This window comes from Streptomyces sp. NPDC107538 (assembly GCF_055657445.1).
Window position 1 is genome coordinate 1 of sequence record NZ_JBVKAY010000026.1, and the last position, 55,541, is coordinate 55,541.

Below are 55,541 nucleotides of genomic sequence, written 5' to 3' on the forward strand. Positions count from 1 at the left end.
GAAACGAGGGCTCCATGACCACCTTCCTGACACCACAACAGCGCGCCGACCGCACCTCGGCTGCCGTCGAGGCAGCCGTCGCGGCCGGGCGTGGGGTCGGCCTGACCGTCGCCGAGCCCACAGTGCTCCACGACGTCTTCTCGGTCGTCGTCCACCTGGCCCCCTCGCCGGTCGTGGCCCGCATTCCCACCGTCCTGCCCCGCCCGGACGACCTGGCCGCCCTCGCGCACCGCCAGCGGGACGAGCTGGATGTCACCGGGTGGCTGGCCGGCCAGGGAATCCCCGTGATCGCGCCCAGCCCGCTCGTTCCGCGCGAGCCCGTGCGGCGCGACGGGTTCTCGATGACGTTCTGGCCGTTCGTCGAGGAGGACAGGAACAAGGAACCCGACTACGTGGCGAACGCCGAGAGTGTCGCCGATCTGCACGCGGCACTGCGCGCCTACCCGCGCCGCCGCCTGGAGTTCCTGTCCGCCGCCGACCCGGGGTTCATCGCGGACAGCCTCGCCCTGCTCGGTCGGCATCCCGACCTGATCGGAGCGGCCGAACTCGACCGCGCCCGCCGCGAATGGCAGGCTCTCGAACCCCTCGTACGCTCACGCGGCGCCTTCGAAGCCCGGTTCCCCGGCATCGACCTCCAGCCCATCCACGGCGACTCCCCGCCCGCCAACATCTTCCGCGCAGTGGACGGCGACCTCTACGCCGACTTCGAACTGGTCACTCTGGGGCCCGTCGAGTGGGACCTGGCCGCTCTCGGACCCGAGCACGAAGCCGCCTACAACCGCGGCGCACGACGCAACGGCATGAGGCCGCTCGACGAAAAGGTCCTCGCCTTCGTCAACGCCGTGGGCATGCTGCGAGTCATCGCCACCCTCACCCTGGTCCCGCAACTTCCCGAACTGATGGAGTACCTCAAGCCCGCGGTCGACCACTGGCAGACGATGCCCTTCGCCGCAGGCATGAGCAGCTGAAACCGACCGACTGGGAGCTGAGTCTGATGCGCAAGCCCGTCGTTGAGCAGCGAGGCCGTCGGGAGATCCGTTGGAAGTTTCGTAGTCGGTTTCCAGCACGAAGTCCTCGCGCCCCTGCCCGCAGGGAGGTTCAGATCCTCGTTGTTCACACCGAGGATCTCCTCCGACCGCCCGGTGGTCTCATAGAGCATCCGCCGCAGCGTCTTCTCCCGCAGGTGATTTCGCGCCGGGCGATGAGCCGGTCCACGGCCATCTTCGAGCAGGCCGGCGAAGTCCGGCACCGCCAGCCGCTTCGTCCGGACCGGGACCGCCGGGCCGCCGTAGCCGTACTCCTCGCACCAGCCCAGCCATGACAGCACCGATCTCGTCGTCCGTGACCGATCCCAAGGCGCCTCCTCAGCCACGCCCTCGCGGTCGGTGACGCCGAGCAGGCGGTCGCGGAGGCCGAACGGATGGGCTGCACGGCCAGCGGGGGGCGGCGCTCGCCCAGCACCGGGGCGACCCACGCGAGGCCGCACGTCTCTTCGAGGCCACGCACCAGGCACAGGCCGCGGGCGACCCCCGACGTGCCGTCGCGATGTGGAGCCGGGCGAGCCGTCTCCTCACCGACGGCGGCGCGCGGCTGCTGTCCGACCTGGCCGTGATCGTGCGCCCGCCGGGCGGGGAAACCGACTCCGGCCGGCTGGCGAAGTCCCGTACGCATCGCCCGTCCTCATGGCCGGCCCCGCACCCGGGCCGGCCATGTCGGTTGAGCCCGGCCGCCCTGACCACCGTCTACGTGACCGCCCTCGTCTCCGGTGTGCTGGGAGCCGCCTGCATCTATCTGGTCATGTTCCCGAACTCGACGAGTCCGAACTGGTCACGATCACCCCGCTGTGGTTCTTCCCGATCGTCTTCGGTCTGTACGGCTTCGTCCCCCCGCAGCGCCTGTTGCGGTGTATCTCCGCGGGGCACGCGGAAACCCTCAGACAGGCCGCCCGCAAGTCGATGGCGGTCTTCTGGGCAGCACTGCGGTGGTTCTTCTTCGCGGCGGTCTTCCCAACCATCTGAGCGCGGTCCCCACCCGGTCCCCACCCGGGCGAACGTACTCCCGAAGGGTGTGTCAGACCCGGATGCCATGCTGTCGCCATGCTTGAACGACTCGACACTGTCGACTGGGCCGGGCTGACGCATGCCTACGGTGCCGCCGCCGATGTGCCCGACCAGATCCGCGCGTTGCGCTCCGCCGACGCGGATGTCCGGGAGAAGGCGCTCGGCCAGCTGTACGGGAACATATTCCACCAAGGGACCCGCTACGAGGCCAGTGCCCATGCGGTGCCGTTTCTGCTGGAGTTGCTCGCCGATCCAGCGACGCCGGACCGGGCGGAGATCGTCGGACTGCTCGTCCACCTGGCGATCGGCTACGACGAGGCCCATCTGCCGTCCGGATACGACATCGCCGAGCACCGCCGCGCCGCCGTCGGCGGGGACGCGCTGTTGCGGCTCGGCCACGCCCGGAGGGACGACGACCGTGAAGAGGACGAGGACGACGGCGAGTTCGACGACGAGTTCGACGACGAGCCGTACTTCTTCTCCTACTTGGAGACGCTGGACGGCGACGACGCCGACCGGCTCTACGCGTACATCGAGCTGGCGGTGTACGACGCGGTGCGCGCCGGGCTGCCGCTGATCCGCACCCTGCTCACCGACGAGGACGCCGTGCTCCGCAGGACCGCCGCCTATGCGCTGGGCTGGTTCCCGGAAGAGGCCGCGGAGAGTCTTCCCGCGCTGGCGACCGCCGCCCACCAGCCCGAAGCGGCCGTCGCCGCCACCGCCACGGTGTCGACGGGCCTGCTCGCCACACCCGGATCGGCGCGGCCGGCAGGCCTGTCGGAGGACGCGCTCGACGATCCGCGAGACCTCGTGCGCTGGGGCGCGGCCATCGCCCTGGCCCGGCTGCACGGCCCGGCCGCGGGCACGCGGGTCGCCGAGGAACTGTGCGGCTGGGTGGGCCACGATGCCGAACCCCGCGACGACATCCCCTTCTACGGCGGCGACCTGCGGGGCATCGCGGCGCAGTCACTGCGGCTGCTCGGCGAGGTGCACGCGGACGGCTCGTTCACCAGCCTGCTGTCCCGTCTGACCGAGGTGTCCGGGACGGAGGCGCTCCCCGTGGCCGACGCGGCCCTACGGCTGGCGTTCCCCCACGGGCCGCTGGCCGAGGGCACTCCCTTCGCCGCCCTGGACGAACGCCAGCGGCGGCTGGTCCGGGTACTCGCCGACTCTCCCGGCACATGGCGGCTGAACGACATGAGGTTCGCCAACTTCGGCGGGCTGGTGCGGGGTTACGGCCTGCCGGGTGACCCGGAGACGATGGCCGCGTACATCGTGGAACGTTCCTGAGGAGGTTCCCGACCACGGGTGTACCGAAAGGACCACACACGGCGGCCATGGGCGTCGACCTGTCGTTCAGCGATCCGGGGCCGTGTCGGCTCGCAGGTCCGTCGCGCAGGCCGGTGGCCGGCCGGAGGCCGGGCTGGTGTTCCCGAGCCGGTCCAGCGTGCCGCTGCCGCCGCGAGGTCCTGAACGCCCAGGCCGATGAGCTTGCAGACGCTGATGTCGTCGGCGCGTTCGCGTTCCGGCGCCGATCCGGCGAGCACCTCACCGAGCTCGGTGAGGTCCAAAGCGGCCGCTCCGGCACGGGCGAGGTCTCCGTGGACGGCGTTGAGGGCGCGGCTGTCGACCACGATCCGGTCGGCGCGGTGCAGACAGGCCGCGGACAGTTCGGCCTTGGCCGGGTCGTCGGCGCCCACGGCGGTGATGTGCAGGCCCGGGGCCAACAGGTCCGCGTCGACCAGCGGTTCGGTGGCGGCGGTGGCCGTCACCAGCACATCGGCGCCCTCGCACGCCTCCCGGACCGAGCCGACCGGGATCACGCGCAGGTCGGGACGCCGGGCGGCCAGGGCGGCGGCCAGACGGCGGGCCCGTTCGTCGCTGCGTCACCAGAGCCGTACCTCCCGGACCGGTAGCCCGGCGGCGGTCGCCAGGGGTCTGCAGATACGCCTGGACTCCCGTGCCGAGACGCCGAGCGCGGCGGAGTCCGGCCGGGCCAGGGTGCGCGCGGCCAGCGCCCCGGCGGCCGCGGTGCGGATGTCGGACAGGTGGTGCTCGTCCTCCAGCAGGGCCCGCAGGTCGCCGGTCCGGGCGTCGAACACGGCGACGACACCGGCTCCCGGGGCGCCGCCCCGCCGGGCACGCTCCTGGAACCAGGTCGCCACCTTCACGGTGAACAGCGGCCGGCCCGGGAGCCAGGCCGACTTCACGTGCACGTCACCGTCCCCGCCCGCCGGCGCGAACACCGCCACCGGCGAGTCGCCCAGACCATCGTCTTCACCTCGCTCATCGGCGGTGTCGCCCTCGGTGGAGTGGCCGTCGGCGGACTCGCCCTGGCCTCGGCCCCCACAGAGCCGACCTTGGAGAACGGTTCGGCGCACTTCGTGCCCGCGTCCAATGACGTCGAGGGCTCGTTCACCTACACCGTGGACGTGAACGACGACTCGGGTATCAGAAGCCTCAATGTTGTCGTCTGGCCCGCGAGTTCGAAGCTCGACCCGACCGAAGCGGAGCTGCGCTCGACGGAGAGCGCCAGGTGCCGGAGCACGTCGGATGAGCGGACCCGGTTCACCTACACGCTGAAGGTCACCAAGGGGGAGTGGGCCCAGATGGCCAAGGGCACGTGGTACGTCTCGGCACTGGAGACGGCCAAGGACGGGACACGACCTTCGTGCCGCGCGCTGACCGACCATGGTCGGGCACATCCAAGAGGCCCTCCTCGAATGGTGCGCCGGTCTTCGGTCAACCGCGTCGCACTCGAACATCGCGTCAGGGGAAGGGTCCTCCGATACTCCGCCTGCTGCCGCGATCACTCGGAGCGCTATCGGCACGGTGTCGCCAATAACTGATCCAGAGATGCACACGCGTATTCCACGTGTACCGGCCCGTGGGGCCCAGGTTGGCGCCGCGGTAGCGGAATGGCTGCGGCACCGCCTCCGTCGACGTCGCTCGCGGTAGGCCGGCGGGGCCGTAGACGTAGGTGTGGGTGCGCTTGCCCGCGTCGTCGACCAGGCCCAGGGCGTTGCCGGTGGCGTCGGTGTTTGCTGAACTGTTCGACACGCTCGAGCGCCTCACCGCAGCCGGGTTGCTGGATTCATGGAAGGGAGCACCGAACATGGAAGACCTCCATTGGTCCAGCAGCCGCCGTGACGCCGATGAAGCGACTTCTGCAGGCAGTCGGCGCCGGCCTGCCGACCGCTTTCAGGAAGTCGGGTGCCGCAGCTCCGGACCACGTTGAACTGCTCTGCTCGGCGGACCTCAGTGCCGGGAACCGGGCCAACCGGCTGCGCGCCGTCGACCAGCAGGTGGACGGCATCGCCATCACCCTGGCCCACCCGACTTGACGAAAGACGTCATCGCCAAGGCCACGGCCGTTGGCATCCCCGTGGTGGGCTTCAACTCGGGCACGGACAAGGGAAGGACCTCGGCCTGCTGGAGTTCTTCGGATCGGACCTTGGCAGCCGGACGGATGGTCAGACTGGACTCTCTGGAAGCTCCAGTATCGCTTCCGCACCGCCCTCGGGACGGTTGGCGAACGTGAGCCGGGCGCCGAGGAGGCGAGCCTGGCCGACAGCGATGGTCAGCCCGAGGCCTGTGCCGGTGCGGGCGCCGGTGTGGAAGCGCTGTGGCCCGAAGGTGCGCAGCGCTTCCAGCAGCTCCTCGCAGAAGCCCGGCCCGCGGTCGTGCACCCGGACGACTCTGCCGTCAACCTCGACCGTCACGGGCGCTGCGCCGTGCTGGAGCGCGTTGCTGGTGAGGTTGGCCAGGATCCGCTCGACCCGGCGCGGGTCGGTTACCACGACCTCGTCGCGGACGATGTCCACCGTCACCGCCTCCATACCGGCGACCCCACGCCGGGCGAGGGCGCTGACCTGACGGGGCTCCAGCTCGACTGGTGCGACGCCGACGTCCAGGCGGGCGACCTCAAGGACGTCGTCGACGAGGCGGTGCAGGGTACGGGCGCTGTCGCGTACGAGATCCGTGGCCTGCCCCGGTGGTAGAAGGGACACCGCCGTGGTCATGCCCGTCACGGGGGTGCGCAGCTCGTGCGCGATGTCGGCGGTCACTCGGCGTTCGGCCTCGAGCCGGGCTTTCAGGGCATCGGCCATGGTGTCCACTGAAGTGGCGAGCCGGGCAATCTCGTCCCGGCCGGACTGGGCCACTCGGGCATCCAGGTCGCCTTCGGCGATGCTCTGGGCCGTACGGGCGGCCATGGCTGCCCGGTGACCCATCCGGCTGCCCAGCCCCAGCCCGATCGCCGAGGCGGCCGCGGTCGCCAGTAGCCCGGCGCCCCACAGGGCCCGGTCCAGCGTGGCCAGCGCCCTCGCCTCGGGGCGGTAGGAGCGGCTGACCGCCAGCACGTTGCGGTCCGAGACGCGACCGGCAGCCCACAGCATCGGCTTCTCGCCGTCGGCGTCCTGCAGAAGGGTCACTCGCCGCCCGGCCTTCACCGCCGCGGCCACCCCCGTAGGGAGATCCGGCGGATCCAGCCGCCCCCCGGACTTCGCTCCGGCGGCGTACTCGGCGGCCGCGCTGAGCAGCTGGCCGTCCAGCTCCCGCCGGGCGGCGGCGAGTTGGTCCCGGGCGACCATGGAGTGCACCAGTACGCCGACGACAACAGCCACCCCGGCCGCGATGGTGGCGACGGCGAGGCTGATCTTAGTACTCAGGTTCATCGGGGTCACTGGTGTCCCTGCTCGCGCGCCGTGACGCTATGGCCTGAACTTGTAGCCGAAGCCGCGGACGGTCTCGATCCGCTCCCGCCCGATCTTGGCCCGCAGCCGCTGGACGCTGACGTCCACCACGCGTCTTCGCCGACCCGAAGTGCCACGCCACGCGCGCGCTCCTCGGCACATCCACGGCCGTGAGGAGGCTCTGAGGCCGTGTCGAACACGACGGCAGCTTCTCCGGGACAGGCCGGGAGACAACCGACCGGATGGTGATCAACCGGAGGCGACCAACCGGGTGGTGACGCGCGGTGGGGTGGGGCGCCGGTCGGCGGATGCGTCCCGGCCGACCGGACCGATCAGGTCGCTCGGGCCAAAGGTCGGTGGGGCATCCGCCGTCCGTGCCGCGGGTCAGGCGGTCGTCGGCTGTGCGGGCAGCACATGGTCGCCGATTTTGTCCGTGCTCAGGCAGAGTGAGCAGACCATCGCGTCGTGGGTGGCGCAGGCGGCCAGGTCGGGGCGTTCGTAGGGCTGGTGGCAGACGTGGCAGTCGTACGTCGTGGCGCTGGGGTTGCCGTCGGCGTCGAGCAGCGGCTCGTCGATGCCGTCGTCGGTGCGGCGCAGGTAGTACTTGCCCTTGGTGACGACGGCCATCAGCGGGGTGAGGACGAAGGCAATGACGGCTGCGGCGACGGGGGAGTAGGGCTGGAGGGTGTCGCCCAAGGCGTGGAAGTACATGGCGATCGACAGGCCGGAGGCGGCGAGGAAGGCCACGACGCCGACCGGGTTGACGGCGTACAGCATGCCGCGGCGGAACTCGGGCTGGAGCGGGGAGAGCTTCAGCAGGTACTTGTTGACGCCGATGTCGGTGGCGACGGTGACGACCCAGGCGATGGCGCAGTTCGAGTAGAAGCCGAGGATGCTGTTGAGGAAGCTGAACATGTCCGCTTCCATCAGGGCCAGCGCGAAGCCGAGGTTGACCAGGACGAAGACCATGCGGCCGGGGTAGCGCTTGGTGACGCGGGTGAAGGAGTTGGTCCAGGCGAGGGAGCCGGAGTAGGCGTTCGTGACGTTGATCTTGATCTGGCTGATGACGACCAGGGCCACGGCGAGCGGGAGGACCAGCCAGGACGGCATCATCGTGTCGAACGCGCTGCGGAACTGCTGGATCGGCTCGGGCGCGGCCTCCGGTCCGACCTTCGCGAGGATGTACACGGCGAGGAAGACACCGATGGCCTGCTTCAGCGCGCCGAGGACCACCCAGCCGGGGCCTGCCATGATCACGGCGGTCCACCAACTCCGCTTGTTGGCCTCGGTCTTGGGCGGCATGAAGCGCAGGTAGTCGATCTGCTCGCCGATCTGGGCGATGAGGGAGAGGCAGACGCCCGCGCCGAGGAGGACGGAGGCGGTGTTGACGCCGCCCTCGCCGTCGGTGCCGGCATAGGAGAGGAAGCGGTCGACGGTGCCGGGGTCGGTGGCGACCAGGTAGACCAGCGGGGCGACCATCAGCACCAGCCAGATCGGGGTCGTCCACACCTGGAGCTTGCTGAGGGCCTTCATGCCGTAGATGACCAGGGGGATGACCATGAGCGTGGAGACCAGGTAGCCGAGCCACAGCGGCAGGCCCAGGCCCAGCTTCAGCCCCTGAGCCATGATCGAGCCTTCGAGGGCGAAGAAGATGAAGGTGAAGCTGGCGAAGATGACGCTGGTGATCACCGAGCCGTAGTAACCGAAGCCGGAGCCTCGGGTGATCAGGTCCAGGTCGATGTTGTAGCGGGCGCCGTAGTAGGCGAGGGGGAAGCCGGTGACGAAGATGACGACGGCCGCCACAGCGATGGCCACCAGCGCGTTGCCGGTTCCGTGGGCCAAGCCGATGCCGGCGCCGATGGAGAAGTCGGCCATGTAGGCGATGCCGCCGAGGGCCGTGGTCGCCACGACCATCGGGGTCCAGCGGCGGTAACTGCGCGGCGCGAACCGGAGGGTGTAGTCCTCCAGGGTCTCCTTGGTCGCCTGGCTCTTCTCGGAGTTGGCGGAGGGGGGTGGGGTCGCTGTGGTGGGACGTGAGTCTGTGGCGCTCATGGGTCGTCCTTCGGGGGAGGGGGGAGGAGGAGCGGTGGCGCGGACCCGGCGTCGGCGGCGGCGTCGACGGGCGGACGGGAAGTGGGGGCGGGTGGGAGAACTCGGGTGTGCTTCCCGGGAGTCAGAGGCGGTCGGCGTGCAGCGCCATCTGGGTCATGGCGCGCTGGGCGTGTTCGAGCACCACGGCCATGGAGTCGCCGACGTGGGCGTGTAACGCGCGATAGCCGTCGTCGAGTCGGCCGTCGCGGACGCACTCCATGATCTCGATGTGCTCGGTGATGGTCGTCTCCACCCGGTCCTGGGTGAGGAAGTCGTACATCCGGACCCGCCGGATGCGCTCGCTGACCGCCACCAGGGCGTCGGTGAGCGCCGGGTTGCCGGAGGCTCGGGAGAGTTCGGCGTGGAAGCGTTCGTCCTGGACGACGAAGCGCGGGTCCGGTGCCGGCGGTCGCTCCCGCATGGCGTACCAGCGCTCCAACTCGGCGCTGATGACGGCCGGATCGTGCCGGGCGGAGAAGTCCTCGATCGCGCGGGCGATTCCGCGCAGCTCCAGGGTGACCCGGAGTTCGTACAGGTCCCTGAGCTGAGCCAGGTTGGGGATCGTGACGAAGAATCCGCCGTCGCCGCGCTCGATCAGGCCATCGGCCAGCAGCCGTGCCAGTGCCTCGCGCACCGGGGTTCGCGACACCCCGAACCGGGCCGCGAGCCGCATCTCGCCCAGCCGCTCACGCGGGCCGAACTCGCCGTCGAGCACGGCCGTACGCAGCTGCGTGTAGACCGCCTCGCGCAGCGAGGGCGCGGGGGACGCGACCGGGAGGGGGCCCGGAAGTGGATCCGGGACCGCATCCGGCGGCGTATACAGCGTTGAATCCATGAGCGAACACGCTAGAAAGCGCTTGTTTCCCTGGGGGCCCTCGTGCCGTGAACGGCCGGTTTCCGGGACCTCACTCTTCGGCCGCCCGGTATGCCGGATTCGCCGTGCCCGGCGAGCGGTTCTTCTTCTCGACTTTGAACATCGGCGATCCCTGATGCGTCATACAAGTAACTGCATACAAGTTGCATTAAGCCCGGTGGGGTGACGGCGCCCATCGCCGCGAGTCGCCAACTCTCATGCGGTCAAAGGATGTTGATCTACGACCGAGGTGCGGCTCTCTGGACCGGAGGCCGCGGAATGGAACGAATCTGATGTCCAAGCGAACCGGCCGTCTCACGGTGCTCGCCGCTCTGCCCGCCGCAGTCCTCCTCACCGTCGGCACCTCGTCCCCGGTGTTCGCGGAGTCGGACACCCGGCGTTCCAGCTCGACTTGGAGCAGCTCAACGACTCCGGCTCCAAGGGCACGGCCCTGGTGAGCCTGCGCGGCGACGAGATGACGGTGTGGATCAAGTCCGAGGGAATGGTGCCGGGTCAGCCCTCCGCGCAGCACCTGGACGGCTCGACCGAGGGCCATGACTTCGTCTGCCCGGATGCCAGTGCCGACACCCAACCAGGACGGCATCCTCAACAACACCGAGGCCACGGTCCATTACGGCGACATCGACATCGCGCTGACCGTCTCGGGCGACACCGACGTGGCGACCAGCGGCCTGGCGGTGGACCGGATGCCGGTGGCCGACGACGAGGGCAGGATCTCCTACAAGCGGACCATCAAGGTCGGCCAGGACGTGGTCGAGAAGATCAAGGACCTGCACATTGGTGCAGCACGGCATCGACCCCAACGGCAACGGCGAGTACGACTTCGAGGGCGCCGGCAAGAGTGAACTCGACCCCAAGCTGCCCCAGGAGGCGACCGCCCCGACCAACTGCGGTGAGGTCAAGGGCGCCGCGGTCGGGTCCGTCCCGGTCGGCGGCATCGAGACCGGCAGCGCCGCCGGGACCGGCGGGACGTCCACGGGGGTGATGATCGGTACGGCGGGTGCGGCTTCCGCGGCGGCGGCCGGTGTGCTGTTCGTCGCGCGCCGGCGGATGACGTCCGGTGCGGCGACGGCCACGGTGAAGGCCGGGGGTGCCGCGTGAACCGCTCGCTCCTGGGCGCGGGAGCCGGGGCCCGACGGGCCACCGTCCCCGTCATCGCCACAGCTGTCGCGGCGCTGCTCCTCACCGCCTGCGGAGGGCAGGACACTTCGGCCTCGCAGCCCGCCCAGGGCCAAGGCGGCGCGGCCGGGCAGACACCGGCGACGGGCTCGGGCGGCGGACAGGCCGCCGCTGCCCTGGACCGCTCGGCACCCGAGCGGGTCGCCATCCCCTCGCTCGGTGTGGTGAGCGACCTGGAGACGTTGGGGCAGGACGCGAAGGGGGCGATGACGACCCCGAAGGACCCCGATCTCGCGGGCTGGTACGAGCCCGGCCCGACTCCCGGCTCCGAAGGCCCGGCGGTGATCGCCGGGCACGTGACCTGGAACGGCAAGGACGCCGTCTTCAAGAAGCTGAAGACCCTGAAGGCCGGCGACACGGTCCTGGTCAACCGTGAGGACGGGAAGACGGCGACGTTCTCGGTGGAGCGTGTCGAGGAGTACCCGAAGGCGGAGTTCCCCACCCTGGAGGTCTACAAGAACCTCGACCATGCGGGGCTGCGACTGGTCACCTGCGGCGGCGAGTTCGACGAGGACCGGTCCTACTACCCCAACAACGTGGTGGTGTTCGCCAAGATGACGGCCGTCGCGTAGGGCGTGGACGGACCGGATGTCCCGAGGGCCGGAGACCGACCCGTCCACGGCCTCCGGCCCTCGGGGTACTCGGCCGGCCGGCCGGTCAGTCTTTCGGGGCGCTCGTTCAGCGGTACGGGCCGATGCGGGAGGCCGCCCACGCGAAGTCGCAGGCTGGGGGCGGCTGAGGGGCCGCCGCGACCTGGTACCCCACGTGGCATCGCGAGGAGGAGCGCGGGGGCGACCGCGGTGGCCGTGTGGGAGTCGTAGGAATGGTGGCCCCTTGGACAGGCCGGTTCCCGCCGTGGCGGGAACCCGCTGGAACCTGGCAGTTGTGCCCCTCGGGATCGAACGGGCACGGGCCTAGCGTGATGAGTCGACCTCGCGCCGCGAGGCCGTGCCGCGGGTAACCCGGGCGGCGCGGACGTCCAACCGCCCCGGCCGGCGCGGCCCGCACGCGGTCACTCAGGAACAGGCCCCGCATGAACTACCTTGTGCCGATCGGTATCGGTGTCCTCTACGTGCTGTTGATGTCCCTCATCCGTGAACCTCACCGGCGGCGCTTCAACGCCGTCATGGTGGCCGGAGCGGGTGCCGCGTACCTCAGCGGCGGCGGCCTGGGCGGCTGGGAATTCGCCTTCACCGCGCTCGTCACCTATGTCGCCTACCGCGGCCTGGACTCATGGACCTTCATCGGTATCGGCTGGCTGCTCCACACCGCGTGGGACGTCGTCCACCATCTCAAGGGCAGCCCCCTGATCCCCTTCGCCCACGACTCGTCCTTGGGCTGCGCGATCTGTGACCCCGTCATCGCGCTGTGGTGCCTGCGAGGCGGCCCTTCCCCGCGCGAACTTTTGGAGCGTGAGCGGCCCGCGCCGCTTCGAGACGGGACCGCGCCCTAGCGGACCCTTGCGGCACCGTCGATGGCTCAGTGCGCAGATTCCCCTGATCGCGCTGGTGTGGGGGCCGGCCCGGGCGGGGGCGACGACCGTGGGGCCGTGCTCGGCGAGGAGGCCGAGGGAACGGCGGCGGATCTCGCCGGTGCGCGAGACGGGACTCCGGGTGCCTACAGGGGCTGGGCGGCCAGGTGTCGGGCCGGGTGGTGAGGGCTGAGGAAGACGGCGATTCCGTTGCCGTCGGGGGAGGGATGGGTGGCCTGGGTCCAGCCCTGGGAGCGGTAGAAGGACATGGCGCGGGACGACCGGACGGACGTGAGCAGCCAGGAGCGGCCACCCGGAGCGTCTTCGGTCACCGCCGCGAGGAGGTCGGCGGCGAGGCCGGCGCCCCTGGCCTCCGGGCGGACGGCGAGTTCGTCCACTTCGCGGGCCCCGCACAGCCAGGCCGCCGTGTGGTCGGGGCCGAGGCCGGCGGCGACTTGGGGATAGCAGCGGCCGGTGGGGAAGGGCGCCAGGGTGGTCCACGCGGTGGCGATCCCGATGACATCCTCGACCGCCGTGCTGTCGTCGAAGGCGAGCGCGGCGGTGAAGCCGGGGCGTGCGATGTCGTTCACCAGCCGCTCCACGAAAGCGTCAGCCTTCGCCTCGTCCTCGTTCCAGGGCGGTGCGCAGAACGCGTCGGCGTAGACAGCCCGCAGCGCGTCGGAGTGGGAGAGGCGAGCGGCGTCCACGAAAACGCGGATGGTGGTCATCGGGCCGCACCCGCCAGGACCGCCGCGCGGTTCGTCCCGGGGGTCAGCGAGGCGTACTCCAGGGGTGCAGACGGGTCGAACGACACGTTCAGCGGGGCGGGTTGCGCTCCCGCGCGGACGAGGAGGTCGCCGACGGCGGCGATCATCGCGCCGTTGTCCGTGCACAGCCTGAGGGGCGGCACCCGCAACTCGATCCCGGCGGCCCGGCACCGCTCCTCGGCCAGCGAGCGCACCCGGGAGTTCGCGGCGACCCCGCCCACCACGACCAGCGTCCCGACGCCGTGCTCGACGCAGGCGGCGATCGCCTTGCGGGTCAGCACGTCGGCCACCGCCTCCTGCAGCGAAGCGGCCCCGTCGGCCACCGGCAGCTCCCGCCCCGCATGGCCCTCGGCCCAGCGGGCGGCGGCCGTCTTCAGCCCCGAGAAGGAGAAGGCGTATGGGGCGTCGCGCGGGCCGGTCAGCGGGCGCGGGAAGGCGACGGCGCGCGGATCGCCCTCGCGCGCCACCCGGTCGATCGCCGGGCCGCCGGGGTAGGGCAGTCCGAAGACCCGGGCCACCTTGTCGAAGCACTCCCCGGCCGCGTCGTCCAGGGTGTCCCCGAGATGCACGATCGGCTCGCGCACCAGGTCGCGGACGAGGAGGAGCGAGGTGTGGCCGCCGGAGACGATCAGCGCCATGCACGGGTCCGGCAGCGGCCCGTGCTCCAGAGTGTCGGCCGCGACGTGACCGGCGAGGTGGTGCACCCCGTACAGCGGAACGCCCAGCGCATACGCGATGGCTTTCGCCCCGGCCAGACCCACCTGGAGCGCGCCCGAGAGGCCCGGCCCGGTGGTCACGGCGACCGCGTCGATGTCGGACAGTCGCAGCCCGGCCTCGTCCAGGGCCTGCCCGATGACCGGGCGCAGGGCCTGCAGGTGCGCCCGGGAGGCGATCTCGGGGACCACTCCGCCGTAGCGGGCGTGCTCGTCCATGCTCGACGCCAGCGCCTGGCCGAGCAGTCGGCCGCCCCGCACCACCCCGGCTCCGGTCTCGTCGCATGACGACTCGATGCCCAGCACGACCGGAGATGCCTTGCGCCCCATACGCTGCCCTTTCTGCACTATAGAAGTTGTTGCAATCAGTGTGCAATAAGGGTCGCGATGATGTGTACTGGTAGCGAGTGGCGGCTTGGTCGAATCCCAACGCGATGGCCGGCACGTGCCAGGTGCGGGGCATCGTCCCGCCTGTCAGCGTCTGTTCCAGGACGCCGCCCCGCACCTCAGGTCACTCGGAACAGCGGGTGCATCGTCCGTAGACCAGCAGCGAACCCGAGGTGTCGGGCCGCAGCCCGGTGAGTTCCTCGATCTTCCGCGCGGCCTCGGTGAGATGCTCGCTCGCCAGGGCCGCGACGTGGCCGCACCGCTGGCACGCCGTGTGATGGTGCGGCTCCCCGTGTGCACCGCAGTTGATTGCGCCGCAGCAGCGCCACCGTCTTCCATGCGGCGGCCGAGGAGGTCCGCTGCGACAGCGCGAACTTTTCGGCCGCCCGCAGTGGCCTTGGGTACGGGAACGTTGGCGGCACCTGCCCCTGTGGAACGTGTATGAGACGCCTACGTGCCCGGCCGCCGCCATGGCCAGATCGCCGAGATATGCGGCGGCGGGCGTTACTTGTGGACGGCCCGAGCGACCGCCCGTCACAGCGGCGGCTGGGCGAACTCGCCAAGTCCTTCGTCATCGGCCTCGGCGGCGAGACCCGGCACGCATGCCGCCTCGGCACGGGCTGCCGCCTCTGTGAACGCCTCGACTGCCACCAGCGGGGTGCACCGGCACTCGGCTGGCTCCTGCGGATCGACCAGAACACCAGCACCTTTGTGCCCTACTCCATGACCGGCCGCACCACCTGACCGCATGGCGGTCAGGAAGCCCCGCTCCGGTGGCTGCGCAGCCACCACACACCGCCGCCGAGTGCGAGGAGGACCGCCGCGCCGATGCCGAGGGGTACGGCCAGGGAGCTGCCGTCGTCGTCGCTGTCGGTGCTGTCCGCCGCGGCCTGAGCCGACGGTGTGGAGGCGTCGGCGCTCTTGTCGGCCGAGGGGGTGGGCGAGGCCGTCGTGGGGTCTGTCGAGGGGGTGGGGCTCACGAGCTTCGCGCCGGGTGCGGCGGCCTTGAGGTCCAGGCGGGGTGCCGGGTGGCCGTGGCCGTCGCCCTCGGCTTCCTCCTCCAGTTCGATCCAGCGGTCCACCTTGCCGTCGCTGTACGACTGGAGGGTCTTGAAGACCAGCGACTTGGTGTCGGGCAACTGTCGTACGGTGACGGCGTATTCGACGTCCTCCCCGACCGCGAGCTTGGCCCCGGACACCGTGTAGCCGCGGTCGGTGGGGGCGAACTTCCAGCCGTCCGGGCCCTCTTTGTAGGTGAGGTCGGCGGGGACGAGGCCGTCCGGCAGGATCACCTCCAGCTTGGTGATGCCGGCGGAGGCCGACTCCGACTCGGCGGAGAAGGTGAGGTCGACGTTCTGGTCGAGGGCGCGGGCGCCCTCCGCCTCGACCTCCGCGTGGGCCGCGGCCGGCCCCGCGGTGGCGACGGCGACCGCGAGCGCGGCTGCGGTGAGAACGCCGAGACGGCGCGAACTGCGTAGCAAGGTCGGGCGATGCACTGTGGACTCCTCGTGGAGATGGTGGGTTGGGGCTGTGCTGCTGCCGTTCACGCGTAGGGCAGGGTGGGTCGCCCTGCCCTACGCGCTCCTGGTGACGACCCCGGCCTGCCCCCGGCGGACGGCTTTGAGGACAGGGCCGGCCGGGAGGGGCGGCGCCAGGGCCGCCGGTTCAGGCCGCCGCGCTCCGTACGGCTTCGGCGACCTCGTAGCCCGCCTCGACGATCGCGGCCCGTACGGCGTCCTCGTCGACCGTGTCACCGATCACGGTCACCAGGCCCGCGGGGACGTCGACGTCGACCTTGGTGACGCCGGGTACCTCGGTCACTTCGTCGGTGACGCTCGCGGCGCAGTGTCCGCAGCTCATGCCGGACACGGTGTAGATCCTCGCGGCCATGGTGATGCTCCTGTCTTCGTTCGTGTGGGTGGCTGGGTGTGCTGTTTCCGGTGGGTGCCCCGAGCCGGGAGTGCTTCGGGCCCGGGCAGCCGAGGGCAGCGGTCAGGCGGCCGTCGCGACCACAGGGCGGGACGCCTCGGCATCGTGCAGCGACGCGATCAGTGAGCCGCGGGCGCGGGCCACTCGTGAGCGCACCGTGCCTACGGGGCAGCGGCTGACGCGTGCCGCCTCCTCGTAGGGCAGGCCCAGCAGTTGGGTCAGCACGAACGCCTCACGGCGTTCGTCGGGCAGCGCGGCCAGGAGTTCGGCGAGCGCGATGCCGTCGTCGAAGCCCGGCAGGCCGCGGGACTGGGTGCGGTCGGCGGCCGACTGCCAGTCGTCGGTGTCCGACAGGCGGGGCCGGGTGGCGGCGTACCGGATGCTGTCGATCACCGCGCGGCGGGCGATGGAGAGCAGCCAACTGCGTGCCGAGGAGCGGCCTTCGAAGCGGTGCAGGCTGCCCAGGGCGCGCAGGAAGGTGTCCTGGGCCAGGTCGTCGGCGCTCTGTGGGTCGGCGCCCAGGTGGGTGACGTAGCGAATGACATCGCGGTGCAGTGCGCCGACGAACTTCTCGACGGCGTCGGGGTCGCCACCGCGTGCGGCGAGTGCCCAGGAGGTTATCGACTCGTCGCGCGACGCACGTGCGACTCTGGGGTCGGGCAGGACAGGAGTGAGCACCTGAAGTCCTTCTCGGGGTCCGGGAACCAGGCCGGCGCGGTGGGCGGGGGCGTGGTGGTTCCGGTGACTGTTGACATACGGCCGCGGCGGGTGCGGCGGCCGATGCCCGAGGCGGGCGCGGAGCGTCGGTGACGGACTCCGCGTACGGCCTCGGGGAACCGGCTGTCGTCAGAGGACAGCGGTTCCGACAGGTGGTCCCCGGGAGGTGATGGCGTGGACGAGAAGGAACTGCCGCAGCGTGCGGTCCGAATCGCTTCGGCGGGCGCGGACGCGCGGGCGGTGCGGCGGTGCGGGCGGCCTGAGCAGCAGCCCCAGCGGGGCGACGAGCCAGCCGGCGAGCACCCGCAGGACGCGGAAGACGGCCCGCTCGCCATGGGCGAGCCACACGGCGCAGAGCAGGGCGGTGGCAAGGTGGGCGACGAGCATGCCCGTCGAGGACATGCCCTCCATGCCGTGGCCCGCGTGAGCGGCGGCGCCCATGGAGTCCGTGCCGCTCATGCCCTCCATGCCGCTCATCGAGATCATCGATCCCGAGGCGTCCGTCGAGTTCATGGTGTGGGAGGCATGCTGGCCGGCCATTCCGTGGCCCATGGAATGCGTGGCAGCCGCTGTGCCCTCGGTGTCCGCGCCGCCGACCGGCGGTGAGCACAGCAGGTAGCGCGTCCAGCGTTGCACCAGGGGTCCTCCGCCGGACGGTGCCGCCGCGACGGCCTGGGCGAGGGAGAACAACGCGTGCAGGGCGACCTGGGTGGTGACGGCAAGGGAGGCGACCGCGACGAGTCCGCGCTCCCGACCGGCCAGAGACCAGGCGATCCCGCCGACGGCCACGGTCCCTACGGCAAGTGCCCACCCGGGCACCGTCATACCCGACGCCATCGCATGGCCCTGGACAGCGGCCAGCACGCAGACGACCGCGAACATCGCGGCCCTCAGCATGCGAGCACTTCGTCCAGCAGTCATGGCGGCCTCATCCTTGCATCCGCGTCTCCGCCGTCGTCGATCGGTACGGACAGCGATGGGGTGCTCCACTCAATACAACGGGTGTGATCCAGGTCACGTCAACATGCGGGAGTGTGGAAGGAGTCCGACCGGATTCCAGGGGTGGTCGGCTTCCGGCGAGGCGCGTGGGAGTATCGGCGGCGTGAAGGCGTCCCCGATGGTACGGAGCCTGCGCGCGGCGGTCTTCGCCGAGCTGTGTGTGCTGCTCGCCGCCGGTGGTCATGCCCTGGTGGCGGGGGTGGCGCCGTCGATCGGTGCCCAACTCGCCGGGTTCATTCCTGTTTTCACCGCCGGCTGGCTGCTCGGGGGGCGGAGAGAGGTCTCTGGCCAGGATCGAGGGTGGAACGCTGACCGCCCAGGGCGGACTGCACGTCCTGTTCGGTGCCGTTTGGTCGCATGCCGCCCATGCCGCCCATGCCGTGCGCATGACTCACGGCATGCGCACGGTTCCGTCTGAAGTTCATGCGGCTCAGGCTCATACGGCGGCCCTCCACGCGGTGACCGCCCACGCCACCGCCGTTCATGCCGTGGCCTCGGTTGTGCCGGCCTGGTGGTTGTGGCGTGGTGAGGCCGCGTTGTGGACGCTGCTGCGACGGGCGGTCGCTGGCCGCCTGGTGGCAGGTGCGGAGCGGGGCGCGAGGTGCGCCGGGTGTGCCGCCCCCGGTGCGAGGGGTTGTCGGCGAAACGGGCGTGCCGCGGCGGGTGTTGCTGCGGCATGCCGTCCACCGGCGCGGGCCACCCGTGTCGATCCCGTACGCGCGCTGACCCGACCCCGCATGCCTCTCCCGCATGCCTTCCTGTACGGAGATCGAGCACCCATGTCCCCGATACGCCTCACCCTGCGTCGCACCGGCATCGTCACCGCGCTGGCCGCCGTCGGCGTCCTGACCGCCGCGAACGCGGCCTCCGCGCACGTCACCGTCCACCCCGACCGTTATGCCAAAGGCGCCGTGGACGGCGCCCTGGCCTTCCGGGTCCAGCTGGAGACGCCGCTCAAGACGGACGACGGCACCATCACCGACGCCGCGTCCGAGATCACCTGGACCGGAGGAAAGATCCGTTCCGGGGAGTACGAGGACTTCGACGTCGCCTTCGGACAGCTCCCGGACGACACGGGCCGCCTCGCCTTCAAGACGCTGCAGACGTACTCCGACGGCAAGACCGTCCGATGGATCGAAGAGGCGGAGCCCGGTGGTGAGGAGCCGGAGGACCCCGCGCCGGTGCTCGAACTCACGGCCGCCGGAGCGGCGGGCGGCGGAGCGGCGGGCGGCGGAAGCGGCGGTTCCTCGGCCACCTCGTCGGCGAGCCCGAAGAAGTCCGACACCTCCGCGACGAACTTGGCCGACGACGACTCCACCGCCCGGGGGCTCGGCGCGGCCGGTCTGACCGTGGGTGTACTGGGCCTGGCGGCGGCGGTGTTCGCGTTGCTGCGGAGCCGCACCGCGGGAACACGCGCCGAATGAGTCGGGGCGGCTCTGCCGATGGCGTCCGTCGGCAGGGCCACCCGGCCGTCCGGGACGGCACGCGCGAGGCGCCCCCTGCTGGGTGATGCGCGTCACAGGTGCGCTTCGGAACTCGGGCAGCGGTCGCTCCGACTACTGAATCGGTACCGCGACGATCGGCGCTGTACGACGTGACCTGGAGACACGCTTGATGGACGAGTCCCGGCAATCCTCCTTATCCGGCACAGCCGCGTTCCTGCGGAAGGCCGCCCCGCCGCCCGCCCTCTGCGGCTTCCTCCTGCTGTTGGCCCTGATCTTCACGGTGTCCTACGCCGTGGGAGCCGCCGCGGGCCCCGTGGCGCCCGGCATGCGGGGGACGGCCGACTCCACCGGCGGGGGTGGCGGCCCCGCCGGGAGCGAGGACATGGGGAACATGGAGATGGGCGAGGGGGGCCGTTGATGAGCACGGAACCGGTGAGCGCCCTGGTGACCACTGATCTCACCGTCGGCGGAATGACCTGCGCGGCCTGTGTGAACCGGGTGGAGAAGAAGCTCGGCAAGCTGGAAGGCGTCACGGCGACCGTCAATCTGGCCACCGGGCGCGCCCGGGTGAGTCACCCGGCGGAGATCGGCCCCGAGGAACTCGTTGCGACGGTGGAGAAGGCCGGGTACACGGCCGCCCTGCCCGAGCCGCCCAAGAGCCGGGACGGGAACCGGGAGGCGTCGGCGGACGGTGAGGACGGCGACGAGGAATCCGCGAGCGCGAGGCAGGAACGTGAGCGTCTGGTCGTCACCGCCCTGCTCGCGGTGCCCGTTCTCGTGCTGTCGATGGTGCCCGACCTGCAGTTCCGTAACTGGCAGTGGCTGTGCTTCGCCCTCACCGCGCCCGTCGCCGTCTGGAGTTCCTGGCCCTTCCACATCCGGGCGGTGCGAGGGCTTCGGCACTCCGCGGCGACCATGGACACGCTGGTGTCGCTGGGCGTGGTGGCCTCCTTCTCCTGGTCCGCGTACGCCCTCTTCCTAGGTGGCGCGGGCGACCCCGGCATGCGGATGCCGTTCACGCTGCTGCCGACCGCTTCCGACGGCGTCGCGCACATCTACCTGGAAGCGGCCGTCGGCGTACCGCTGTTCGTGCTGGCGGGACGGTATCTGGAGGCCCGGGCCCGGCGCGGAACGGGAGCGGCACTGCGGTCCTTGGCCCGGCTCGCCGCGAAGGAGGTGTCCGTCAGGGACGACGATGGCACCGAACGGCTGATTCGCATCGAGGAGTTGAGGGCCGGACAGGTCTTCGTCGTGCGGCCGGGGGAGCGGGTCGCCACCGACGGCGAGGTGGTGGAGGGCAGCTCCGCCGTCGACCTGTCCCTCGTCACGGGAGAGAGCGAGCCGGTCGAGGTCGGGCCGGGAACGGGCGTGGTGGGCGGGGCCGTCAACGCCGGGGGACTGCTGCTGGTCCGGGCCACCGCGGTGGGCGCCGACACCCAACTCGCCCGTATCGCCCGGCTGGTCACCGAGGCACAGGCGGGCAAGGCGCGGGCCCAGCGGCTGGCCGACACGGTGGCCGGGGTCTTCGTCCCGGTGGTGCTGGCGCTGGCCGCCACCGCGCTCGGCTTCTGGCTGGGTGCCGGCGCCGATCCACAGGCGGCGATCACCGCGTGCGTGGCCGTGCTGGTGGTGGCCTGTCCGTGCGCGCTGGGTCTCGCGACCCCGACCGCGCTGATGGCGGCGACCGGGCGGGGCGCGCAGCTGGGTGTGCTCGTCACCGGTCCGCAGGCGCTGGAAGGGCTTCAGCACATCGACGCCGTCGTCCTGGACAAGACCGGCACCCTCACCACCGGGCACATGAGCGTCGCGATGGTCACCGCCGTACCCGACGGGCTCGGACGAGACGCCGTACTGAGGCTCGCGGCAGCCGTCGAGCAGGGCTCGGAGCACCCGCTCGGGCGTGCCGTCGTCGCGTACGCCCGGCGGGAGTCGGACGGGCTGCGACTCGCGCACGTGAGCGGGTTCGAGGCTCTGCCGGGACGAGGCGTGAGAGGCAGCGTCGAGGGACGGCTCGTCGAAGTACTCGCCCCGGACGACGAGTTGCCCCCTGCGCTCGCGGACGCGCTGAAGACGGCCGAAGCCGCTGCCCGCACACCGGTACTGGTACGCGTGGACGGCACGGCCGAGGCCCTGATCGAGGTCGGTGACGTCATGAGGCCAGGCAGCTACCGCGCCGTCGAGCGGCTGCGCAGGCTCGGCGTACGGCCGGTCCTCGCCACCGGCGACCGCGAGGCGCCCGCCCGGGCCGTGGCCTCCGCGCTGGGCATCGAGGAGGTACACGCCCGCCGCACCCCCGAGGACAAGGCCGAACTCGTCCTGGACCTGCAGGAGCAGGGGTACCGGGTCGCGGTCGTCGGCGACGGCGTGAACGACGCCGCGGCCCTGGCCGGCGCCGATCTCGGGATCGCGATGGGAACCGGCACGGATGTGGCCATCGGCGCGGCCGACGTCACGCTCGTACGCGGGGACATCGAAGCTCTCGCGGACGCGGTCCTGCTCGCCCGGCGCACCTTGGGCACGATCCGCGTCAACCTCGTCTGGGCGTTCGGCTACAACGTCGTCACCGTGCCGCTCGCCATGGTCGGCCTGCTCAATCCGATGGTCGCCGCGGCGGCCATGTCGGCCAGTTCCGTGCTGGTCGTCGCCAACAGCCTCCGGCTGCGCGCCTGGCAGCCCTCGCCCACCGCCCGGAGAAGCCCCCGATGACCGGCAGCCCGCCGACGGCCCTCGTCCGCCCGGAGACACCCGCGACGACCGACGGGGCAGCCGCCCTCTGGCGGCCGACGCGCCGGCGTCTCACCGATGCCCTGGTCGCCGTACTCGTGCCCCTCGTCGCCTGTGCCCTCGCCCTCGCCGGTCTGAGCCTGTGGACCGTGTACGGCAACGCGGGCACCCCGGCCCGTATCGCCGTCACCGAGGGCCGGGTCTTCCTGCCGACCGGCGACACCCCGGAGACGGCGGCCTTTTTCCGCATCGGCAACAGCGGGGGAGCGGCGGACCGGCTGGTGAAGGTGACCGCCGAAGGCGTCGACGGCGATGCGACCCTCAGCCGCCATCGCATGACCGGCACCAGCTCCGCCGTCGCCGAGACGGTGCCCTCGGTCGGCGTCCCCGCCGGTGCGACCGTCACCATGTCCCCCACCGGCCTCGACGTGATCCTGCCGACGAACGCCGACTGGCAGGTCGGGGACCTGGTCACCTTCACCCTGCACTTCGAGCACAGCGGGGCCGTACGCACGCTCGCGGTCGTGGACCGGCCGGGCGCCGGCGGGCTCTGACGGCCCGTCCCGCCGCTCGCGGCATCCCACGGCCTGCCCCGGCCGCCGCACGGTTAGCGCACGGTCTCCATGACGGTCGCCCGCACGACGACCCTCCCGCTCTGCCGGAACCACAGCGTGTACGGCACTGTCTGTCCGGCCTTCAGCACGGGCGGGTCGAGGATGACAACCCCGAGTCCACCCGGCGCCATACGTACGGTGCCGCCCGCCGGAATGTCGGTGGCCCAGGCCGGCACGGTGCGCCCCGTCCCGGTCCGGCGCACCGTGCGGCGGATGACACTGACGCCCAGTTCGGTCGAGTCGGCGAACAGCAGGACGTCCTTGGACGCCCCGGTGTTCCGGATCTCGAAGTACGCGGCCGTGGAGGCGGAGCCCTCGGGCGCCGCGACGATGCGCGCCTGACCGACCGTGATCCTGGGCGGTGCGTCACCGGCGGCACCGGTCGCGGTGTAGGCCACCAGCAGGGCCAGCGCGCCGCAGGACGCGCCGACCGGAGCGGCAAGGGACAACAGGGCGTTGCCGAGGGGGTTTTTCCGCGTCCTGCGCATCATGCGCATCAGGCTTTTCCGCTTCATGAGTCAGTGGTCGGGGCGCGATGCGGACTGGTTCCCGGTTGTCGGCCGGCTGGCTGGTCCCGTGCGGTGGTGGCGGGGAATGTCCCTGAGCAGCCAGGATCGAGCGTGGTTGCGGAACTGCGTGGACCGCGGCCGGGAGGGGTGGTCACAGGCCGGGTCCCGTGCGACGGCTCGGAGAGCGGGCACCACGGGGGCGGCAGTGGGAAGAGAGGGCCGCTCCATCCGCCCGTCGGCCATCCACCGACGGACCCTGGCCCCTGGCCCTCGCCACCTTCGCCGTCCTGGCGGGTGGTTACGGCTGGTTGGGTGCTGTCCCGGCCGGACTTCCCGGTGCCATGGCGGGCGTTGCCGCAGGGCCGGTGTTGAGCGGGCTGCTCATTCTCCTGGTCGACGTGGCCCGCGCTGGGGGCAATCAGTCGGCCCACGGCACGGCTGTGCCCAACTTCCCGTAGGACAAGGGAAATCGGCGCGAAGTCACGGGAACTCGGTGCCCCTCGCGGCCGACTACTGGTTCGACAGCGCAGCCCGGCACGTCCGCAGACCACCGTGAGGGGTCGTGGGCGAGGCGGGCGCGGAACCTCGGACGAAAGTGGTTCGGCACACGTGAGACACAGAGGGCACTCGTCGTCGCCGCGGAGATCCCCATGACACCGGAGATCGAGGACGCCTTCGCGGCAGTCAGGGCCGAGTACGGCGCCGACTCCCTCGTCCGGGTCGAGCGGATGCTGGAGCCGGGCGGCGGCGGTGAACGGCATCCGCTCCAGAAGGGGGCCAAATGGATCCTGCCGGGCCTCTCGCCCACGCCCTGGCACGATCCTTACGCCTACGCCGAACTGGCCCCCGTCGTCCACGCGCTGGAGGCTGGCCATCCAGCGATCAAGAAGGAGCTGAACGCCGCGTGGGGAGCCCAGCCGGCGGCCTTCTCGGACTACGAGCACTATCTGACACGGCAGCAGGACTGGCAGGCTCTTTACCTGTTCCGTCGAGGGCGTCTTGTCGAGGAGCCGGCCGCGACGGTGCCCACCGCCTACCAGGTGGTGAAAGACGCCGCTGTGGACACGGAGAAGATATGCCCCCTCCTTGAATGTCATTTCTCCACCCTGTTGCCGGGTGCCATGGTCGAGCCCCACTGCGACCTGTGGAACTTCAGCATCAATCTGCATCTCGCCGTGGACATTCCGGACGGGTGCAGTATCACGGTCGCCGGGGAAACCCGTCACTGGGAAGAGGGCAAATGCCTGCTCTTCGACTACTCGTTCGAGCATGAGGCCCGCAACGAGGGCGATCGTCCGCGAACATGCCTGCTCATCGACCTCTGGCACCCGGAGACCACCCTTCCGGAACGCCGGGCGCTGGTGGCCCTCATCAGTGAGATCCGGCGGCTCATGGGAGAGAACTGACGCGGGGGAAGTTCGCGACCTCTTTTTCTTCCGGTCCGGCAGTCTGCGGCTGTCGGATATCAGTTCTGCCCCGAATTTCCGGCAGCGGGGAATGTTATTCCAAAATTCGGCCATTCCCAATCCTGGACGGCGCTGCTACGGTGGCTGATCGAAAGCGGTCGGTCCGACGAATTCCTTCGATGTGAATTCCGTGTGCTCTGATCCCGAGGAGGTGATCGATGGTGTCTGTCAAGGAACCGGCAGAGGTTTCCGCCCGAAAGTCGTTATGGCTTTCCCTGATCGTTCTGGCGATGGGGCAACTCGTCATCTCGCTCGACTACAACATCGTGTACGTCGCGCTGCCGGAGATAGGCGCGGGGCTAGGGTTCTCCGACCACGACCTGCAGTGGGTGGTGAGCGCCTACGTCGTGGCCACCGGCGGCTTCCTGCTGCTGGGCGGCCGGGCCGCCGATCTGCTGGGCCGGCGCAGGATGTTCGTCCTCGCGGCGCTGCTGTACGCGGGGTCGTCCCTCGTGGGCGGCCTGAGCGAGTCGCCCGGAGTGCTGGTGGCGGTCAGGGGCATCCAGGGCATCGGCGGCTCCCTGCTCTTCCCGGCGACTCTCTCCCTGATCACCACCCTGTACGACGAGGGGCCGGCCCGGAACCGTGCCCTCGCGGTGTGGGGGGCGGCCGGGGCCGGAGGGCTCTGCTTCGGGTCGCTGCTCGGCGGGGTCCTCGTGGAGGCGTTCGGCTGGCCGTCGGTGTTCTTCGTCAACGTGCCCGTCGCCGGCGCCCTCGCGGTGGCCGGGTGGCTGCTCTTCCCGGCGGACGGGCCATGGGACCGCTCGCGCCACTTCGACGTGGCGGGTGCGCTGACCGCGACGGGCGGGATCACGCTCCTGGTGTTCCTGCTGGTCCAGGCCCCGGCGGAAGGATGGACCACCCCGACGGTCCTGATCAGCGCGGTGGCCGCGGTCGGACTGCTGACGCTCTTCGCCGTCGTCGAGCGGCGATCACGTGAACCGCTCGTCCCGGCCCGGCTGTTCGTCCACCGCGGCCTGCTCGCCGCCATGGCGGTGACCGCCCTGTTCAGCGCCACGTTCAGTTCGGTGCCGTACTTCCTCACCCTGTACTTCCAGTCGGTGCACCGCTACAGCGCGGTCGCGACCGGCCTCGCGTTCCTCGTGCCCGCCGTGGTCGTCGCTGTGGGCACGCAGGCCGGTGAACGGGCCGTGGCCGCCTTCGGGGTGCGGCGCATGCTGGTCGGCGGCATGGTGCTGGGCGCCGCCGGAGCAGGAGCGCTCGGCCTGGCCCTCACCTCGGACGGCCCGTACGCCGCGCTGCTGCCGGGGATCGTGCTGCTGGGCCTCGGCCAGGGCGCCGCGTGGACCGGGATGTGGATCGTCGCGTCCGCCGGGGTGGCCCCGGGCGACCAGGGCATCGCCTCCGGGATGGCGTCGACGACCCTCCAAGTGGGCGGCGCGGTGGGCCTCGCCCTGCTCGTCGCGGTGGCAGGCGGCGTCGGCCAGAACGCGTCCGGGCCCGGCCTCCTCGACGGCCTCCGCACCGCTGTCTTCACGATCGCGGCCGGGATCGGGTGCGGGGCGCTCGCGCTGCTCACCTTCCGCAGGACCACCGATTCCGCGGGCACCACGCCCACCGCCTCCGTCCGGGCCGACGGTCCCTAGAGGCCCTCCGCTCAGGATTCCCCCTCCTCCCTAGCTTCCTTCAGCTTCCTTCCCTCCCGTGTCCAGGCTGCCCGGCCGTCCCCCGTCATGCCAGGAGAACCCTCATGTCCCTTCCCGCCGCCGGTTCTTCCGCCCCTCCGGCAGCCGTTCTGTGCGGGCTGGCCGGCTGGGTGCCGTCCCGCGTGGTGACCAACGAGCACCTCGCACGACGGCTCGACACCGACGACGCGTGGATTCGCACGCGGACCGGTATCCACCGGCGGCACGTCGTCGACGCCGGACAAGCGACGTCGGACCTGGCCGTCGAGGCGGGCCGCAGGGCTCTGGCCTCCGCGGGAACCCACCATGTCGACGCCGTCGTCGTCGCCACGACGACCCCGGACCACCCCTGCCCCGCGACCGCGCCCGGCGTCGCCGCACGCCTCGGGCTGACAGGAGCGGCGGCCTTCGACATCGGCGCCGTATGCACCGGATTCGTGTACGGGCTCGCCTCGGCCGCCGGGCTGATCGCGGCCGGGGTCGCCGAACGGGTGCTGTTGATCGGCGCGGACACGTACTCGACGATCGTGGATCCGCTGGACCGGGCCAACGCGATCATCTTCGGCGATGGAGCCGGAGCGGTCGTCCTGCGCGCCGGCCACCCCGACGAGCCTGGCGCGGTCGGTCACTTCGACCTCGGCAGCGACGGCGCCCACGAGAACCTGATCACGGTCTCGGCCGGTGGTTCCCGACAGCGCTCCCAGCCGGGTGAACCCAGCCGTGAACAACGGCACTTCGCGATGCGCGGGAGAGAGGTCTACCGCCACGCGGTGACGCGGATGGCCGAGTCGGCGCGGGCCACGCTGGCCGGGGCCGGCTGGAAGATCGACGACGTCGACCACTTCGTACCCCACCAGGCCAACCTGCGGATCCTGCACTCGGTGGCCGACGACCTCGGGTTGCCGCGCGAGCGCTGCGCGACCCACGTGAAGTCCGTCGGCAACACGGGAGCCGCGTCCGTCCCGCTCGCCCTCGCCGACCTGGCCGCCAGGCAGGCGGTCCGTCCCGGCGACCGGCTGCTGCTCACCGCTTTCGGAGGCGGCCTCACCTGGGGCTCCTGTCTCCTGACCTGGCCCTCACTTCCCGCGACACCACAAGAACGGACGACGTCATGAGCGCCACCTACGACCAACTCGTCGCCATCCTCACGAGACTGCACGACGTTCCCGCCGACCGGATGCGCCCCGAGGCGACCCTCGGATCCCTGGACGTCGACTCGCTGACGACGGTCGAGATCAGCATCCGTATCGAGCGCGACCTCGGTGTGGCCGTCGGCGACGACGAGCTGGAACCCGACCTGACCCTCGGTGACATCGCCGGACTCATCGACGCCCGCCGGGCGACCGTCTGACCACTCTGACCACGGAAGGAAACCCCGTCATGGAGATCAAGGAACAGCCCGGTGCCTCGATGGGCGCGACGGTCGAGGGCTTCGACCACACCACCGCCTCGGACGCCGACATCGCGGCGCTCAAGCACACCGTCTACACGAAGAAGATCGCCGTCCTGAAGGGCCAGGACCTCACTCCGCACGAGTTTCTGGAACTCGGCAGGCGACTGGGCCGCCCGGAGACCTACTACGAGCCGATGTACAAGCATCCGGAGGTCCCGGAGATATTCGTCTCTTCCAATGTTCCGGAGAACGGAAAGCAGATAGGTGTCCCGAAGACCGGCAAGTTCTGGCACGCCGACTACCAGTTCATGCCGGACCCTTTCGGTATCACCCTCATCTACCCCCAGATCATTCCGCAGCAGAACCGCGGCACGTACTTCATCGACATGGGCCGGGCGTACGAGCAGCTGCCCGAGGAGTTGAAGAAGGAGATCGCGGGAACGTACTGCAGGCACTCCGTGCGCAAGTACTTCAAGATTCGCCCGCACGACGTCTACCGCCCCCTCTCCGAGATCATCGACGAGGTCGAGCGGAAGACCCCGGCCGTCCGGCAGCCGACCACCTTCACCCATCCCATGACCGGCGAGACGGTCCTCTACATCAGCGAGGGCTTCACCGTCGGCATCGAGGACGCGGACGGCGCACCGCTCGACGCGGAGCTGCTCAAGCGGCTGTTCGACGCCACCGGCCAGCTCGACGAGAGCTTCGAGCACGACGGCATCCACCTGCAGAGCTTCGAGAAGGGCGACCTGCTGGTCTGGGACAACCGCAGCCTCATCCACCGCGCCCGGCACACCACCACCCCCGAGCCGACCGTCTCCCACCGCGTCACGGTGCACGACGAGCGCAAGCTGCACGACGGGATCACGGCGGCATGACGGACCGCTCGGACCGTTCGGACCGCTCCCTGCTCGACCAGGTACTGCGGCCCTACAAGGCCCACTGCAAGTATCTGAGGTCGGCGGACGTCACCGACCGGGACGGACACCTCACCGCCCGCAGCACCTTCTCGATACCCGAGTCGTGCTACATCGACGACACCGGCCATCTGAATTCCGTCGAGGTGAACATCTGCTACAACCAGATGATGTATTACCTCGTCGCCAAGTCCGTGCAGGACGGGCTGGGCACGGGATTCGCCGGCTGGACGCTGGACGACTTCTGGAAACACCAGCTCCCGGACATTCTCATCGCCCGATTCGCCTCCCGTTTCCGGCGCCCTGTCAACCCCCGTGATTTCTCCGGGGAAATGGAATTTCGGTCCGTCACCCGGCGGACCCCGGCAGGCGGCACCCCGTTCCTGCACGCGGAGACGACCTTCCGTTACTGGGACGCGGAGTCCGGCCGCTGTGACGGCGAAGCGGTCCTCGCCTTCGTCAACATCCCCTGACCCTCCGCCTACCCCACCGAGGCATCCCATGGACAAGCTCCACCATCCTCGGCTCCGGACACTCGTCCAGACCACGAGCTTCCACGCGCGACAGCAGCCCACCGTGCCGGCGGTCCTCTGCGACGGCCGCACCCTGACGTACGAGCAGCTGCACCACGAGAGCAACCGCGTCGCCCACGCGATCAAGGCCGCCGGACTCACCCCGGGCGACCGGGTCGCCTACCTCGGCAAGGAGTCCGAGCACTACTACGAGATCCTCTTCGGCTGTGCGAAGAGCGGCACGGTCCTCGTGCCCGTCAACTGGCGGCTCGCCGCACCCGAGGTCAGTCACATCCTCCAGGACTCGGGGACCCGACTGCTGTTCCTGGAGGACGAGTTCGCGCCGATCGTCGAGAAGATGCCGGCCGCGCCACCGGAGACGGTCGTCGCGCTCGGTGATTCCCTAGCGACCTGGAAAGCACCTCACCCGGACACCGAACTCCCGGACACCGCCACCCCGGACACCCCGGTCGCCCAGCTCTACACCAGCGGAACCACCGGACTGCCCAAGGGCGTCGTGCTCGCCCACCGCAGCTTCTTCGCGATCCGTGACGCCCTGGCGAGCGAGGGCCTGGACTGGATCGACTGGCGGCCCGGCGACATCGCGCTGATCGGCATCCCCGGCTTCCACATCGGCGGCCTGTGGTGGGCCACCCAGAACTTGAACGCCGGTACCACCGTCGTCGCGATGCGCGCCTTCGCCGCCCGCCAGGCCGTCGACCTCATCCGCGATCTCGGCGTCACCACCGCCTGCGTCGTGCCGGCCATGCTCCGCATGATGCTGACCGAACCCGGCGTCGGAGCCAAGGACTTCACCACCCTGCGCAAGACCGTCTACGGCGGCTCCCCGATCTCCGAGGCGCTGCTGGAGGAGAGCCTCGCCGTCCTCGACTGCGAGTTCGCCCAGATCTACGGCCTCACCGAGACCGGCAACACGGCCGTGTGCCTGCCGCCTGCCGCACATGTGCCCGGCGGCACCCTCATGCAGGCCGCCGGCCGCCCCTATCCCGGGGTGCGTGCCAAGGTGATCGACGGCGAAGGACGCGAACTGCCGCCGGGCGCCGTCGGCGAGGTGTGCCTGGCCACGCCCGCGCACATGGTCGAGTACTGGCGGCTGCCCGACAAGACCGCCGAGACCCTCGTCGACGGCTGGATCCACACCGGGGACGCCGGCTACCTCGACGAGGACGGCTACGTCTTCATCCGCGACCGGATCAAGGACGCCATCCTCGTGGCAGGGGAGAACGTCTACCCGGCCGAGATCGAGAACGTCCTCGAAGGGCATCCCGGTGTCGCCGAGGCCGTCGTCGTCGGCGCCCCCGACGAACGCTGGGGCGAGTACGTGCACGCCTTCGTCGTCCCCGTCCCCGGCGAACAGCCACGCCCCCGGGACCTGCACACCTTCCTCGTCCCGCAGCTCGCCGCCTTCAAGCTGCCCGCCCGCTACGAGTTCATCGACAGCGTCCCGCGCAACCCCAGCGGCAAGATCCTCCGCCGCGAACTGCGCGACCGCTTCTGGAGCGACTCCGCACGCAAGGTCAACTGACCGGCCCCTACTGGAGACAGCCCCTACTGGAGAGAGAACGCCATGCCCGCTCCCCTCACACCGGAGGGCTTCCGCACCGACCTCGCGGAGTTCCTGTACCTGCGGCCCGACGAGGTCGACCTCGAAGAGAACCCCGTCTACGCCGGCCTCGACTCCCTGCGCATCGTCACGCTCATCGAACGGTGGCGGGAGAGCGGCGTCGACGTGACCTTCATCGAACTCGCCGAGTGCACCTCGTTCGCCCAGTGGTGGCAGCTGCTCTCGGCACGGCAAGGAACAGCACCTCAAGGGACGGCCGGGCAGGGAACAGGGGGAGCGGAACATGCCGACGCGTGAACACCATGCGCTGCTGGCCGCCCAGGAAGGCATCTGGACCGGCCAGCAGCTGGACACGGACAGCCCGGCGTACAACACGGCCGAGTACGTGCACATCCACGGCCCCGTCGACCCGGCGGTCTTCGACGACGCCCTGCAGCACGTGGTCGCGGAGACCGAGGCACTGAACGTCGCCTTCGCCGTCGACGACGAAGGACACCCCCGGCAGGTGGAGGCCCGGGCCGGGGACTGGCGGCTGCACACAGCCGACCTCACCTCCGAACCCGATCCGCACGCGGCGGCCCTGGCCTGGATGGACGAGGACATGGCCCGCCCCGTCGATCTCACCACCGATCCCGTCTTCGGCCATGCCCTGCTGCGGATCGCATCGGAGGAGTACCTCTGGTACCACCGGGTCCATCACATCGCGCTCGACGGGTTCGGGCTCTCGCTGGTCGCCCGCCGGGTCGCCGAGGTGTACACATCCCTGATGGCCGGCGAGCCGGTGGAGGACAGCGGCTTCGGCAGCCTCGCGTCGGTCAGGGAGGAGGAGCGCGACTACCGGGCATCCCCCCGCTTCGGGAAGGACCGCGCCTACTGGGCGGAGCGGTACGCCGACCGGCCGCCCGTCGCGTCACCGGCCGGCCGTGCCGCCCTGCCCGCCCGCACCTTCCGCCGCCGGGTCGTCGACCTGGACGCCTCCCGGACGGAGCAACTGCGTGCCGTGGCCAGCGACCTCAAGGTCACCTGGTCCGAGGTGCTGCTGGCCGTGACGGCGGCCCAGTTGCACCGTGTCACCGGTGCCCCGGAGATCGTTCTCAGCCTCCCGGCGATGGGACGCCTCGGCTCCGTCTCGCTCCGGGTCCCGTGCATGGTCCGCAACATCCTGCCCCTGCGCGTCCCCGTCACCGAGGGGGACAGTCTCCGTGAACTCGCGCCCCGGATCTCCCGCGAACTGCGCGCCGGACTGCCCCACCAGCGTTATCGCTACGAGCAACTGCGGCGCGACCTCAAACTCGTCGGCGGACAGCGCCGGTTGTCCGGCCCCGGCGTCAACATCATGCCGTTCGAGTACGACCTGCGCTTCGCCGGCCACCGCAGCACGGTCCACAACGTCTCCGCCGGCCCGGTCGACGACCTCTCCGTCAACGTCTACGACCGCTCCGAGGGAGCGGGGCTGCGCATCGCCGTGGACGCCAACCCGGACCTCTACACCGAGGCGGACGTCACCGCCTTCAAGGAGGGCCTGCTCTCCCTGCTCGCGGAGGCCGTCGCCGAGCCCGACCGTGTGCTCGGCCGACTGCCCGCTCACAGGAAGCCCGCCGTACCCGCCCCCGTCACGCCCCCCGAACCCGCCCCCGTCACGCCCCCCGAACCCGCCACCGTCACCGTGCTGGACGGAGGGCCGCTGCCGGGCGTCGCCGTGCTGGACGGAGGGTCGCTGCCGGGCCCGGCGCGTCCGGTCCTGGGGCCGATCGCCGACCATGCCGCCCGGCGCGGCGGAGCTGTCGCCGTCGAACAGGACGGTCGCCGCGTGACGTACGCGGAGCTGTTCGGGTCGGCCCGTGCGATCGCCCGCCGACTGGCTGCCCGCGGCGTCGGCCGGGGCGACCTGGTGGCTGTCGCCCTGCCGCGCGGTATCGAGGCCGTCACCGCCTTCCTCGGCATCCTGCTCTCCGGTGCCGCCTACGGTCCGCTCGACCTGACAGCACCTCGGGAACGGACGGCGGAACTCCTGGACGACGCCCGACCGGTTTTGATTCTCACCACCCGGGCTCGCGCTGGCGCCTTCGGGGACCGAGCCGTACTCCTGCTGGACGAGCCGGGCGCCGATCCCACCCCGGAGCACCGCCCCGCGCGGCTGACAGCGCCCTTGCCGGAAGACCTCGCCTATGTGCTCCATACCTCCGGATCGACCGGCCGCCCCAAGGGTGTGGAGGTCGGCCACCGCGCCCTCGCCCACTTCGTGGCCGGTGCGGCACATCGTTACGGCCCCCAACAGGAAGACCGTGTCCTGCAGTTCGCCCCGCCGCACTTCGACACCAGCGTCGAGGAGATCTTCCTGACCCTGTGCGCGGGCGCCACCCTCGTCGTGCGCCCCGAGGACGTGACCGACTCGGTTCCCGCGTTCCTGGACGCTTGCGCCCGGCTGCGCATCACCTTCCTCGACCTGCCCACGGCCTACTGGCACGAACTCGCGTACGCCGTCTCGACCGGCACCGCCGCGCTGCCCGCCGAGGTACGCACCGTCGTCATCGGTGGCGAGGCGGCGCTCCCCGAGCGGGTCGACCGCTGGCGCAAGGCCGTCGGCACCTCGGTGCGACTGCTCAACACCTACGGTCCGACCGAGGCCACCGTCGTCGCCACGGTCGCCGATCTCCACGACCCCGTACTCGCCGCGGGAGACGTCCCCATCGGGCTGCCCCTCCCGGGCACCCGCGCGGCGGTCGTCGACGGCGAACTGCATCTCCTGGGCGACAACCTGGCCGACGGCTACCGGGGAGACCACGCGGACGCCGTCCGCTTCGCCGCGCTCGACGCCCTGCCCGGCGGACCGCGTGCGTACCGGACCGGCGACCTGGTACGGGTCGGTGACGACGGGCAGTTGCGTTACGTCGGCCGGTCCGACACCGAGTTCAAGATCAGCGGACATCGGGTGCACCCCGCCGAGGTGGAGAGCGTCCTCGTCGCCCACCCGGCGGTCCGCGATGCCGCCGTCGTGGGACAAGTGCTGGACGACGGGACGCGCCGCCTGGCCGCCTACGTCGTCCCGGACGGTCCCGCCGAGGCCACCGCTCTGGCACGGGACCTCCGGGACCACCTGCGGGCGACGCTGCCCGCCGCGATGATCCCGTCGGCCGTCGAATTCCTGGACCGGCTCCCCAGGACGAGCTCGGGGAAGACCGACAGGAACGCCCTGCCCGCCCCCGACGAGGGGAAGACCGACAGGAACGCCCTGCCCGCCCCCGACGAGGGGAAGACCGACAGGAACGCCCTGCCCGCCCCCGACGAGTGGTGCGACGCGGAGGCCGACGACACCCTGGAGCGAACCATCGCCGACGTCTGGCAGCACATGCTCGGGGCGACGACCGTTTCCGTACGGGACGACGTGTTCGAGCTGGGTGCCCAGTCCCTCCAGGCCATCCAGGTGGCCAACCGCCTCGGCGTCGAACTGCGCCGGGAGGTGAAGGTCGCCTGGCTCTTCCAGCACCCGACGCCGGCCGGACTCGCCCGTTACCTGGACCGACGGGCACAACCGGCCACCCTGCACCCTCCGGAGACCCCGTCCGTCCCCGAGGCTCCGCGGGCCCTGAAGGCACCGCTCACCCCTGAGGCGCTGCTCGCCGACACCGTCCTCGACCCCGCCATCCGGCCCGGCGACCTGCCCGGCCCGGCCGTCGCACCGGACAGGGTCCTGCTCACCGGCGCCACCGGCTTCGTCGGCGCACACCTGCTGGCCGAACTGCTCACGAGCACCGAGGCGGAGATTGTCTGTCTGGTCCGTGCCCAGGGTCCCGCCGAGGCCACCGACCGAGTCCACCAGGCCCTGGCGAACCACCGGCTGCACGTCCCGGAGCCGGTGGGCAAACGTGTCACGGCCGTCCCCGCCGACCTGACCCGCCCCCGACTGGGCCTGAACGAGGAGACGTTCACCGAACTCGCCCGTACCTGCGGGGCGATCTTCCACAATGGGGCGACCGTCAGCATCATGCGCGAGTACGCCACCCTCCGCGCCGCCAACACCGAGTCCACCCGGGACCTGCTGCGCATGGCCGCCGTACGGTCGGTCCCCCTGCACTTCGTGTCGACCCTCTCCGTCGCCCCACCCCTCGCCCTCAGCCCCGAGGTGCCGGAGGCGTTCCTCCCACCCCACCCCGGACTGCGGTACGGCTACCAGCAGTCGAAGTGGGCGTCCGAGCGGCTGCTGGAACAGGCCGCCGAGCGGGGTCTGCCGGTCACCGTGCACCGGCTCGGCCGGATCGTCGGCCCGGCCGCGACCGGATACGTCAACGAACGGGACTTCCTCTGGAGCGTGCTCCGGGCCGGGGTGCCCGCCGGCATCGTCCCCGAACTCTTCGAGGAGGAGACCTGGACCCCGGTCGACCATGCCGCCCGAGCTGTCGTCCACCTCGGGCTCGGCCGGCAGCCGTCCGACGCGACCGTCTTCAACCACGCGGCCACCTCACCGGTGCGGCTGAGCGACGTCTACGACTGGCTGGAGGAGTACGGCTATCGGCTGCGCCGCGTGCCGCTGGCCCGGTGGCGAGCCGACCTTCCCGCCACGTCCGGCGTCGCGGCCACCACGCTCGCCTTCTTCGACGCCTGGGCCGACGAGGTGGCCGTACAGCACCCGAACACCACCAAGCCGCCCGCGACGCCCGATGCCCCCGGCCCCGATCTGCGGCTGGGGCGTGTCCGAGCCGACAACGTCGTGAACGGCCTGCGCGACAGCGGGCTCGGCTACCCACCGGTGGACCGGGACCTCATGTTCCGCTATCTGGACCACTGCGTCGAAGCAGGCCATCTCCCGTCCCCCGCAAAGTAGTTGGCCTTTGCCGGGAACTCGCGGGTCCCTCCGTACGACTACTGCAACTGAACCCGTCACCCACGAGCACCGCGCACGCGCACAGCCGCCCGCAGCCGCTCGCAGCAAGGAGTCCCGCATGTCGAAGATACGGCCGGTCGCCGTCGCCCTGGCCGGCGCCCTCTGTCTCGTCACGACGGCCTGCGCGGGCTCGACCGAGAAGACCGGAGCGAGCAGCGACAAGGAGTCCGCCGGGGACGCGAAGTCGGGCTACCCGGTGACCCTCGACAATTGCGGGGTCTCCGAGAAGTTCACCAAGGCCCCCAGCCGGGTGGTCGTGATGAACGGCGCCTCGGTCGCCGAGGTCTCCACCCTGCTCGCCCTCGGCGTCGAGGACACCGTCGTCGCCAACCAGCAGACCTACGGGATGTCCGAGGTGGAGGGCAGGGCGGCGGCCATCAAGAAACTGCCCACCGGGGACATCAAGCTCAACGACGCCTACGACATCCCACGCGAGGCGATGATCGGACTGCGCCCCGACCTGGTGCTGTCCACCACCTCGTACGGCTTCGACGAGAAGAACGGCTTCGCCACCCGCGAGCAACTGAAGGACGTGGCCGCCAACACCTATGTCTCCCCGCAGGGCTGCGACCAGGACACCTCGAAGATGACCATCGCGGACAGCTACACGCTGCTGCGCGACATGGGCAGGATCTTCGGCAAGAGCGACGAGGCCGAAAAGCTGATCGCCGCGTCGGAGAAGAGCATCGCCGACATCACGGCCAAGGTGAAGGGCGAGAAGCAGCCGAAGGTCATGGTCCTGTTCTCCAACATGGCCATGGGCGGCAACGACTTCAGCTCGGTCGTCGCCAAGGGCATCTACAACGACATCCTCGCCAAGGCCGGCGGCACCAACGCCTTCGAGAACGACTCGAAGACCTCCTTCGCCGATCTGAGCAAGGAGAAGGTGGCCGCCACCGACGTCGACGCCCTCGTCGTCATCGGCTACAACGACCCGAACCCGGCGGCCTACGCCAAGAAACTGCTGAAGGAGTTCCCCCAGTGGCCGGCCGCGAAGAACAACACGTACGTGGCGCTGTCGGACTCGATGTACCTCGGCCCGAGCAACGACCTCGCGGTGGAGAAGATCGCCGAGATGCTGCACCCCGACAAGGTCTGAACGGTCTGAGGCTGTCTCTCGCCGTCGGTGCCCTGTCCGTCGTGCTCGTCGCCGTCATGGTGGTGGCGGTCAGCATCGGCGCGGTGAACATCCCGGTGGGCGACGTGTGGCGCGTACTGCTGCACCACATCACCGGGCAGGGCGCCACCGGCGATCCCGCGCTGGACCAGATCGTGTGGACGTTCCGGGCACCCCGCGTGGCCCTCGCCGCCCTGGTCGGCGCGGGGCTGGCCGTCACCGGAGCGGTCCTCCAGACGCTGGTCGCCAACCCGCTCGCCGACCCCGTCGTCCTGGGCTTCTCCTACGGCGCCTCCCTGGGCGCCGTCCTGGTCATCACCCTCGGCGGGGCCACCCTCGCGGGCCTCGGCGGGCTCGGGGTGTCGGGCGCGGCCTTCGTCGGCGCACTGACGGCCGGACTCCTCGCCTTCGCCCTGGGACAGCGCGGGGGCCGACTGGCCCCCACCCGGCTGGTCCTGGCCGGGGTCATCGTCGGCTACGTCTTCCTCTCCCTCACCAGCTTCGTCCAACTGCTGGCGACGCCCACCGAACTGAGGACCGTGATGTTCTGGATGCTCGGCAGCGTCGCCGGCGCCCAGTGGGACCAACTCCCCGTCGTCACCGTCGTGGTGGTGACGAGCACGGTCGTCCTGACCTTGTTCGGGCGGCGGCTCAACGCCCTGCTGGCCGGGGACGAGTCCGCCACCGCGCTCGGCGTGGACGTCAACCGGCTGCGGGCGATCCTGCTGATCATCAGCGCGCTGCTCACCGGCACCGTCATCGCCGTCGCCGGCGGCATCGGCTTCGTCGGCCTGATGATCCCTCACCTGGTCCGCCTCACCGTCGGCGCCGACCACCGCAGACTGCTGCCCCTGACGGCGCTGCTCGGCGCCGTCTACCTGGTCCTCGTGGACCTGCTCTCCCGCACCCTCAACCGCCCCAACGAACTGCCGCTGGGCATCCTCACCGTCCTGCTCGGCGCTCCCTTCTTCCTGTGGCTGCTGCGCCGCAACAAGGGCATGGACACCGTATGAAACTGACTGTCGACCAGCTCTGCGTCACGCTGGACCGCCAACCGATCCTCCGCGAGGTGAACCTGGAAGCGGCCAAGGGCGACATCGTCGGGCTCGTGGGCCCCAACGGCAGCGGCAAGTCCACCCTGCTCCGCACGGTCTACCGCTCCCTGCGTCCGACGGAAGGAGTGGTCAGGGTGGGCGGCGACGACGTCTGGCAGCTGTCCACGCGCACCGCCGCCCGCCGCACCGCGGCCGTCCTCCAGGACTCAGGCACCACCGCCGGCCTGACGGTCACAGAGATCGTCGCCCTCGGCCGCACACCTCACCACGGCCTCATGGGCCGGGACGGTACCGAGGACCGCGAGGCCGTGGCGGAGGCGGTGGCCTGCTGCGGCGTCGGCCCTTTCGCGGACCGCGACTACGCCACGCTCTCCGGCGGTGAACGCCAGCGCGTCCTCCTTGCCCGCGCTCTCGCCCAGCGTCCGCAGCTCCTCGTCCTGGACGAACTCACCAACCACCTGGACATTCGAGCCCGCTTCGAGCTCCTGGACCTGATCCGCAGCACCGGGGTCACCACCCTGGCAGTCCTGCACGACCTCGACCTCGCCGCCCGCCTCTGCGACCACCTGGTGGTGCTCCACGAGGGCAACGTGGTGGCTGCGGGACCCGTCCTGGAGGTCCTGACCCCGGGGCTCCTCTGCGCGGTCTTCGGCGTACGGGGCCATACGGAGCGGCACGTCGACGGTGTCGTCCGCATCACCTACGCGGCCCGGCCGCTCGCCACCAAGGCCGATCCCGAGACTGGTCCTGAGAACGTGGACACCGGGATCCGTGACGCCGAGATCGAGCGGGGCACTGAGCCGGCCGGCCGTTGATATGCCGTCACCAGCCCGGCCAGCCGACCCCTACCCCACTCAGGTCTCGGCTGTCTCCGGGGCCTCGTACTGGATACTGTGCCGAGTCAGCTCGCTGGCCTCGGCCGAGTCGAGCCGGTCGACCAGATGCAGCGCCATGTCGATCCCGGCCGACACACCGGCGGAGGTGACGATGTCACCCGTCGTCGTCGTAACGCACGCCTGTGCGAACTTCGATCGAGCCGTCGATCTTCGCCAGCTTGTCGAGGTAGTTCCGGTGTGTGGTGGCAGGGCGGCCTGACAGGAGCCCTGCCGCGCCGAGAACTAGTGAGCCGGTGCACACACTTGCCAGGACGGTCCCTCGCCGGTGCAGTTCCCGTAGCCAGGTCAGTTGCGGTTCGTCCTTCGCCAGGGAACGGGTGCCGCTGCCACCGGGGTGGACTAGAAGGTCGAGTGAGGGAGCCGTATCCGGGCCATGCATGAAATGACGCTCGTTCTGATGGAGTGTCAGACGTATTCCGTTCGCTGGGCAGGGGCACTGGGGCGCCCTACGGTTATGCGGCACGCCGAAAGCTGTCGGTGTGTCTGATGTGTGCAGATGCTCCTTTCGGAGCGCTCCAGGTTTGTACTGCCTTATGTAGCAGATCCTCCCCGCACACTCCCCAGCGGCGCGGAGACTCCGCAGCTTCTTCCCAGGACATGCCGGCGTCACCAGCGGCAAGGAGACGAAACACGTTCCTAGTGCTGTGACCGCGTTGGTTCGCCGGGTTGGTCAGGCCGCTGTGGTGAGGGGGCGTCCGCCCCAGCGGATGCCTTTCTCGCTGCGGATGCGGGCGCGTTCCTTGCGTTCGGCGGCCAGGACGTCGCGGTGGCGGGCGTTGGCGTTGCGCCACCGCAGGTAGGCGTGCAGGGCCCGCGTCTGCACGGTGTGGTTGGGGTAGTTCGAGCTGGCGACGGTGAACTGCCGCAGCGGTCCGAAGTGGGCCTCGATCGGGTTCGCCCACGAGCCGTAGGCCGACGTGAAGCACAACTCGACCTTGTACTTCCGCGCCCAGCGGCGGATCGAATGCAGTGCGGCCAGCGTGTTCCCGGCGCCTTCCCTGCGGCGGTTCACGCCCCGCAGGGTGTCGTCGCCGAGCGAGTAGCAGCCGTGGAAGTACCGGGCTCCGTGGATGCGGTGGTAGGTGGCCGGGTGCCGCTCGGGGTGGCCGGAGGCGGCCCGGCCCGAGCCCATCGTGGGCCGGATCCCGAGCGGGCCGAACTCGTCGAAGGCGAACACGCGGTCCGGGAAGCGGTGAAGGACCTCCTCGATCCGGTCCAGCTTCGCCTCCCGTTCCGGGTCGGGGGATTCCTTCCAGGTCTTTGTGCGCTGGAAGGTGACGCCGCGGCGGGCGAGCAGGCTGCGTAACGCCTCGCGGCCTATTCGGATGACGCGGCCGTGGACTTGGCGCAGGTAGGCGGCGAGTTTGCGGATGGACCAGCGGGTGAAGGGCTGGCCGAGTTCGGTGGGGCGGGTGGTGGCCGTCTTGATGACGAAGTCTTCGTCGTCAGGCTTGAGCAGGCGGGGACGGCCTCCCGCCCACTGAGGGTCCAGGCAGGCCAGCCGATCTCGTTGAACCGGTGGATCACGTCACGGACGGTGTCCTCGTCGGCCTGGACCAGCTGGGCGATCACCGGGACCCGGTTGCCGCCGGCCGAGGCCAGCAGCATCATCGCCCGCCGGTAACGCACGGTGCTGGTGCTGCCCCGGCGCACGATCTGCTGCAGCTTCTGCCCCTCCTGGTCGGTCAGTCTGCGCACACGGACAGGCTCGGCCACCACACCCCCAGCGATCGGAACGGACGTCACCGCACATCCAACCGTCCCGATCATCGCCGCGCCGAACGTTCCATGTCAGAGGACTACATGTCGCGCTGGGCCTCGATTTCGGCGGCCAGAGCAGCCATGTCGCGCACGTGCGTGTAGTACCTGGTCGCGTACTCGTCGTCGATCGCCGGAAGGACCCGCTCGAACACGGTCATCAGCCGCGCCAGGCCCGCGCGGCGCTGTTCGTTGAGCGGACCTTTGACGACGCCGAGGGCATAGCCATAGGTGTCCGCGTCGAGCATCACCATGTCCTGGTTCTCGATGTCGAGGCCGCGAAAGCCGGGTGGGAACGGCATGGCCATGTGCTCGGCCATCCTCTGCGTGAGGGCGCGGACCTTCTCTTCGGGCATGCGGAGATTTTGCCAGGAACTCACCGGCGTCCAGGTTCAGTTCGTGGTCCCCGACCCGGCGAACCTATGCGGTCAGAGCACTAGGGCCTGTTGTGAAAGTGCTGGTCGCAGCCACTCCTTGTTGGCTGCGACCAGCACGGTCGCTTCGTAGCGGACGGCGAGTTGTCGTACCGGGTGGCAACGGCCCGGTGGTGCTTGAGCCAGTTGATCCCGCACTCGACCGCATGCCGCTGCTTGTAGTCGTCCTTGTCGAACTCGGGCGGCCCCCCGACATGCGATCCCAGTTTGAGGCGGTTGCGGACCCGGCCCGCCGGAACCGGGATGGTGGCCTTGATCCCGCGTCTGCGCAGGTAGGAGCGATTGCCGCGGGAGTCGTACGCCGTGTCGGCCCGCATCCGGTCCGGGCGCTTGCGCGGCCTGCCCAGCCCCAGCCTCGGAACCCGGACGGCCTCCAAAACCGGCTCGAACTGCGGGGAGTCGCCCCGCTGCCCAGCCGTGATCACGACCGACAAGGGCTTTTGCCCCCTGCAGGTCCCTCTTTTCGCCGCTCCGGCGGCGTGCAGGGTGGCCCGGCAGACGGTGGAGTCGACGTTCACATCCCAGGTGATCAGGCCCTTCGCGTCCGCCTCGGCCTGGAGCCGGGTGAGGATCCTTGCCCAGGTGCCGTCCCGCTGCCAGCGCCGGAACAGGTCATAGACCCGGTCCCACGGCCCGTAACGTTCGGGCACGCCCCGCCAGGGAGCACCGGTCCGGGTCCGCCACCGTATGCCGTCCATCACCTGCCGCCGCGTCCACACCCGCGGCCGACCCGACCTGATGCCCCGCGGCAACAACGGCTCCAGCCGGGCCCACTGGCCGTTCGTCAGATCCCCACGTCCCACAGGACATGATCATCATCGAACAAGATCCACTTTCGCAACAGACCCTGGCCGCCTCGCAGATCCCGCCCGCCCAGGGCGTGGACCAGGCGGTCCACCACGCACGGTTCGACCCTGCTACCCGCCGTCGGCTCCTGGACCTCGATGCGCCGCAGGTCGCCTCCCTCACCCACGCCCTGTTCCTGGAACACACCGCCACCGGCACCGCACCGGCCAACCGCTTCGCGCGCGCACCTACGGACTCGTCTACCATCCCGCCACCGGCATCCGGCCCACCCCCTTCGACGTCGCCGACCGCCTGAACAGCACCACCAGATCCCCCGCCAGCCCGCCCGCCGACAGACTCGCCGCCCCGTAGAAGGGGACCGCCGCACCTCGCCGGGCGCGGCAAGAAGATGCCCGGCATCGCGGCACGTCTCAGCCGGCGAGGAGTTCGGCGACCTCCCGGCGGATGTAGGGCAGGTCCGTGTAGAGCGTGCCTGGGCATTCGGTGCTCGCCCAGTCGCGGTGCCCGCCGATGGCCGGCACGGTGCGCACCACATTGCTGACGGGATTGCGGTAGACCACGTCGGCCAGCGGGTCCACCCCGTGACGGCCCGCGAGTTCGGCCAGCAGTCGGGCCAACGAGACGCGTGCTTCCGGGGTTGCGGACTGTGCGGTGAAGGTGCCCAGTAGGGCGATGCCGACGTTCCCGGAGTTGTACTCCCCGATGTGGGCGGCGGTGACCAGGCGGCCCGCCGCGTCGTGCGCGGGCGTTCCGTCGGTGCCCGACCAGCGTCCCTCGTACACCTGACCGGCCGCGTCGATCAGGTAGTGGTAACCGAGGTCGCCGTACTCCGCGGCGTCGGCGCGGTAGATCGCGCGCACCCGGGCGGCCGCCGCCAGGCTGTCGCCGCCGTCCGCGGTGTGGTGGACCGTCAGGGTCTGGACCGGGTAATAGGCGGGGGGCCAGCGCTCGGTGCCGGTGGCGGTGTGGCGCAGGGCTTCGTCGGCTCCCCACTGGGCGCGGGTGAGCAGCGGGTAGGTGGCGGCCGAGGCCGGGAGGGCTGTCGTGCCCAGTACGGCCGCGGCGCCCAGCGCGCCAAGGAACGTCCGGCGCGGCAGCGGGGAGTGGGATGCGGGGCGTCTGGTGCCCCGTAGGTCTTGGCGGCCCGGGAGGTCCATGGGGTGTGTCTCCCTGTGCGTTCTCGTAGGGGAAAGGCGGTCGTGTGTCGCCGTACGGGCCGCTGCCCGTCCTCCCTGAGGGGAGGACGGGCAGCGGTGCGCGTGTGTGCGGTCGCAGGCGAGACCAGGTCAGCAGCGGTGGGTGCCGGCGAAGTTCCAGAACGCGGACTTGGTGGCGGGTCCGGCGATCCCGTCGACGGTGAGGCTGGCGCCGTGCAGGTTGAGGTACTGCTGCAGACCCTTGATCGTGTTGGGGCCGACGATCCCGTCGATGGAGTCGCTGTAGTAGCCCAGGGTTTTGAACAAGTTCTGCGCCGCCTTCCAGCTGTTGGTACCCAGCTGGCCGTCGATGGTCCCCGGGCCGGGGAAACCAAAGGTGATCGCCCGGTCGCGCAGCAGGCACTGCCAGCTCTTGGCGTGGGCGGTGTCCAGCCCCAGGTTGTTCACGGCGAGCACGCCGATGGCCTCCGCGCTCGCCGCCGGCGCCGCCGCGGGCACCGAGGACGAGGCGGGGGCCGCGAAGCTGGTGCCCGCGCCGGCCAGGCCGCCGGCGGTGAGCGCGGCGACGGTCGCGGCGGTGACACACGCCCGCTTCATGATCTTCGATCGCATCCGGAAAATCCTCTTCGTCTCGTAGACCGCCCAGTGCTGCACCGGGATTCGAGACGACCTTGCCAGCCTCCTGTGCTCCTTTACAGACTTTTACGCGCCAGCGCAAAAGACGAGGCAGACGAGAGGAATCCAATGCTCCGCATCCATTTCACGGATGCCGATTTAGCACGTGTTCAAGTCGCGTCCAGACCCGATCCACTCTGGGAGACCTACTTCAGTGGCTCGGACGTTCTTCAGCGGCCCCACGATGACCAGCCGAAGCGGTCCCACTTCGTGAAGATCAGAGAGGGCTTGAGTTGGTCCCGTCCAAGAGCCATGCCTGATCAGCGTGGGATCCGGGTGGGGCCGACGAACAACGTCACGGCCAACTTCAGCCTGCACCGGCTCCAGGGCCGACGGAACCTGCGGCCCTACGAGCAGTGGCACCGCACCACACGCCAGGCCCTGCGCGAGAAGGGACTGACCGCAGCCGTCCGTGAGGTACTGCTGCCGCTCTACCCTCGCGGCAGCTACATCCCCGACTTCCTCACCCCCGGCGCGGCGGCCGAGGGCCTGAAAATCGCAATGCTGGCCAGAGTGAGAAGCGTTCCCTCCTGGACCCGGCGATTAGCCGATACGGAAACCCGCGGTCAGCCTGTTGTGAAAGTGCTGGTCACCGTTCAAACGCGCGATCGGCCAAACGGGGCAAGTACCCGAGCCGATGGGCCATGATTGGTGCTGGAGTCGATCAGCTGCGGAGGGATGCGGTTGAGCAAGACAGTGCCGGTGATCTCCGGTGACGCGATGTTCTGGGCTTATGACGTGGCGCTCGGGGTTCTTTTCATCGAAGCCGCGCGAGTTGGGGCGGAGACGCCGGCGGACCTGCGGCATTCGTGGTGGCCGGAGTTGGAACAGGATTTGCGGACTCATGCGTTGGTGGGCAGTAGTTTCGCCGTCCTGCTGGACGACTTCAGCGTTGAACAGCGACATGTACTCCTGAAGTGCGTTGTGGAGGCGGCTCACCGGATCGAGGCCCCGCGGCGGCGTGAGCCGAGACGAAGTCTCGACCTGGCCCGATCCGGAGGAGAGTGCGACCAGTTACCTGCGCGGTGCGGAACACAGCAACGCCGCTCCGCTTGGCGAGCTGACGGAGGCTCTGGTCGATCTGGCTGCTGGCACGCTCCCTCCCGCTCCGGCTGAGCATCATTGGTACTACGGAACTCCGAAGGGTCGGATCGTGCAAGGCGGATAGGGCATGCTGCGAAAGTGCTGGTCATAGCCACTCGTTGATGGCCGCGACCAGCACCGTCGCGTGATAGCGGACAGCAAGCTTGTCGTACCTCGTGGCGACCGCGCGGTGGCGCTTGAGCCGGTTGATCCCACATTCGACCGCGTGCCGCTGCTTGTAGTCGTCCTTGTCGAACCTGGGCGGGCGGCCGCCTCGGGAGCCGAGCTTCTGGCGGTTGCGGATCTGGTCCGCCTTCTCCGGGACAGTGCACTTCACGCCGCGTCGGCGCAGGTAGGCGCGGTTCGCATGGGAGCCGTACGCCTTGTCTGCGCGGACCCCGTCCGGCTTTCTGCGAGGTCGGCCCGGTCCGGTTCGAGGCACCCGGATGCCGTCGAGGACCGGCTGGAACTGGGGACTGTCGTGCCGCTGGCCAGCGGTCACCAGCAGGGACAGCGGCTTCTGCCCCTGCTCGACCGCCAGTGCACCTTGGAGGTCAGCCCGCCGCGCGAGCGCCCGAGGCCGTGGTCTTCGGGCTCGGTGTCGACGCCACCGGGAGGCTCCTTTTGGAGGCCCCTTTTTTTACGCGCTCCGGCGGCGTGCTGATGAGCGCGGGCAATGGTGGAGTCCACACTGACATCCCACGTGATCAGGCTCCCTTTCCGCGGATACCCTGTCTCAGGACACCGCGCAGTCGGAGCGCCGCGACGGGCGCGCAGCAGGGGCGGGCAGCATGTGACGGCTCAGGTCGTGACGGTGCGGCAGGAAGAGCGCGAGTACTGGAGCCGGTGACAACTGGCGTGCTTTCCGCGCTGCTGGTGACAACTGTCGTGCCTCAGCACACCTGTTCGTGAGCTGAAGCGCGATAGGTGTCACAAAGGCGGGCTTGTTGTCACCGAGGTTGGCGGCCATTCTTCCTCTACGGAGAGTCCTGACCGCTGAGCCCGGAGTCGTGTCCCCCGGCGGGCCGATGTGGTCGGCGTTCCGGAAGCCGTGTGATCGCGGCGCTCACTGCCAATCCGAGCGTGACACCGACAGCGGAGCCAACGCTCTGTGCCCAGGCATCGTCGAGGGGGCCGGGCAGGACGGCTTCTGTGAGTCGGCTGGCAGCCGACAGGACTGTCAGCGCGGCCAGTATGGCCGTCCAGCGGTACCGCACCCCGTCGATGATGTCGCCATAAAAGATGAGCAGCAGTGCCATGCCGAACTCGGCGTTCCAGCCGATCGCGGTGAGCCCGGCCCCGAAGGCAAGCGCGAACAGCCACAACCCCACCAGTTGCCGTGCGAACGTGGGCGGCTGCCGTCTTGCACCACGCGGAGGCCAGAAGAACCGTGTGATGTGCTGGACGATCGCGTACTTCTGCATGATTCGCGTCCCGATCCCCAGGGGTAGCCGACTTCTACCGGCGCTCAGGAGTAGGACGCACAGGAGCAGGACGCGGTTGTGGTGAAGTGTCGTCTCGGGGAGCCAGAGGCTGTCGATCTCCGCTTCTGGTGACAGAAGGGCTGCCGAATCCGGCCGCGGGCCGCAGGCTCAGGGCTGAGCGGGGACGATCCGTACGTCGCAGACGCCGCTCGACGATTGGCTCCAGCCGAGCGCCGCCGAGGCGCTCAAGGAGGGGTACTTCCCGGACGGCGGCCGCTCCAGCTCCCCTGGACGAGGCCCGCTTCACCGGCGTGAGGCACCTGGAGTTCGAGCTGTTGGACTGCCATGACGGGCGGGCCCGGACCACATGGTCCGGGCCCGCCCGTGTTTTCCGTGATCACCGGATCGGAGTCAGTGCATGTATACGTCCTGACCCGGTGGCTTGTCAGTCGCGGCGCGGCTTACGGATGCCCTGCCACATGTAGCCGATGACCGGGACCCACGAGAACACCGCGACGAACGGGGTCAGCAGGACTGCAACCCAGACCGGACCCTCGATGTAGAGGCCCAGGAGCACCCCCGTCGGGATGAAGAGCCAGAACTCCAGCAGAAGTCCCCACCCGGGCCCGCGGTAGTAGCCGTTCGCCGGGATGAGCCGGGTGAACGCCATCGGGTGCTTCAGCTCCCACGCGGTACGCGCAGCACCGCCGAGGGCCAAGGACAGTGAGAACCACAGGCCGTGGAACCAGTTGGCGACTGGGGAGCGCTCCTGGTCGCGCAGGACGTCCCACAGGGCACCCCGCATCTCGTCGTGCATCGCACGCCAGGCCTGGTTGGAGACGGTGAGCCAGCTGATCAGGAGCACGAGGTAGGGGATCTGCATGGTCACCCAGCGGGCGGCCGGCCGCAGACGGCGCAGCAGCGCAAGGGTCGCCTCGTACACGACAGCGGCGACGGCGGCCGCGATCAGGGCGGTGCGCCAACCCACGAGGTCCTCGCCGAGGAACATGGCACTGCCTTCGGCAGAGGCGAGCACGAGGTCGATGGCGGCGCCCATGCTAGACACCCCCCATTGCGGTTCCCGGCTTGCGTCCCCAGACACGGCCCGGCCCGGTGGGCGCGGGAGTGACCTGGGAGGAGAACTCGGCCAGCGCGATGCGGGCTGCTCCGAGCTGGTCCGGGTCGATGGTGTAGAGACGACGTGCGGGACGGCCGAGTTCGGAGGGCGAAGCCTCCTCGGTCTCGACGGTCAGCAATCCGGCGCCCGTTAGGCGTGCCAGGACCGGATACAGCGTTCCGCTGGAGATGCGGAGCCGCTTCAGCAGTTCGGCGCCGTGATGCTGCGCCTCCGGCTCGTCAACGAACACCCGCAGCACACGGGCGACGTTGGCAGTCATCCGAATGTTCATGACGCCAGCGTAGGACCCTCCAGCGAAAACCGACATAGCCCCCGAGCTGCGAGTTCCTTATCGTGACAACCAGGCTGCCTCGACCGTCCCCATTCGCCGGCGCAGCCGGTCCCGCTGGTGACAACTAGCGTGCCTCGGCACAGTATCGGCGGGTCGCCGACAGCGCTCTGGCGGCGGCCCGCTCCGAATCCGCACCACGAATACGAGGCCGACGATGACCACGCCCTGGCGCGCCGCCCGGCGAAGGGGATGGACGGCGGCGCCGTCGCGGCGGCCCTCGAGGAAGCGCGGTTCGACGTCCGGCAGGCTTCCCGGCACGAGGACCTGGCCGACGACGTCCGCGGCCCGGCGGAACTCGCGGAGTGGGAGCGCATCGAGCGGCTGCTCGCCGACGCGGCCCCGGACACCGTCTACGACCCGGACACCGACGACGTCGTCCAGGCGGAGCTCGCCGCCGACGCCGCGGCCGCCGCCGCCGACGAAGCCGAGCTGCGCGAAGCTGCCCGGGTCGCGGCCCGCGCCGATGAGCTCCAGTACGGTTGTCGGAAGACCTCAACGACCACATGGTCGAAGTAACCCTGGACCGGGACGCCCGACTGCTCTTCGATGCCCGCCGGGAATCGGAGAACACGGTCGAGCTCCAGTTCCGCGGAACGAACGCCCCCGAGTCCCACCCTCATGACCCCAGGTGATCCCGATCGGGATTGACGGCGGATGCGAGATGGACCCGTCGGGATCACTGCCAGAGTCATGCCGTGCGGCGAAGCACGCCGGTTCGCCCGTCCAGCGCGGCGGAGAATTTTTCATGCTGTTGGTGCAAATGTCATGACTGAAGCTGCTGACGCGTGCCTTGGCCGCCTGGGGAGGGGCCGTCGGAGGCGATGCGGTGGTCAGGTCTCGGCCGGACGCCGTGCGTGGGGGGAGTTTCATGGCTGACGAGCATGTGGTCTCTGCCGCGGCACGGAAGATCGCGGACCTGGTCCGTGGTCTCCCGTCCGGAATCCCGGAGCGGGACCTCGTGGCGGAGGCGACTCGGCAGTTCAGCAGGCTGCCGGAGCAACGGTTGGTCAAACTGGTCGCCGAGGCGGTCGACGGAGGACTGCTGATCGTCTCGGACGGTCGTCTCATGTCACCCGCCGCAGTGGAACGACAGGATCGTGACGAGCCGGCGGCAGGGGACACCCAGCCGATCGATCGCGCGTCGCCATCCGGGAGGGCAGTGCTGCGGGCGGTGGTGATCGATGTCGAGAGCGTGGTGCACACCACCGCGAAGGCCCCCTACGTGGAGCGTCACGTATACGAAGCGGCAGCCGTCAGGCTGGGCGCCGACGCGGAATGGGTTGCCGCAGCGCCTCGCTGGCGGCAGTACCTCAGATTCCACGGGGACAGCGGCAAGTTGCGTAGCGGCGCCGTACGGAACGCCGTGCTGGAGCGCGGGGTCCCCGCCCCGCAGGCCTGGACCGAGCTGAGTGCCTTCTTGGAGGACGCCGACGTCGTCGTCGCCTACAACGGCACGGGACTGGACTTTCCCGTCGTCACCGAGGCGGCGAAGGAGTTATGCGTCAGCGATCCCCTCCACGCCGTACGCACCGTCGACGTTCTCTACCTCGCCCATGCTCTGTGGCCCACCGCCCCGTCCCATCGCCTCCAGGACCTGGCGCGGGAGATCGGTGTAACCAAGAACGACCTGCGTGCCCATACCGCGGACGGTGACGCGGTCCTGCTCGTCCGGGTTCTGGAACAGGCCGCCGCAGAGTTCGCCGGCCGACGCCATGAGTTACGCGAGCTCGTGGCCGACGTCTGCCCGGACTCCGACGCGTGGCGGCTGCTGCGGGAACTCGCCGACGGGGCGAGCGCCGCTGAACGAGAGCCGGTCCCGTGGGAACAGACACAAGTCGCCCGTCTGCTGGGAGATGGCTCTGTCGGTGAGTCGCGCCTCTGGTCCAACTTCTGTGAGCCGTGACTGTGAGTGATCGCTTAGTTGTCGAAGAGGGCTTCCTCTTGTGGAGGGACCGGAGGGTCAAGGACGTCGCGAAGGCGGGTGATGTCGTGGCGCCACTTCGAGCCGTTCGCAGCGTCGTCCCAAAGTTCGGCGAGTTCAGACCGCTCGGAGGCCACTTGGTTCAGAGCGTCGACGGCGAGCGGTCGAAGGTCTGCGGGCAACTCTGGCAGAGGCTCTGACGGACCGTAGCTCGAGCATGTCGGTTCGCCATCGGGGTACTGAGCAGCGACCAGGGCGGCCGCGGCGACTGCTCGCTCACCGTCGGAGGTATCCAGGAAGTCCGCAGGGTCAGCGGCGCGTTTGAGCGCGCTGCGGATCATGGCTTCGCGTTCCTCCAGTGCTGCCTCGTCCAGGTCACCTCCGAAGTCGGCGGCTGTGTCGTTATCGAAGGGGCCGATGTCCCAGGTGCCCATTTCTCTCCTTGCTTGGCCGTCGAGAGATCGTCGCATTGGCCGCCGACAGGGCGGTCAGGGGGCAAGCAGTACCCGCTTGCGCAGGAGCCTGAAGCCAGCGCGACCGTACATCTGCCGCTTGAGCATCTTGATCCTGTTGACGTGGCCTTCGACGACCCCTGAGCTCCATGGCAGGGTCAGGCCAGCGGTGACCGCGTCGAGGTCGCGTTCGAGGTGCTGGGCGAATCGGCTGAGGCTTGGCAGGTCGGGGGTGGCTCGGGCGGATGCGATCCACTCCGACAGCAGGTCGCCTTGCAGCTCGGTGACCATGTGGGCGAATGAGCGCACGTAATCGACAAGTGCGGTCAGTTCAGGGCAGTTGGCCAGGACGGCCTTGAGCTGAATCCGGTCGCCTTCGGGCAGCGCGTCGGGGTGGGTGAGGATCCAGCGGGTGACGGCGCGGGCCGACGGCGGGCGAGGGCCGATGGGGTGGGGTTTGCCGCGAAGGTTCCTGCTGACGTAGGCGCGGACGCCGGCGTAACCGCAGGGATAGCCCTGTTCCTTGATCTCCTCCCATAGTTTCCAGGCGTTGGTGCAGCCTTCCTGCCAGCGCTGATCGAGGTAGGGCTTGAAGTCATCGAGTCTGGTCGCACGGTTTTGCCACTGGCCGGTGAACATCTCCTCCGGGGTGGTGGCGCGGGAGAAGCGCAGGATCGTGTTGAGCGTCATCCGGAGCTGCCGGGCGACGGACCGCTTGCTGTGACCGGCGGCGAGGAGCGCGTGGATGGTGGCGTGCTTGGCGCGGGTACGCTCGGCGAACCGGTGCCCCGTCGGCCAGGGCGACGAAACAGCCGACTCCGCCTCCTCCCGGGGTTCCTCCGGCTGTTCCGGCGCGGGGCGCAAGCACCCGCGGTGCCGGTAGACGCACTTCTCGGCGGCTTCGCCCAGGTTGTGCCAGAGATGCCACCGGTCGGCAATTTGGAGGGCCTGCGGGGCGCCGCGGGTGGCACCGTCGGCGAAGAAGGGTGCGCGATCACGGCAGACGATCTCGATGCCGGGTCGTTCGGCGAGCCAGGCCGCGAGCGTGTCCGCTTCCTGGTCGGGCAGGAGGTCGATCGGACGACGTGTTTCGACGTCGACGAGCACAGTTCCGTAGATCCGTCCTTTGCGCTGGGCGTATTCGTCCACGCCGACCACGCGGGGTGTGGCAGTGGGCGGATCCGGGAGCGAGGCGATCAGCCTCAGCAGGGTGTTCCGGCTGACCGGTGCCCCGAACATGTCCGTCATGCGAGCCCCGGCTCGGCCCGCGAGCGCGAGGCCGACCGAGATGAGCGTCGATCGCAGCCGTTCCGTCCGTCGGCCGAACCGCCGGGTCAGTCCCGGCACCTGCTCGGCGAAAGTCTTGCGCGGACAGGAGGCTTCCGCACAGACGAACCGGCGCACCCGCAATGCCACCACGACGGACTTGCCCGCAGTTGGCAGATCATGGGGAAACCGCAGATAGGAGCCGTGTATTCGCACTGAGGGGCACTCGCAGCCCGGACAGGTCGCCTGCCGGGCAGTGCTCATGGCCTCGACCCGGAGGAGCGTGTCGGTCACCTCGACCGACTCCACCAACACGTTCTCCAGCGAGGAGAACAGCAACTCGTCGAGTTGCCGCCGTACTTCGTTCACGGCGCAGCACTGTCGGCCACACCGCGCACCGGCCGGGCGATTTTCGGGCTATCTCAGCCAGCCTCACGAGAAGATCGACAGTCACGCTGCGTACGTGACCACACGAAGTGGACCAGAGCCGGTTCTTCTTCGCAGGCGGGACAGCCGGGCTGGGATGTGGGCGCTGACCAGTCGGCAGGAGATCCATCCCGACGACTTCGAGCGCACTGGTGATCTCCTCGGCTGGCTCGCTGCCAGGGCCGGTGATTCTCACCGGGGTGCAGACGGCAGCATCGTCCTGGGATGGACCCGGTTTTGTGAAGTGCGTCAGCCCGAGCCGCTGGTGGTGCGGGACGGTGCAGTGATCTGGCCGTCCTGAACGGGCGGTGTGCGGGCATCGTGTTCGTGGTGGGCTGTGGAGGGTCTTCGGGTGGCTACCGCGACCTGCCGGGGGCGTAGTGGGCGGCCGGGCCGGGGACTTGATGCCGCGGTGTCCGTGTGGCGGCTGTGGTCAGTTGAGGCTTCCCTGCATGCCGCTGTACAGGTCGGTGGCCTCGCAGAAGGCGAGACCGAGGTGTTCTGCCAGGCCCATGGCCTCGTCGATCTTCTGTGCGTCGAGTGCGTCGCACTGCAACTCGTGGCGATGACTCCTCAGATGCGTGCGCGTGCCGGCGACGTCGGCCGCGGGCACCAGGCCTCCGATCGTGTAGTTGTTCGTGATGGTGGCGGGCGGATGCGGCCACGTGAGCCCGGGGAACTCCTCGCGCAGCACACCGGTCAGCGCCGTTGGTGCGGTGAAGCCTTCCGCGAAGATGCCGGCGTCCGCGCACAGGCGGGTGGGCCAGGTGTAGCCCCTGGACATCCATCCCGGCAGCAGGGCGGCGGCGAACTCCATCACGCAGTAGGGCACCTCGCGCGTCAGGAGCAGGGCGGCGTCGAAGTCCCTGCCGTCGGCTGGCCGGCGGATGTGAGTGCGGCCGGCCCGCAGAGCGAGCGCGGCACCGCGCAGCATCTGCAGCGGTGTGGTCAGCTCCCGGACGATCGCCTCGTCGCTGGGCAGGATCCCGTCCGCGTCGGGCTTGATCCGGCCGGGCAGCGCAGGGTCGAGCCGGTGCAGCATTTGCGCCGCCAGGGCATCCACGTCCGCGGATGTCGCGGCGAGGTAGCGCTGGACGTCCTCCGCGACGTGCTCGGGCTGTTCTCCGACGATGAAGAAGGGCCGCCCCCACACGTGCAGCTGCGCCTCGAACGGGACCTCGTCGTGGTCGAGGGCGTAGTCCTGAACCCTCAGTGCCCAGGCTTTGGCGCGAAAGCGGACCTTGCGGATCTCGACTGCCCGGGCGACCAGATCGTCGATACCGTCGTCCGCGCCCCAGCCGGCGAGGAACGGAAGAAGCCGGCCCTCGATCAGCGGCAGGTCAACGGGGTGAAAGCTTGTGTCGAAACCCATGCACGGAACTCTAGAGGGGCCCTCGCGGCGCTGAACTCACGTCGGGAGAGGCGGACGTCTCCCGGTGCTGGCACGTGTTGGCAGCGGGATTCGGCACCTTCAAGCACCGACCTGGCCCGTCGCTTCCCCCGTGGTGACGGACCAGGCTCTCGTCGGATACCCGGCGGAGCGTGCATGTACGGGGGGTACTTGGGCTGGTCGTTGGTGGTAGGGAGTAGATCGGCTGCTGGAACGGATCGCCGTGGGGCGCGTGGAACTGGCCGAACCGAAGGACTGCTGGTGCGGCCACCGCCGCCAGGACGCGGTGTACTGCTCCGGCCGCTGCCGGTCGAGAGCGTGGCGCCGTCGAGCGAGGCGGCGAGCGTGACGCCCAGCCGTCACAGAATCGAGTCGCACTGGCCGGTATGACGGCTCGACGTCACGCTCTACCGGCCCCATGGCGACGGAGAGGGCGGACGCGACGTTCCGGGTCGGCTACTGAGCCGCCCGCCCTGCCCGGTGCGACCGGCCGTCTCCTCGCGCCCCGGTTCCCCCGGGGTGCGAGGAGAGGTGCGAACGGGCCTGGCGGGCAAGCGTGTTGATGCCCCAGGGATCCTACCCCGTGCGCGCACCTGCGATGCTGTGCGGATGAACAAGGTGTGGCAAGGACACGTCATCGAGGGTACGCGTTTCGTGGTCCCGGCGTCCGGTGTGACGCCGAGGCACGTGCTGTGCGCGGTCGGCGTGGGCCTGGATCCCGACGTCCTCAGCCGCGTGGTCGAGGAGGCCGGCGGCGGGGACTTCGAACTCGACGAGCTGCAGCGGGAGCCGGACCCCCGGATGCGTGAGGCGTTCGACGTGGCGGTGGCCTCCCGCCGGGCCACCGGCGACGACGCGTTCGGCGAGAACGACTGGGCCGCGGTGGCTGCGCACGACTCGGTCGCCTACATCCTGTCCCCGCCGGTCTCCCAGGCCACCGGTCTCGACGTGTCCCGCCGGGCGCTGGCCGTCACCGCGGCACTGCTGGCCAACGGGGCCACCGCGGTGAAGAACGAGTCCAGCGGGGTGGCCTGCGGTCGGAAACGGTGGCTGGCCCTGGCGAGCGAGGCGGCGGCCGCCGAGACTGCAGACGACCTGGCCGGCGCCCTCGTCCGGGCGTGGGTCGTGCCGGTGATCCACGACGGGGAGGTCTACTACAGCTGCGGCATGCACCTCCTGGGCGAGGCCGACGTGGAGCTGGCCCCCGGAACCACTGCGGTGCCCGAGCCGGAGCTGCTGCTCGACTGGATCACCACCATGGAGATCGCGTCGTACTACCTGCTGACGGAACAGCCGGAGCACGGAGTCCAGAACGGCGAGGGCTTCCGCATCGCTCAGGACGCCCCGCGCTGGATCATGAACCGTGTGGAGTGCGAACGGTTCGAGGACGACGACTTCTTCCACAACCCGTACGGTTACTGGCGCCTGACGTCGGCCGCCCGCGGCCCACGCAGAGGGGCGAGGCTCAGGAAGCGCAATCCCCGCACGACCCTTGGAAGGCGACGGAAGGCGTGAGAACGGCGAAGGCGTGTAATCTCCGGGCCACGGGCCGAACACCGGGCCCTCCTCCGGCGTCTCAGTAGCGATCGCGGTCCCGCCCACCCGGGCGACCGCACCTGGGCGAAGAACCGGAGGAACGCACGGCCGAGCGAACACCCGCCAGGCCCGGCACAATGGCGGCCCTGGCGGTCGCGGTCCAGCCTCTCGGCGGACTCCAGGGCTCGACGGCCGGCGCTCAGACCGTGGCAGCCGTACCGGCCGCCATGACAACCTGCCACGGCACCGCCCGGAGGGCAGCTTCACCGGACGCGCCGGGGCCGACACCGCGGACGAGACCCCGCTGGAGCGGACCCTCACCCGCCTGGAGAAGCCGGTGACCGGTCGCCACGCCGACGCCTACGCTGGACTGGTCGTCAACGAGGACACGGCGATCGCGTACCTGCCCCGCATCCCTCCGCCGCCTTCGACAAGGCCCCCTGCGAAGCGGCCGAGCGGGGGGTGAACCTTCGCATCCACGACCACGACACTCACCGTCCTGCGCGAGGTCAACCTCGACGGCACCGGCCGCATCGTCATCGGCGTCGACGATCCCGCCACGGCCGAACCGATCCTCCGCGCGCCGCCGCAGGAGTTGCGGCATCGGGTTCCCGACCATCTTCTCCACCGCCCGTACAACGTCCGCAGAGACGGCCTAAAGGCGATGAGGTGTTCGGCGAGAGCGTCGGTTCCACGAACCGCGCCGCGCCCGTCTAGATCCCACACCTCGAAAGCGTCCAGCAGGTCGCGGCCGGAGCCCGGCGCGGCGTCGCGGTGACTGCCGAAGATGTCTTCACCCGGGGCGCAGAGGCGAAGGACAGCTCGGATACGGCACCACGACCTCCCGCTTCGAGGCTGTGAGCATCCTCAACTCCGTTCGGTTGGACGTGCCGACCGCGTGCCGTTCAGTGTGTGGACCGCCGGGAGTCACGTATCCCCCACGCCGTCGCTCTCCTCGCGTTGGTGGCGCTGACGACCGTCGCCGACGCGATCCCCGCTAAGCCCGGAGCGTCACGAGCCCTGAGCGCCGTGTCTCATCGTCGGCCGAGGACGGGGATAGGGCGCTTTGCCTTGCCGGTACGTTGGGCTGCACACACCCGG

53 protein-coding genes and 4 pseudogenes are annotated in these 55,541 nt (G+C 70.1%); 32 read left to right on the top strand and 25 right to left on the bottom strand.

The features are described 5' to 3' along the window. The 3 genes from ACZ7MG_RS42505 to ACZ7MG_RS42515 form a co-directional block, all read left to right on the top strand. A partial coding sequence (locus ACZ7MG_RS42505) for a hypothetical protein (protein ID WP_471946800.1) occupies positions 1-968 on the top strand: 968 nt, incomplete at its 5' end. Positions 969-1,709: 741 nt separating this feature from the next. After that, positions 1,710-2,018, top strand: a complete 309-nt coding sequence (locus tag ACZ7MG_RS42510) for a hypothetical protein (protein ID WP_471395765.1) — start codon at positions 1,710-1,712, stop codon at positions 2,016-2,018. Positions 2,019-2,096: 78 nt separating this feature from the next. Further along, complete coding sequence (locus ACZ7MG_RS42515) at positions 2,097-3,350, top strand: HEAT repeat domain-containing protein (RefSeq protein WP_471395764.1); 1,254 nt, start codon at positions 2,097-2,099, stop codon at positions 3,348-3,350. On the opposite strand, the pseudogene ACZ7MG_RS42520 reads toward ACZ7MG_RS42515, so the two are convergent. Continuing rightward, positions 3,293-4,312: pseudogene (locus ACZ7MG_RS42520) on the bottom strand (ornithine cyclodeaminase family protein). The gene ACZ7MG_RS42515 and the pseudogene ACZ7MG_RS42520 overlap by 58 nt on opposite strands. Between ACZ7MG_RS42520 and ACZ7MG_RS42525 the strand changes: the two are divergent. Next, positions 4,271-4,909, top strand: a complete 639-nt coding sequence (locus tag ACZ7MG_RS42525) for a DUF5707 domain-containing protein (protein ID WP_471395763.1) — start codon at positions 4,271-4,273, stop codon at positions 4,907-4,909. The pseudogene ACZ7MG_RS42520 and the gene ACZ7MG_RS42525 overlap by 42 nt on opposite strands. A gap of 366 nt (positions 4,910-5,275) precedes the next feature. Further along, positions 5,276-5,513 (top strand): annotated as a pseudogene (locus tag ACZ7MG_RS42530) (sugar ABC transporter substrate-binding protein); the annotation flags it as partial. A 20-nt stretch (positions 5,514-5,533) separates the two neighbouring features. Here the strand turns inward: ACZ7MG_RS42530 and ACZ7MG_RS42535 are convergent. From ACZ7MG_RS42535 to ACZ7MG_RS42550, 4 genes are all read right to left on the bottom strand, one after another. Further along, positions 5,534-6,736 (bottom strand): ATP-binding protein, encoded by a 1,203-nt coding sequence (locus ACZ7MG_RS42535; RefSeq protein ID WP_471395762.1) that lies wholly within the window; start codon positions 6,734-6,736, stop codon positions 5,534-5,536. Positions 6,737-6,772: 36 nt separating this feature from the next. Further along, positions 6,773-6,916: a winged helix-turn-helix domain-containing protein gene (locus ACZ7MG_RS42540; protein ID WP_471395761.1), complete on the bottom strand. Its 144-nt coding sequence runs from the start codon at positions 6,914-6,916 to the stop codon at positions 6,773-6,775. Positions 6,917-7,138: 222 nt separating this feature from the next. Beyond that, positions 7,139-8,806: a purine-cytosine permease family protein gene (locus tag ACZ7MG_RS42545; RefSeq protein WP_471395760.1), complete on the bottom strand. Its 1,668-nt coding sequence runs from the start codon at positions 8,804-8,806 to the stop codon at positions 7,139-7,141. 121 nt (positions 8,807-8,927) lie between these two features. Further along, entirely contained in the window at positions 8,928-9,680 is a 753-nt protein-coding gene (locus ACZ7MG_RS42550; RefSeq protein WP_471395759.1) for a GntR family transcriptional regulator, read from the bottom strand. A gap of 311 nt (positions 9,681-9,991) precedes the next feature. Between ACZ7MG_RS42550 and ACZ7MG_RS42555 the strand changes: the two genes are divergently transcribed. From ACZ7MG_RS42555 to ACZ7MG_RS42575, 5 genes are all read left to right on the top strand, one after another. Beyond that, the gene (locus tag ACZ7MG_RS42555) at positions 9,992-10,156 is read left to right on the top strand and encodes a hypothetical protein (protein ID WP_471395758.1); all 165 of its coding nucleotides are present in this window, start codon (positions 9,992-9,994) and stop codon (positions 10,154-10,156) included. A gap of 114 nt (positions 10,157-10,270) precedes the next feature. Continuing rightward, entirely contained in the window at positions 10,271-10,564 is a 294-nt protein-coding gene (locus ACZ7MG_RS42560; RefSeq protein ID WP_471395757.1) for a hypothetical protein, read from the top strand. Next, on the top strand, positions 10,500-10,820 hold the full coding sequence (locus ACZ7MG_RS42565) for a hypothetical protein (protein WP_471395756.1): 321 nt from the start codon (positions 10,500-10,502) through the stop codon (positions 10,818-10,820). The genes ACZ7MG_RS42560 and ACZ7MG_RS42565 overlap by 65 nt, the downstream gene beginning before the upstream one ends. Continuing rightward, positions 10,817-11,470 carry a class F sortase gene (locus tag ACZ7MG_RS42570; RefSeq protein WP_471395755.1) on the top strand — a complete coding sequence of 218 codons (654 nt, stop codon included), beginning with the start codon at positions 10,817-10,819 and terminating at the stop codon, positions 11,468-11,470. The genes ACZ7MG_RS42565 and ACZ7MG_RS42570 overlap by 4 nt, the downstream gene beginning before the upstream one ends. A 461-nt stretch (positions 11,471-11,931) precedes the next feature. Continuing rightward, positions 11,932-12,351 carry a DUF6010 family protein gene (locus ACZ7MG_RS42575; protein WP_471395754.1) on the top strand — a complete coding sequence of 140 codons (420 nt, stop codon included), beginning with the start codon at positions 11,932-11,934 and terminating at the stop codon, positions 12,349-12,351. 164 nt (positions 12,352-12,515) lie between these two features. Here ACZ7MG_RS42575 and ACZ7MG_RS42580 read toward each other — a convergent pair whose 3' ends face one another. Next, positions 12,516-13,097 carry a GNAT family N-acetyltransferase gene (locus ACZ7MG_RS42580; RefSeq protein ID WP_471395753.1) on the bottom strand — a complete coding sequence of 194 codons (582 nt, stop codon included), beginning with the start codon at positions 13,095-13,097 and terminating at the stop codon, positions 12,516-12,518. After that, positions 13,094-14,179, bottom strand: coding sequence for a tRNA (adenosine(37)-N6)-threonylcarbamoyltransferase complex transferase subunit TsaD (tsaD, locus tag ACZ7MG_RS42585; RefSeq protein ID WP_471395752.1), 1,086 nt, complete (start codon positions 14,177-14,179; stop codon positions 13,094-13,096). The genes ACZ7MG_RS42580 and tsaD overlap by 4 nt, the downstream gene beginning before the upstream one ends. A gap of 567 nt (positions 14,180-14,746) precedes the next feature. Here tsaD and ACZ7MG_RS42590 point away from each other — a divergent pair. Further along, on the top strand, positions 14,747-14,980 hold the full coding sequence (locus ACZ7MG_RS42590; protein ID WP_471395751.1) for a short-chain fatty acyl-CoA regulator family protein: 234 nt from the start codon (positions 14,747-14,749) through the stop codon (positions 14,978-14,980). Between the two features lie 11 nt (positions 14,981-14,991). Here ACZ7MG_RS42590 and ACZ7MG_RS42595 read toward each other — a convergent pair whose 3' ends face one another. The 4 genes from ACZ7MG_RS42595 to ACZ7MG_RS42610 all read right to left on the bottom strand — a co-directional run bounded on the left by ACZ7MG_RS42595 (position 14,992) and on the right by ACZ7MG_RS42610 (position 17,803). After that, a complete protein-coding gene (locus ACZ7MG_RS42595) occupies positions 14,992-15,732 on the bottom strand; it encodes a DUF1775 domain-containing protein (protein WP_471946804.1) in 741 nt (246 codons plus the stop codon). A gap of 169 nt (positions 15,733-15,901) precedes the next feature. Next, positions 15,902-16,126, bottom strand: coding sequence for a heavy-metal-associated domain-containing protein (locus tag ACZ7MG_RS42600; protein WP_471396399.1), 225 nt, complete (start codon positions 16,124-16,126; stop codon positions 15,902-15,904). 102 nt (positions 16,127-16,228) lie between these two features. Continuing rightward, complete coding sequence (locus ACZ7MG_RS42605; protein ID WP_471396401.1) at positions 16,229-16,843, bottom strand: sigma-70 family RNA polymerase sigma factor; 615 nt, start codon at positions 16,841-16,843, stop codon at positions 16,229-16,231. Between the two features lie 168 nt (positions 16,844-17,011). Further along, on the bottom strand, positions 17,012-17,803 hold the full coding sequence (locus ACZ7MG_RS42610) for a hypothetical protein (RefSeq protein ID WP_471396402.1): 792 nt from the start codon (positions 17,801-17,803) through the stop codon (positions 17,012-17,014). Positions 17,804-18,660: 857 nt separating this feature from the next. On the opposite strand from ACZ7MG_RS42610, the gene ACZ7MG_RS42615 reads away from it, so the two are divergent. From ACZ7MG_RS42615 to ACZ7MG_RS42630, 4 genes are all read left to right on the top strand, one after another. Beyond that, positions 18,661-19,305, top strand: a complete 645-nt coding sequence (locus ACZ7MG_RS42615; protein ID WP_471396405.1) for a DUF1775 domain-containing protein — start codon at positions 18,661-18,663, stop codon at positions 19,303-19,305. A gap of 190 nt (positions 19,306-19,495) precedes the next feature. Continuing rightward, entirely contained in the window at positions 19,496-19,744 is a 249-nt protein-coding gene (locus ACZ7MG_RS42620) for a hypothetical protein (protein ID WP_471396468.1), read from the top strand. After that, on the top strand, positions 19,744-22,032 hold the full coding sequence (locus ACZ7MG_RS42625) for a heavy metal translocating P-type ATPase (RefSeq protein WP_471396408.1): 2,289 nt from the start codon (positions 19,744-19,746) through the stop codon (positions 22,030-22,032). The genes ACZ7MG_RS42620 and ACZ7MG_RS42625 overlap by 1 nt, the downstream gene beginning before the upstream one ends. Next, complete coding sequence (locus ACZ7MG_RS42630) at positions 22,029-22,604, top strand: copper chaperone PCu(A)C (protein WP_471396411.1); 576 nt, start codon at positions 22,029-22,031, stop codon at positions 22,602-22,604. The genes ACZ7MG_RS42625 and ACZ7MG_RS42630 overlap by 4 nt, the downstream gene beginning before the upstream one ends. Positions 22,605-22,657: 53 nt before the next feature. Here the strand turns inward: ACZ7MG_RS42630 and ACZ7MG_RS42635 are convergent, their stop codons facing one another. Continuing rightward, a complete protein-coding gene (locus tag ACZ7MG_RS42635) occupies positions 22,658-23,179 on the bottom strand; it encodes a copper chaperone PCu(A)C (protein WP_471396413.1) in 522 nt (173 codons plus the stop codon). 644 nt (positions 23,180-23,823) lie between these two features. On the opposite strand from ACZ7MG_RS42635, the gene ACZ7MG_RS42640 reads away from it, so the two are divergent. The 12 genes from ACZ7MG_RS42640 to ACZ7MG_RS42695 all read left to right on the top strand — a co-directional run bounded on the left by ACZ7MG_RS42640 (position 23,824) and on the right by ACZ7MG_RS42695 (position 38,561). Then, positions 23,824-24,579 carry an aspartyl/asparaginyl beta-hydroxylase domain-containing protein gene (locus tag ACZ7MG_RS42640; protein WP_471396415.1) on the top strand — a complete coding sequence of 252 codons (756 nt, stop codon included), beginning with the start codon at positions 23,824-23,826 and terminating at the stop codon, positions 24,577-24,579. 290 nt (positions 24,580-24,869) lie between these two features. Next, a complete protein-coding gene (locus ACZ7MG_RS42645; protein ID WP_471396416.1) occupies positions 24,870-26,246 on the top strand; it encodes an MFS transporter in 1,377 nt (458 codons plus the stop codon). 104 nt (positions 26,247-26,350) lie between these two features. Continuing rightward, complete coding sequence (locus tag ACZ7MG_RS42650) at positions 26,351-27,400, top strand: beta-ketoacyl-ACP synthase III (protein WP_471396418.1); 1,050 nt, start codon at positions 26,351-26,353, stop codon at positions 27,398-27,400. Next, positions 27,397-27,636 (top strand): acyl carrier protein, encoded by a 240-nt coding sequence (locus tag ACZ7MG_RS42655; protein ID WP_471396420.1) that lies wholly within the window; start codon positions 27,397-27,399, stop codon positions 27,634-27,636. Before ACZ7MG_RS42650 ends, ACZ7MG_RS42655 begins: the two co-directional genes overlap by 4 nt. A 29-nt stretch (positions 27,637-27,665) precedes the next feature. Continuing rightward, on the top strand, positions 27,666-28,556 hold the full coding sequence (scoE, locus tag ACZ7MG_RS42660) for a (3R)-3-[(carboxymethyl)amino]fatty acid oxygenase/decarboxylase (RefSeq protein WP_471396422.1): 891 nt from the start codon (positions 27,666-27,668) through the stop codon (positions 28,554-28,556). Continuing rightward, positions 28,553-29,068: a (2E)-enoyl-ACP glycyltransferase gene (scoD, locus tag ACZ7MG_RS42665; protein WP_471396424.1), complete on the top strand. Its 516-nt coding sequence runs from the start codon at positions 28,553-28,555 to the stop codon at positions 29,066-29,068. Before scoE ends, scoD begins: the two co-directional genes overlap by 4 nt. 28 nt (positions 29,069-29,096) lie before the next feature. After that, positions 29,097-30,653 (top strand): fatty acid--CoA ligase, encoded by a 1,557-nt coding sequence (locus ACZ7MG_RS42670; RefSeq protein WP_471396426.1) that lies wholly within the window; start codon positions 29,097-29,099, stop codon positions 30,651-30,653. Positions 30,654-30,695: 42 nt separating this feature from the next. Next, positions 30,696-30,989, top strand: a complete 294-nt coding sequence (locus ACZ7MG_RS42675; RefSeq protein ID WP_471396429.1) for a phosphopantetheine-binding protein — start codon at positions 30,696-30,698, stop codon at positions 30,987-30,989. Further along, the gene (locus tag ACZ7MG_RS42680) at positions 30,976-35,514 is read left to right on the top strand and encodes an amino acid adenylation domain-containing protein (RefSeq protein WP_471396431.1); all 4,539 of its coding nucleotides are present in this window, start codon (positions 30,976-30,978) and stop codon (positions 35,512-35,514) included. The genes ACZ7MG_RS42675 and ACZ7MG_RS42680 overlap by 14 nt, the downstream gene beginning before the upstream one ends. A 118-nt stretch (positions 35,515-35,632) precedes the next feature. Next, positions 35,633-36,673 (top strand): ABC transporter substrate-binding protein, encoded by a 1,041-nt coding sequence (locus ACZ7MG_RS42685; RefSeq protein ID WP_471396433.1) that lies wholly within the window; start codon positions 35,633-35,635, stop codon positions 36,671-36,673. A 56-nt stretch (positions 36,674-36,729) separates the two neighbouring features. Beyond that, positions 36,730-37,704 carry a FecCD family ABC transporter permease gene (locus ACZ7MG_RS42690; RefSeq protein WP_471396469.1) on the top strand — a complete coding sequence of 325 codons (975 nt, stop codon included), beginning with the start codon at positions 36,730-36,732 and terminating at the stop codon, positions 37,702-37,704. Beyond that, positions 37,701-38,561 carry an ABC transporter ATP-binding protein gene (locus ACZ7MG_RS42695; RefSeq protein ID WP_471396434.1) on the top strand — a complete coding sequence of 287 codons (861 nt, stop codon included), beginning with the start codon at positions 37,701-37,703 and terminating at the stop codon, positions 38,559-38,561. The genes ACZ7MG_RS42690 and ACZ7MG_RS42695 overlap by 4 nt, the downstream gene beginning before the upstream one ends. Positions 38,562-38,736: 175 nt before the next feature. Here the strand turns inward: ACZ7MG_RS42695 and ACZ7MG_RS42700 are convergent, their stop codons facing one another. The 4 genes and pseudogenes from ACZ7MG_RS42700 to ACZ7MG_RS42715 form a co-directional block, all read right to left on the bottom strand. Further along, positions 38,737-39,021, bottom strand: coding sequence for a DJ-1/PfpI family protein (locus ACZ7MG_RS42700; RefSeq protein ID WP_471396437.1), 285 nt, complete (start codon positions 39,019-39,021; stop codon positions 38,737-38,739). Between the two features lie 291 nt (positions 39,022-39,312). After that, a pseudogene (locus ACZ7MG_RS42705) lies at positions 39,313-40,358 on the bottom strand (helix-turn-helix domain-containing protein). Positions 40,359-40,441: 83 nt separating this feature from the next. Then, the gene (locus ACZ7MG_RS42710; protein WP_471396439.1) at positions 40,442-40,756 is read right to left on the bottom strand and encodes a hypothetical protein; all 315 of its coding nucleotides are present in this window, start codon (positions 40,754-40,756) and stop codon (positions 40,442-40,444) included. A gap of 72 nt (positions 40,757-40,828) precedes the next feature. Continuing rightward, a protein-coding gene (locus ACZ7MG_RS42715) for an IS5 family transposase (protein ID WP_471396441.1) occupies positions 40,829-41,637 on the bottom strand; the annotation gives its coding sequence in 2 pieces (ribosomal slippage) (positions 40,829-40,917 and positions 40,917-41,637; 810 coding nt in all). Between the two features lie 5 nt (positions 41,638-41,642). Between ACZ7MG_RS42715 and ACZ7MG_RS42720 the strand changes: the two genes are divergently transcribed. Further along, positions 41,643-41,936 (top strand): hypothetical protein, encoded by a 294-nt coding sequence (locus tag ACZ7MG_RS42720; RefSeq protein ID WP_471396443.1) that lies wholly within the window; start codon positions 41,643-41,645, stop codon positions 41,934-41,936. 115 nt (positions 41,937-42,051) lie between these two features. Here the strand turns inward: ACZ7MG_RS42720 and ACZ7MG_RS42725 are convergent, their stop codons facing one another. Then, entirely contained in the window at positions 42,052-42,798 is a 747-nt protein-coding gene (locus ACZ7MG_RS42725; RefSeq protein ID WP_471396444.1) for a peptidoglycan recognition protein family protein, read from the bottom strand. Positions 42,799-42,927: 129 nt separating this feature from the next. Then, positions 42,928-43,410 carry a peptidoglycan-binding domain-containing protein gene (locus ACZ7MG_RS42730; RefSeq protein WP_471396446.1) on the bottom strand — a complete coding sequence of 161 codons (483 nt, stop codon included), beginning with the start codon at positions 43,408-43,410 and terminating at the stop codon, positions 42,928-42,930. Positions 43,411-43,725: 315 nt separating this feature from the next. Between ACZ7MG_RS42730 and ACZ7MG_RS42735 the strand changes: the two genes are divergently transcribed. Beyond that, positions 43,726-44,121, top strand: coding sequence for a hypothetical protein (locus ACZ7MG_RS42735; protein WP_471396448.1), 396 nt, complete (start codon positions 43,726-43,728; stop codon positions 44,119-44,121). A gap of 541 nt (positions 44,122-44,662) precedes the next feature. Here ACZ7MG_RS42735 and ACZ7MG_RS42740 read toward each other — a convergent pair. The 4 genes and pseudogenes from ACZ7MG_RS42740 to ACZ7MG_RS42755 all read right to left on the bottom strand — a co-directional run. After that, a pseudogene (locus ACZ7MG_RS42740) lies at positions 44,663-45,264 on the bottom strand (IS5 family transposase); the annotation flags it as partial. Between the two features lie 269 nt (positions 45,265-45,533). Next, the gene (locus ACZ7MG_RS42745) at positions 45,534-45,980 is read right to left on the bottom strand and encodes a hypothetical protein (RefSeq protein WP_471396449.1); all 447 of its coding nucleotides are present in this window, start codon (positions 45,978-45,980) and stop codon (positions 45,534-45,536) included. 445 nt (positions 45,981-46,425) lie between these two features. Continuing rightward, a complete protein-coding gene (locus ACZ7MG_RS42750) occupies positions 46,426-47,037 on the bottom strand; it encodes a hypothetical protein (RefSeq protein ID WP_471396452.1) in 612 nt (203 codons plus the stop codon). A gap of 1 nt (position 47,038) precedes the next feature. Then, positions 47,039-47,389, bottom strand: a complete 351-nt coding sequence (locus tag ACZ7MG_RS42755; RefSeq protein ID WP_471396455.1) for a PadR family transcriptional regulator — start codon at positions 47,387-47,389, stop codon at positions 47,039-47,041. Positions 47,390-47,518: 129 nt separating this feature from the next. Here ACZ7MG_RS42755 and ACZ7MG_RS42760 point away from each other — a divergent pair, with 129 nt between their 5' ends. Continuing rightward, positions 47,519-47,965 carry a hypothetical protein gene (locus ACZ7MG_RS42760; RefSeq protein WP_471396456.1) on the top strand — a complete coding sequence of 149 codons (447 nt, stop codon included), beginning with the start codon at positions 47,519-47,521 and terminating at the stop codon, positions 47,963-47,965. A 352-nt stretch (positions 47,966-48,317) separates the two neighbouring features. Then, complete coding sequence (locus ACZ7MG_RS42765) at positions 48,318-49,352, top strand: exonuclease domain-containing protein (protein ID WP_471396459.1); 1,035 nt, start codon at positions 48,318-48,320, stop codon at positions 49,350-49,352. Between the two features lie 14 nt (positions 49,353-49,366). Here the strand turns inward: ACZ7MG_RS42765 and ACZ7MG_RS42770 are convergent, their stop codons facing one another. From ACZ7MG_RS42770 to ACZ7MG_RS42780, 3 genes are all read right to left on the bottom strand, one after another. Next, the gene (locus tag ACZ7MG_RS42770; protein WP_471396460.1) at positions 49,367-49,804 is read right to left on the bottom strand and encodes a DUF4259 domain-containing protein; all 438 of its coding nucleotides are present in this window, start codon (positions 49,802-49,804) and stop codon (positions 49,367-49,369) included. A gap of 54 nt (positions 49,805-49,858) precedes the next feature. Next, positions 49,859-51,457, bottom strand: coding sequence for an ISL3 family transposase (locus tag ACZ7MG_RS42775; protein ID WP_471396462.1), 1,599 nt, complete (start codon positions 51,455-51,457; stop codon positions 49,859-49,861). Positions 51,458-51,947: 490 nt separating this feature from the next. After that, positions 51,948-52,886, bottom strand: a complete 939-nt coding sequence (locus ACZ7MG_RS42780; protein WP_471396464.1) for a hypothetical protein — start codon at positions 52,884-52,886, stop codon at positions 51,948-51,950. 627 nt (positions 52,887-53,513) lie between these two features. On the opposite strand from ACZ7MG_RS42780, the gene ACZ7MG_RS42785 reads away from it, so the two are divergent. Continuing rightward, positions 53,514-54,419 carry a hypothetical protein gene (locus tag ACZ7MG_RS42785; RefSeq protein WP_471396466.1) on the top strand — a complete coding sequence of 302 codons (906 nt, stop codon included), beginning with the start codon at positions 53,514-53,516 and terminating at the stop codon, positions 54,417-54,419. The last annotated feature ends 1,122 nt before the right edge of the window (positions 54,420-55,541 follow it).

Coding starts and splice junctions, on each gene's coding strand:
- ACZ7MG_RS42510 (WP_471395765.1), top strand. CDS start 1,710: ATGTCGGTTGAGCCCGGCCGCCCTGACCACCGTCTACGTGACCGCCCT.
- ACZ7MG_RS42515 (WP_471395764.1), top strand. CDS start 2,097: ATGCTTGAACGACTCGACACTGTCGACTGGGCCGGGCTGACGCATGCC.
- ACZ7MG_RS42535 (WP_471395762.1), bottom strand. CDS start 6,736: ATGAACCTGAGTACTAAGATCAGCCTCGCCGTCGCCACCATCGCGGCC.
- ACZ7MG_RS42540 (WP_471395761.1), bottom strand. CDS start 6,916: ATGTGCCGAGGAGCGCGCGCGTGGCGTGGCACTTCGGGTCGGCGAAGA.
- ACZ7MG_RS42545 (WP_471395760.1), bottom strand. CDS start 8,806: ATGAGCGCCACAGACTCACGTCCCACCACAGCGACCCCACCCCCCTCC.
- ACZ7MG_RS42550 (WP_471395759.1), bottom strand. CDS start 9,680: ATGGATTCAACGCTGTATACGCCGCCGGATGCGGTCCCGGATCCACTT.
- ACZ7MG_RS42555 (WP_471395758.1), top strand. CDS start 9,992: ATGTCCAAGCGAACCGGCCGTCTCACGGTGCTCGCCGCTCTGCCCGCC.
- ACZ7MG_RS42560 (WP_471395757.1), top strand. CDS start 10,271: ATGCCAGTGCCGACACCCAACCAGGACGGCATCCTCAACAACACCGAG.
- ACZ7MG_RS42575 (WP_471395754.1), top strand. CDS start 11,932: ATGAACTACCTTGTGCCGATCGGTATCGGTGTCCTCTACGTGCTGTTG.
- ACZ7MG_RS42580 (WP_471395753.1), bottom strand. CDS start 13,097: ATGACCACCATCCGCGTTTTCGTGGACGCCGCTCGCCTCTCCCACTCC.
- tsaD (WP_471395752.1), bottom strand. CDS start 14,179: ATGGGGCGCAAGGCATCTCCGGTCGTGCTGGGCATCGAGTCGTCATGC.
- ACZ7MG_RS42600 (WP_471396399.1), bottom strand. CDS start 16,126: ATGGCCGCGAGGATCTACACCGTGTCCGGCATGAGCTGCGGACACTGC.
- ACZ7MG_RS42610 (WP_471396402.1), bottom strand. CDS start 17,803: ATGACTGCTGGACGAAGTGCTCGCATGCTGAGGGCCGCGATGTTCGCG.
- ACZ7MG_RS42615 (WP_471396405.1), top strand. CDS start 18,661: ATGTCCCCGATACGCCTCACCCTGCGTCGCACCGGCATCGTCACCGCG.
- ACZ7MG_RS42620 (WP_471396468.1), top strand. CDS start 19,496: ATGGACGAGTCCCGGCAATCCTCCTTATCCGGCACAGCCGCGTTCCTG.
- ACZ7MG_RS42625 (WP_471396408.1), top strand. CDS start 19,744: ATGAGCACGGAACCGGTGAGCGCCCTGGTGACCACTGATCTCACCGTC.
- ACZ7MG_RS42630 (WP_471396411.1), top strand. CDS start 22,029: ATGACCGGCAGCCCGCCGACGGCCCTCGTCCGCCCGGAGACACCCGCG.
- ACZ7MG_RS42635 (WP_471396413.1), bottom strand. CDS start 23,179: ATGAAGCGGAAAAGCCTGATGCGCATGATGCGCAGGACGCGGAAAAAC.
- ACZ7MG_RS42640 (WP_471396415.1), top strand. CDS start 23,824: ATGACACCGGAGATCGAGGACGCCTTCGCGGCAGTCAGGGCCGAGTAC.
- ACZ7MG_RS42645 (WP_471396416.1), top strand. CDS start 24,870: ATGGGGCAACTCGTCATCTCGCTCGACTACAACATCGTGTACGTCGCG.
- ACZ7MG_RS42650 (WP_471396418.1), top strand. CDS start 26,351: ATGTCCCTTCCCGCCGCCGGTTCTTCCGCCCCTCCGGCAGCCGTTCTG.
- ACZ7MG_RS42655 (WP_471396420.1), top strand. CDS start 27,397: ATGAGCGCCACCTACGACCAACTCGTCGCCATCCTCACGAGACTGCAC.
- scoE (WP_471396422.1), top strand. CDS start 27,666: ATGGAGATCAAGGAACAGCCCGGTGCCTCGATGGGCGCGACGGTCGAG.
- scoD (WP_471396424.1), top strand. CDS start 28,553: ATGACGGACCGCTCGGACCGTTCGGACCGCTCCCTGCTCGACCAGGTA.
- ACZ7MG_RS42670 (WP_471396426.1), top strand. CDS start 29,097: ATGGACAAGCTCCACCATCCTCGGCTCCGGACACTCGTCCAGACCACG.
- ACZ7MG_RS42675 (WP_471396429.1), top strand. CDS start 30,696: ATGCCCGCTCCCCTCACACCGGAGGGCTTCCGCACCGACCTCGCGGAG.
- ACZ7MG_RS42680 (WP_471396431.1), top strand. CDS start 30,976: ATGCCGACGCGTGAACACCATGCGCTGCTGGCCGCCCAGGAAGGCATC.
- ACZ7MG_RS42685 (WP_471396433.1), top strand. CDS start 35,633: ATGTCGAAGATACGGCCGGTCGCCGTCGCCCTGGCCGGCGCCCTCTGT.
- ACZ7MG_RS42690 (WP_471396469.1), top strand. CDS start 36,730: ATGGTGGTGGCGGTCAGCATCGGCGCGGTGAACATCCCGGTGGGCGAC.
- ACZ7MG_RS42695 (WP_471396434.1), top strand. CDS start 37,701: ATGAAACTGACTGTCGACCAGCTCTGCGTCACGCTGGACCGCCAACCG.
- ACZ7MG_RS42700 (WP_471396437.1), bottom strand. CDS start 39,021: ATGCATGGCCCGGATACGGCTCCCTCACTCGACCTTCTAGTCCACCCC.
- ACZ7MG_RS42710 (WP_471396439.1), bottom strand. CDS start 40,756: ATGCCCGAAGAGAAGGTCCGCGCCCTCACGCAGAGGATGGCCGAGCAC.
- ACZ7MG_RS42720 (WP_471396443.1), top strand. CDS start 41,643: ATGATCATCATCGAACAAGATCCACTTTCGCAACAGACCCTGGCCGCC.
- ACZ7MG_RS42725 (WP_471396444.1), bottom strand. CDS start 42,798: ATGGACCTCCCGGGCCGCCAAGACCTACGGGGCACCAGACGCCCCGCA.
- ACZ7MG_RS42730 (WP_471396446.1), bottom strand. CDS start 43,410: ATGCGATCGAAGATCATGAAGCGGGCGTGTGTCACCGCCGCGACCGTC.
- ACZ7MG_RS42735 (WP_471396448.1), top strand. CDS start 43,726: ATGCCTGATCAGCGTGGGATCCGGGTGGGGCCGACGAACAACGTCACG.
- ACZ7MG_RS42745 (WP_471396449.1), bottom strand. CDS start 45,980: ATGCAGAAGTACGCGATCGTCCAGCACATCACACGGTTCTTCTGGCCT.
- ACZ7MG_RS42750 (WP_471396452.1), bottom strand. CDS start 47,037: ATGGGCGCCGCCATCGACCTCGTGCTCGCCTCTGCCGAAGGCAGTGCC.
- ACZ7MG_RS42755 (WP_471396455.1), bottom strand. CDS start 47,389: ATGAACATTCGGATGACTGCCAACGTCGCCCGTGTGCTGCGGGTGTTC.
- ACZ7MG_RS42765 (WP_471396459.1), top strand. CDS start 48,318: ATGGCTGACGAGCATGTGGTCTCTGCCGCGGCACGGAAGATCGCGGAC.
- ACZ7MG_RS42770 (WP_471396460.1), bottom strand. CDS start 49,804: ATGGGCACCTGGGACATCGGCCCCTTCGATAACGACACAGCCGCCGAC.
- ACZ7MG_RS42780 (WP_471396464.1), bottom strand. CDS start 52,886: ATGGGTTTCGACACAAGCTTTCACCCCGTTGACCTGCCGCTGATCGAG.
- ACZ7MG_RS42785 (WP_471396466.1), top strand. CDS start 53,514: ATGAACAAGGTGTGGCAAGGACACGTCATCGAGGGTACGCGTTTCGTG.